The following is a 48548-nucleotide window of genomic DNA, read 5'->3' on the forward strand; positions in this document are numbered from 1 at the left end:
ACACCCGTTCCCATACCGAACACGGAAGTTAAGCTCTCTAGCGCCGATGGTAGTTGGGACCTTGTCCCTGTGAGAGTAGGACGTCGCCAAGCAAGATAAAAACACAAGTCTTTTGACTTGTGTTTTTTTGTTTTTAAACAGTACATGAAAGAAGTAAAGGGAATACATAAGTAATACAAACACGTTGCCCAAGAATAAATCATATTATATAAGAAATTGATGTATATTTTCCAGAAATTTGTTAAGGAATAGATGTATATAATATATTTATTTAAAAAGGGAGGAAAGATTATGAAATTACCAAGTGAAATTTGCATCGTTTGTGAGACAAAAAGAGGGGAAGGAATATATGTATATAATAATTTAATATGTTACGAGTGCGAAAGAAATCTGGTGAATACTGAGACAAATGACCCGAAGTATATACATTATTTAAAACAACTGCGAAAATTAGAAGTATCATATTTTTAAATAGGCATTATGCCTATTATTTTTTTTGCCCTAATATCTGTATAATAGATACACAATGAATAATAAGGAAGAGATATATATGAATCAAAATCGTATGCCTTTATATGAGGCGCTAATGGAATTTAAAGAAAGGCGACTACTATCTTTTCATGTTCCGGGTCATAAGAATGGTTTAAGCTTCCCTCAGAAAGCTTCAGGGGCGTTTAAGGACATATTATCAATTGATGTAACAGAGTTAACAGGATTAGATGATTTACATAGCCCGTTTGAATGTATAGATGAAGCACAGCAATTATTAGCTGAAGTATACGGCGTGCACAAAAGTTATTTTTTAATTAATGGCTCAACAGTTGGAAATTTAGCAATGATTTTATCTTGCTGCGGCGAACATGATATTGTCCTCGTACAAAGAAATTGTCATAAATCGATCATTAATGGTTTGAAATTAGCAGGGGCGAATCCGGTCTTTTTAAATCCATGGATTGATGAAGTACATAACGTACCAGTAGGTGTTCGTGATGAAGTTATTAAGGAGGCAATTACAAAGTATCCAAATGCAAAAGCACTTATTTTAACACATCCTAATTACTATGGTATGGGCATTGATTTAGAGGCAAGTATCGCTTACGCACATGCACATAAAATTCCTGTTCTAGTAGATGAAGCCCATGGGGCGCATTTTTGTATAGGGGACCCCTTCCCGAAGTCAGCATTAGTTTATGGTGCGGATATTGTGGTTCATTCCGCACATAAAACATTACCTGCGATGACAATGGGATCTTATTTACATATAAATAGCCATTTGGTGAGCGAAGAAAAAGTTTCCTCCTATTTAAGTATGCTACAATCTAGTAGCCCATCGTATCCAATTATGGCTTCTCTTGATATAGCACGCTTTGCAATAGCAGTTATAAAGGAAGAGGGTCATGATGAAATCGTTGAGTTTTTACGCCGATTTAAAGAAGGATTGCGATCTATCCCACAAATAGCCATTTTGCAATATCCATCGCAAGATGAATTAAAAGTTACGGTGCAAACTCGCTGTCAGTTATCGGGGTATGGATTACAGTCTGTATTTGAAAAAGTCGGTATATATACGGAAATGGCAGATCCATATAACGTCCTACTTATATTACCGTTACAAGTAAATGAGGGGTATATGAAAGCTATAGAGATCATTCGATTAGCTATGCAGCAATATAAGGTAAAAGACAAGACAGCATCAATTCGTTATACTTATAAAGGGGAGATTTCCCCTTTACCGTATACGTATAAACAATTAGAGAGATACGAAACGAAGTTAGTATCTATAGAAGAAGCCGTTGGTATGATAGCTGCAGAAATGGTGATTCCGTATCCACCTGGAATTCCATTGATCATGTATGGAGAGAGAATTACTCAAGAACATACAAAGCAAATTACTCATTTAGAGAAAACAGGGGCTCGTTTTCAAGGTAGTACGAAATATATGAACGTGTATGATATAGAAAGTAGGTTTTAGGATGAAGGGATTATTTGTAACAATTGAAGGGCCAGAAGGTTCGGGTAAAACAACATTAATTAAAAGTTTATTACCATATTTTGAGCAAAAGGAACAAAAGGTAATGGCGACCAGAGAACCGGGTGGTATTGCAATTTCTGAAGATATTAGAACAATTTTACATAAACAAGAGTATACGATGATGGAAGCACGTACAGAGGCGCTCTTATATGCTGCTGCACGTAGACAACATTTAGTGGAAAAAGTTATGCCAGCACTTGAGGAAAACTATCTTGTACTATGTGATCGTTTTATAGATAGCTCTTTAGCATATCAAGGATATGCAAGGGGCTTAGGTATGGATAAAGTATTTGAAATTAATCGTTTCGCAACGGAAGATTGTATGCCTAGTTTAACAATCTATTTAGATATTGAGCCAGAGGTAGGTTTAGCACGAATTGGAAAAGATGCAGGACGTGAAGTAAATCGACTAGATATGGAAGATATCTCTTTCCATAAACGTGTGCGTGAAGGGTATTTACAAGTTGTAGAGCGTTTCTCTAATCGCATTGTATTAGTAAATGCTGATCAACCAATGAAAAAACTTATAGAAGAAGTTGTTCAGATTATAGAAGATAAATTGTTATAATAGAAGGAAAGAATGAAATAAGTGAGGTATGCAGTATGATAAATACGTGGGAGCAGCTTTCTGTTATACAGCCCATCGGTGTCAAAATGTTGATGAATAGCATTGCAAAAGAGCGTATATCCCACGCTTACTTGTTAGAGGGAGGGAAAGGGACTGGGAAGTTCGCCACAGCAATTCAAATGGCAAAAAGTTTTCTCTGTTCACAAAGAAATGGTGTAGAGCCTTGTCATGTATGTACGAATTGTCGCCGAATTGATTCAGGTAACTACCCAAACTTACATATTGTAAAACCAGATGGATTATCTATTAAAAAACAGCAAATTCATGATTTACAAGAAGAGTTTTCAAAAACAGGATTAGAAGCAAATAAAAAAGTATATATTATTGAGCATGCAGATCGTATGACAGCAAATGCAGCGAATACGCTCTTAAAGTTTTTAGAAGAACCAAGTAGTGATACAACAGCTATTTTACTTACTGAACAAAGTCATCAGATTTTAAATACAATCTTATCTCGTTGTCAAGTTGTTACGTTTAGGCCGTTGCCTACAGAATCTTTAATTAAGAGGTTAGAGGAAGAAGGTATTACAGTTTCTTTATCTACACTTGCTGCGCAGCTTACAAATAGTTTTGAAGAAGCTTTATTAATGTGTAATGATGAATGGTTTGCACAAGCGAGAGCTTTAGTGATAAAATTATGTGAAGCGCTCGAAAAAGATAAGGCCTCTATTTTTTTTGTACAAGAAAAATGGGGGAAGCACTTTGGAGAGAAAGAACAATTACAGCAAGGCTTAGATATGTTACTCCTTATTTATAAGGATTTATTATATGTTCAACTTGGAGAAGAAGATCGTCTTGTTTTTCATGAGCAGAAAGAGATGTTTGAATCCTTTTCTTATGCTCAGAAGCGCATTGTATCAGCTCTCTTTAATATATTAGAGGCAAAAAATAGAATCAACGCTAATGTAAATGCGCAGCTTGTGTTCGAACAGTTAGTGTTGCGGTTGCAGGAGGGATGACCGTTTTGTATGATGTAGTAGGTGTTCGCTTTAAGAAGGCCGGAAAGGTATATTACTTTGATCCAAATCAGTTCGATATCTCAGAAAATGAGTTTGTAATTGTAGAAACGGTAAGAGGTATTGAGTACGGAAAAGTAGTTATTACCAAAAAGCAAGTTGATGAAAATGACGTTGTATTACCGCTAAAAAAAGTTATTCGTATTGCAAATGAAAATGATCGTACTATTGTTGAAGAGAATAGGCATGCTGCGAAAGAAGCATATCAAGTTTGTCAACAAAAGGTAGGAGAACATAATCTTGATATGAAGCTTGTAGATGTAGAGTATACGTTCGATCGTAATAAGATTATTTTTTACTTTACTGCGGATGGCCGGATTGATTTCCGGGAACTAGTGAAAGACTTAGCGGCAATTTTTAGGACAAGAATTGAGCTGAGACAGATCGGCGTTCGTGACGAAGCAAAAATGCTTGGTGGTATTGGTCCATGTGGTCGTATGCTTTGTTGTTCTACTTTTTTAGGAGATTTTGAACCTGTATCCATTAAAATGGCAAAGGATCAAAATTTATCATTAAATCCTGCAAAAATCTCTGGTTTATGTGGTCGCTTAATGTGTTGCTTAAAATATGAGAATGATGAATATGAGGCAGCAAAGGAACAACTTCCTGATTTAGATCAACGTATACAAACACCGCACGGTACTGGCCGTGTTATCGGATTAAATATTTTAGAAAGATTAATTCAAGTGGAACTAGTAGACAAGGAACGGATAGTAGAATATACGTTAGATGAATTAATGAATAAAGGGGTCGTTTCGAGTCAAACCACAGATTAATGAGGTGGGTGCTTGTGGAGAAAAAGGATATTTTTGCATCGGTTTCTAGTATGGAAGAGCAAATTGGACATTTATACAAACAGTTGGGAGAATTAAAACAACATCTTGCAGAATTATTGGAAGAAAACCAACATATAAAAATGGAAAATGAAAATTTGCGACATCGTTTTGAAGAAGTGCAGAACAAGGAAAAACAAAAAACTCAAAAACGCAAAGAAATGAAGGCGAAGACAGATATTGGTGAAGGCTACGATAATCTAGCGAGACTATATCAAGAAGGTTTTCATATTTGCAATCTACATTATGGAAGTGTACGTAAAGAGGGAGATTGTTTATTCTGTCTGTCATTTTTAAATAAAAAGTGAGATTACCTTTCCAATATAATTGGAAAGGTAATTTTTTATACATGAGAGTAGAATGAAATTTATTTTTACATTAATAGAAGATGAAATAGGATAGGTTAAGTGTAAGAAAGGGAGCAATATATGAATTTATATGAAGATGAGCGTTTAGATTACTTATTAGCGCAAGATATGAAGATTGTACAAAGTCCATCAGTATTTAATTTTTCTTTGGATGCTGTTTTACTTGCAGATTTTGCTTGGGTGCCAATTCAAAAAGGTAATTTACTTGATTTGTGTACAGGTAACGCAGTTATCCCTCTTTTATTAAGTACAAGGACAAAAGGGAAAATTACAGGTGTAGAAATTCAAGAGCGCTTATATGATATGGGAATAAGAAGCGTTCAATACAATAATTTAGAAGAAAGAATTCATTTAATCCATGGAGATTTGAAAGATATGCCGGAGAAACTTGGACGTCATCAATATGATGTTGTAACATGTAATCCTCCTTATTTTCAAACACCACAAACTTCTGAGAAGAATATGAATGAACATTTAGCGATAGCTCGTCATGAAATTATGTGCACACTAGAAGATGTTGTATACGCAAGTAGCCAGCTAGTGAAACAGGGTGGGAAAGTAGCATTTGTACATCGTCCAGGTCGTTTGCTCGACATCGTCACATTAATGCGTAAATATAAAATTGAACCGAAACGTGTGCGATTTGTTTATCCTAAGGCTGGTAAAGAAGCGAATACATTGTTAATTGAAGGAATTAAGGATGGGAATGCTGATTTAAAAATCTTACCACCTCTTTTTGTATATGAAGAAAACAATGAATATACAAAGGAGCTTCGTTCAATTTTATATGGAGAAGAATAAGCATTGTTTTTATGTGGTGGAGTGTTCTGATGGAAGTTATTATGCTGGATACACGAATCATATAGAAAAACGGATTCAGACCCATAATAGTGGAAAAGGTGCTAGATATACACGCGCTAGACTTCCAGTTGTTTTAAAATATGTAGAGGATCACGAGGATAAACGAACGGCTATGCAAGCTGAGTATCACTTTAAGCAGTTAACGAGGAAAAAAAAAGAAGAATATATGCAAAAAGGAGAACGCTATGTGGCAGCAAAAAAGCTTTCAGCAAAATGAAAAGGGAGTTTTATATTTAGTACCGACTCCAATCGGAAATTTAGAGGATATGACATTTCGTGCAATCCGAATTTTAAAAGAGGCAGACATTATTGCAGCGGAAGATACAAGGCAAACAAAGAAACTTTGTAATTACTTTGAAATTGAAACACCAGTTATGAGTTATCATGAGCATAATAAAGGAGTAAGTGGACGGAAAATTTTAGATAAGTTAGAAGAAGGTAAGACTGTAGCCATTGTGAGCGATGCTGGTATGCCATGTATTTCAGATCCTGGTTATGATATCGTTGTAGAGGCTGTAGCAGAACAATATCATGTTATCCCGCTTCCTGGGGCAAATGCAGCCCTTACAGCATTGATTGCATCAGGACTTGAGACAAAACATTTTTATTTCTATGGTTTCCTGCAAAGAAATAAAAAGGGACGTAAGCTTGAATTAGAAAAACTACGCTATATTCCAACTACAATGATGTTTTATGAGGCGCCACATCGTTTAGATGACACTTTAATCTCTATGCAAGAAGTATTAGGAAATAGGGAAATCGTATTATGTCGTGAGCTAACGAAAAAATTTGAAGAATTTATTCGTGGAACAATTGAAGAAGCGATTGAGTGGACGAAGCAAAATGAAGTTCGTGGTGAGTTTTGTATTTTAGTAGCAGGTTCAACAGAAGAACCTACTCCAGAAGAACAATGGTGGGAAGCTATTTCAGTATATAATCATATTGAACATTATATAAATGAAAAAGGTATGAATTCAAAAGAAGCGATAAAAACAGTCGCTAAAGATCGAGATTTGTCGAAACGAGACGTATATCAAATCTATCATGTGGATAAAAAATAAGCTTCTCATAATTGAGAAGCTTATTTTGCTGTTTCGATATAATCTTGAAGTTCGTTTAAGACTTGTTCAGCGCCTTCTTTACTTAAGATAATTTTACCTTCAGCTAAAGATAGGTTACCATCAGATACTTCACCAGTTACTTGGCAAGTCATGTTTGGTTTATATTTCTTTAAGATGATTTTTTCATCATCAACGTAGATTTCAAGAGCATCCTTTTCTGCAATACCTAAAGTACGGCGTAATTCGATTGGAATTACTACACGACCCAATTCATCAACTTTACGAACGATACCAGTAGATTTCATAATTCTTTTCCTCCTAAATAAATAGTTTATAAGTTTCGAGTCTATTTTTTTGATTCGTCATTTTTCGACAAAATACCCTATGGACATATGATACCAATCATTTACATTTCCGTCAATTATTAAATTCTATATTTTAAAAAAAGATTTATAGATTTTTATACTTCTTATATATGATAGAATGTAAGTCATTTCTACAATTGTTTTGTATTATTTTTTGTAATATTTATACTTTTCGGGAAATATATTGTATATTTTTTTTGAATATGAGTAATAGATGATAAAGATATCGAGCATTAACTCGTTTTATCCCGCTATTTGCGAGCAGTAAGACTCCCACTTCAAAATTTAGCCGGAGCAAAGAAGTTAAGTGGGAGTCGGGCTGCTCGTAAAAGCCCGATTGGTGTGGGCTAATAATCCATGGGGGATGAACCCTCTCCACGGATTAAAGTTTCACTTTATATATGAGTTTTTGATATACTGTTTATAAATACATATGAGGTTATTCGGGAGGTCCAAAACGATGAAAGAGGAAAATAAGTCCTTTTATATTACTACCCCAATTTATTATCCAAGTGGAAAGTTACACATTGGACATGCTTATACGACAGTAGCAGGAGATGCGATGGCACGATATAAGCGTATGCAAGGATACAATGTTCATTATTTAACAGGAACTGATGAGCATGGACAGAAGATCCAAAAGAAAGCAGAAGAACTAAATGTTACACCACAGGCATATGTGGATAACATTGTATCAGGGATTAAAGAACTTTGGGAGAAGATGGATATCTCTTATGATGATTTTATTCGTACAACTGAAGATCGTCATAAAGATGTTGTTGAGAAAATCTTCAAGCAGCTAGTAGATCAAGGCGATATTTATCTTGATGAATATGAAGGTTGGTATTCTGTACAAGATGAAACATTCTATACAGCGCATCAATTAGTAGATCCAATTATGGAAGGTGACAAAGTAGTTGGTGGAAAAAGCCCAGATAGTGGTCACGCTGTAGAACTTGTTCGCGAAGAGTCTTATTTCTTTAGAATGGGTAAATATGTAGACCGACTATTAAAGTTCTATGAGGATAACCCTCATTTCATTCAGCCGGAGTCCCGTAAAAATGAAATGATTAATAACTTCATTAAACCAGGATTAGAAGATTTAGCGGTTTCTCGTACTTCATTTGACTGGGGAGTTCGTGTTCCAGGTAACCCAAAACACGTTATTTACGTATGGGTAGATGCGTTGTCTAATTACATTACTGCATTAGGATATGGAACAGAAAATGAAGAGAAGTATAAAAAATTCTGGCCAGCAGATGTCCATTTAGTTGGGAAAGAAATCGTTCGTTTCCACACAATTTATTGGCCAATTATTTTAATGGCTTTAGATTTACCACTTCCGAAGAAAGTCTTTGCTCATGGCTGGATTTTAATGAAGGATGGAAAAATGAGTAAGTCAAAAGGAAACGTAGTAGATCCAGTTACATTAATTGATCGTTACGGATTAGATGCATTGCGTTACTACTTACTTCGCGAAGTTCCATTTGGATCTGATGGAGTATTCACACCAGAAGGATTTGTTGAACGAATCAACTTTGATTTAGCGAATGATTTAGGTAACTTATTAAATCGTACAGTAGCTATGATTGATAAATACTTTAACGGGGAAATCCCTGCATTTAAAGCAAATGTAACTGAGTTCGATGAAACGCTAGTGACATTTGCCGAAGATACATTGAAAAAAGTAGAAGAGGCAATGGAGAATATGGAATTCTCTGTAGCGCTAAGTTCCATTTGGCAATTAGTTAGCCGTACGAACAAATATATTGATGAAACGCAGCCGTGGGTATTAGCGAAGGATGAGAATGATCGTGAAAAACTTGCGTCTGTAATGTCCCACTTAGCTGAGGTACTTCGTCAAACAGGTATTATGCTTATGCCATTCCTAACAGTAGCACCAAGTAAGATGTTTGCTCAACTTGGACTTACTGAAGAGGCGCATAAATCTTGGGAAAGCCTATCTACAATTGGATGTATTCCAGCTGGAACAAAAGTAGAAAAAGGAAACCCAATTTTCCCTCGTTTGGAAATGGAAGTAGAAGTGGGATATATTAAAGAACAAATGCAAGGTTCTGCTCCTAAAGTAGAAGAGAAAAAAGCAGAAGAACCAAAGGCAGAAGAAATTACAATTGATGATTTCTTTAAAGTAGAATTACGAGTAGCTGAAGTAATATCCGCTGAACCTGTGAAAAAAGCAGATAAGTTGTTAAAAATTCAGCTTGATTTAGGTACAGAGAAGCGCCAAGTGGTTTCTGGGATTGCTAAATTCTATTCCCCAGAAGAACTAAAAGGTAAAAAGGTTATTTGTGTAACGAATTTAAAACCTGTAAAATTACGTGGTGAATTATCACAAGGTATGATTTTAGCAGGTGAAGAGAATGGCGTATTGTCATTAGCATCAATTGACCAGAATTTACCAAATGGTACAAAAATCAAGTAATTGAGACAAGAAAAGAGATGTTTCACGTGTAACATTAGTGAAGCGTCTTTTTTCTTTTTACATTCCGTTTTTTGCATTAAAATTGAAGTATTGTTATCGTTAAGTTAGAAAGAGTGTAGTTTTTCTATGAGAGAATTGATTTCAATATAAAAGGAGTTATTTATTATGTTGTTTGATACACATTCACATTTAAATGCAGAGCAATTTGAAGAAGATTTACAAGAAGTTATCGCGAGAATGAAAGAAGCGGGAGTTACATATACAGTTGTTGTTGGATTTGATGAAGTAACGATAAAGAAAGCAATTGAATTAGCAGAGGCTTATGATTTTATTTACGCTGCAGTTGGATGGCATCCTGTTGATGCAATCGATATGAAAGAAGAACATTTAGCTTGGTTAGAAGAATTAGCGGCTCATCCTAAAGTAGTTGCAATTGGGGAAATGGGATTAGATTATCACTGGGATAAGTCTCCAAAGGAAATACAGAAGGAAGTATTCCGTAAACAAATTGCATTAGCGAAAAAGGTGAAATTACCGATTATTATACATAACCGCGATGCAACTCAAGATATTGTTGATATCCTAGAGGAAGAGAATGCAGCTGAAGTAGGGGGCATTATGCATTGCTTTAGCGGTAGTGTAGAAGTAGCGCAGCGATGTGTCGATATGAACTTTTTAATTTCATTAGGTGGGCCAGTAACATTTAAAAATGCCAAGAAACCGAAAGAAGTTGCTATGGAGATTCCGTTAGAAAAATTATTGATAGAGACAGATTGCCCGTATTTAACACCACATCCATTTCGAGGGAAACGAAATGAACCTAGTTATGTAAAACTGGTAGCAGAAGAAATTGCGAATTTAAAAGGAATTTCTTATGACGAAGTAGCACAAGTAACAACAAAGAATGCCAAAGCCTTATTTGGTGTTGAATAAAAAAGAATGGGGAGGCCCATTCTTTTTTTGTTTTTTGAGAAGAGAGATAATAGAAGTGATAAGAACCCACTATTTACGCATAACATAAGTGTAGAAATACTGCGGATAAATTAAGATGGAGATAGAAGTGTTACAATAAGGATAGTGAACAAAGATTTTTCTCTTCTACTTTTTAAAATGTAAGATTGGGAAAATAATAATGGAAAAGTCGTCATTTTTTTGTTTTACTAAGTAGAGATGAAAAGAGTGTGGAGGCAAGCATGAAAATTAAAGAGATTATCGTTGTAGAAGGTAAAGATGATACAGTTGCGATTAAACGTGCTGTTGATGCGGATACAATCGAAACGAACGGTTCAGCAATCGGTGATCACGTTATTGAGCAAGTTAAATTAGCGCAGCAAAAACGAGGCGTTATTATTTTCACAGATCCAGATTATCCTGGAGAGCGTATTCGAAAAATTATTTCTGACAAGGTTCCTGGATGTAAGCATGCTTTTTTAACGAAGGAAGAAGCACTTGCTAAAAGGAAAAAAGGTGTTGGAATCGAACATGCTTCTAATGAGTCGATTCGCCGTGCTTTAGAGAATATACATGAAGAAATGGAAGCTTACACAAGTGAAATTAGTTGGAGTGATCTAGTCGATGCGGGCTTAGTGGGCGGAGAAATGGCAAAGAGTCGCAGAGAAAGAGTGGGTAAGCTATTAAAGATTGGTTATACAAACGCAAAACAGTTACATAAACGTTTACAAATGTTTCAGGTTTCAAAGGAATCATTTGCAGAAGCTTATAAGCAAGTAATACAGGAGGAAAAAAAATGAAGGATATCGCAACACCAAATCGTACGAAAGACATTGTTGAAAAGTATGGATTTTCATTCAAAAAAAGTTTAGGACAAAATTTTTTAATTGATACGAATGTATTAAATCGTATCGTTGATCACGCAGAAATCGGTTCAGAAAGTGGCGCAATTGAAATTGGACCAGGTATTGGTGCGTTAACAGAGCAATTGGCAAAGCGTGCTAAAAAAGTAGTGGCTTTTGAAATTGATCAGAGATTATTACCAATTTTAGACGAGACGTTAGCTCCATATAGCAACGTTACAGTTATAAATAAAGATGTACTAAAAGCAGATGTACATGAAGTGTTTAGTGAGCAATTTGAAGAAGGACAAGATGTAATGGTAGTAGCTAACTTACCATACTATATTACAACGCCAATTTTATTTAAATTGCTTGAAGAAAAATTACCGGTTCGTGGATTTGTTGTTATGATGCAAAAAGAAGTTGGGGATCGTTTAGCTGCTAAACCAGGAACGAAAGAGTATGGTTCTTTATCAATTGCCATTCAGTATTATACAGAGGTAGAAACAGTTATGACTGTACCGCGTACAGTGTTTGTGCCACAACCAAATGTTGATTCTGCGATTATCCGTCTTCTAAAGCGTCCTAAACCAGTTGTAGAAGTGACAGATGAAACTTTCTTCTTTGAAGTAGTACGAGCAAGTTTCGCACAGCGTCGTAAAACTTTAATGAATAATTTATCAAATAATTTAAATGGTTTCCCGAAAGATAAAGAGCTGTTGGATCGAATTTTGACAGAAGTAGGAATTGATCCGAAGCGAAGAGGCGAAACGCTATCTATCGAAGAGTTTGCAACATTAAGTAATGCATTAATTCTTCATAAATTGTCATAAGAATATGAAAGGGACAGTTCAACTTGAGCTGTCCCTTTTGTCACCTTTCCTTTCCTAAATTCATACTTTAAAAACAGGTAAGATGGCCTAACGAGTTTGGAGTTTGGAGGTAGGATAATGGCTTTACATGTTGGAGAATTAGTTGAACGATATTCTCATAATAGGGATATTCTTTTTCGTATTATAGAAATAAAAGGCGATATGGCAATATTATTTGGAGAGGAAATTAGACTTGTGGCGGATGCACCACTTGCAGATTTAGTTAGTATAGATCAACGAGAACATAAAAATAGAGTGAAGCGTGAAAAAGAAACGATGGAGCGTACTTACCGGTTGTTTCAGCAAGATTACGTGTTGATGAAACAAAGACATGAACATACTTCAACTGGTGGATATACAAGTGAAGTGAATTATTTTCAAATGCCAGGACGTGTATTGCATATAGATGGAGATCCTTTATATTTGCGCAAGTGCTTAGATTTATATAATAAAATAGGCGTTCCTGTTCAAGGTATTCATTGTAAGGAAACGGAGATGCATGAAAAGGTAGTAGACTTAATAGATCATTTTCGCCCAGACATTTTAGTTATTACAGGACATGATGCATATACAAAGTCAAAAGGAGTTATGGGAGATTTAGCGGCATATAGACATTCTAGACATTTTGTACAGGCTGTTCGAGAAGTGCGAAAAAAATATCCATCATTGGATCAACTCGTTATTTTTGCTGGAGCGTGTCAATCACACTTTGAGGCGTTGATTCGAGCAGGTGCTAATTTTGCTAGTTCACCGTCTAGAATTAATATTCATGCTCTAGATCCTGTATATGTAGTTGGCAAAATTAGTTTCACTTCATTTATGGAAAGAGTAAATGTATGGGACGTTGTGCGTAATACAATTACTGGCGAAAAGGGACTAGGCGGAATTGAAACAAGAGGGATTTTACGAACAGGATTGCCCTTTCAACATTATGACGAATGAGCAAGGTACATACGTATCTTGCTTTTTTATGTGGAAATGATTTAAATGAGTCTGGATAAAAAGCGGCAAGAACGTGCAGACTATACAATGATACTTTTAGAATATAGTATTTCTTCTATCTATTTGAACGCATGATGCTTTTATAATGATATTGTCTGTGAATTGCGGTTAATAATTGGGATAGATATATCGTGTTTTAAGTGTTCAATCTAAATTACAGCGAGGTGTAGCAAAGTATATGTCAAAACGTTTAGATGAAATTAAAAGCGAATTAGATCACCATCTTGGACAGCGACTTATGTTAAAGGCAAATAGTGGGAGAAGAAAAACTGTGGAGCAATCAGGTGTACTTGCAGAAACGTATCGTTCTGTGTTTGTTGTACAATTAGACCAGCAAGAAGATGCATTGCAACGTGTATCTTATAGTTATGCAGATGTTTTAACAGAGACAGTAGAGCTAACATTTTACGATGAATCTCAAAATGAAGTATTTTATAATTAATGTATTTTTTCTTACATATATTCCTATAAATGAAAAGCTATATTATTTTGCATACTAATTATACCGTAGCAAAATAAGGAGGGACTCTGCATTGAGTAGACGAAGAGGAGTCATGTCAAATCAATTTAAAGAAGAGCTTGCAAAAGAGCTTGGCTTTTATGATGTTGTTCAGAAAGAAGGATGGGGCGGAATTCGTGCGAAAGATGCTGGTAATATGGTGAAACGTGCTATAGAAATTGCAGAACAGCAATTAATGAAACGAAACCAGTAGTTGTAAGATACTTTCTATGCTACGGTAGCCGAGGAGAGATTCCTCGGCTTTTTGCACGCTAAAAGGTGCCATCATTTGACATAAGTAGTTTCATTCTGAATGCTTTTCGATATAATTAGGGAAGTGTCATCGTCTTACTATAAATTTATGGTAAAATAAACGATAAAAGATTGAGTACATAGAGTGGGTGAATAGATTGAAGCTACTAGTGAAAGCACCAGCAAAGATTAATCTGTCGTTAGATGTACTGGGAAAAAGACAAGATGGATATCATGAAGTGAAAATGATTATGACAACAATCGACTTGGCAGATCGTTTAGAGCTAACGGAATTAGCAGAAGACCGTATTGAAATTTTGTCCCATAATCGGTATGTCCCAGACGACCAACGCAATTTAGCTTATCAAGCAGCGAAATTATTAAAAGTGAAGTTTAATGTAAAAAAAGGTGTGTCTATTACTATTGAAAAAACGATTCCAGTAGCCGCTGGATTAGCAGGTGGAAGTAGTGATGCAGCAGCGACATTACGTGGCCTTAATAAGTTATGGAATTTAGGGCTAACAATCGATGAATTAGCAAAGCTTGGCGCAGAAATTGGGTCAGATGTATCGTTCTGTGTATATGGTGGAACTGCTATTGCCACTGGAAGAGGAGAAGAAATTGAACATATAAAGACTCCGCCTTCTTGTTGGGTTGTTTTAGCAAAGCCCCACATTGGTGTATCTACTGCTGACGTGTACGGAAATTTAAAATTAAATCGTGTTACTCATCCAAATGTAGATAAAATGGTTGAAGTCATTAACCATGGCGATTATAAAGGAATTTGTGATACTGTTGGTAACGTTTTAGAAGATGTGACGTTTGCGATGCATCCCGAGGTTGCACGTATTAAATCACAGATGAAACGCTTTGGGGCAGATGCCGTATTAATGAGTGGAAGTGGCCCAACTGTATTTGGTCTTGTACACCATGATTCGCGAATGCACCGCATATATAACGGGTTAAAAGGATTTTGCGAGCAAGTATATGCAGTGCGTTTATTAGGAGAGCGAGAAACGCTTGAATAAAGACGTATAATACGTTATGATTTGTTTAGAATATTCGTGATTTGAGGTGAGAGTATGAAAATTAGACGAAGTACAAGATTGGTCGATCTGACGTATTACTTGTTACAAAATCCTCGTCAGCTAGTTTCTCTCACTTTTTTTGCTGAAAGGTATCAATCGGCTAAATCTTCCATTAGTGAAGATTTAGTTATAATTAAGCAAACGTTTGAACAACAAGGTGTCGGCACATTGCAAACGGTACCAGGAGCAGCAGGAGGAGTGAAATATATTCCCTATATAAGTGAAGAAGAGGCAAATCTGATTATTAACGAGCTTTGTAGCTTATTTGAAAACCCAGACCGTATTTTGCCTGGCGGTTATTTATATATGACGGATCTTTTAAGTAATCCTCGCCAGATTAATGGCGCAGGTCGTTTATTTGCTTCTGTTTTTGCTAGGCAACCAATTGATGCGGTTATGACGGTAGCGACAAAAGGAATTCCGCTTGCTTATGCAGTAGCGAACTACTTAGATGTACCGGTAGTAATTGCGAGAAAAGATAATAAGGTAACAGAAGGACCCACTGTTAGTATTAACTATGTATCAGGTTCCTCTAAGCGAATCCAAACGATGACTTTAGCAAAGCGTAGCCTTCCAGAAGGGTCCAATGTTTTAATTATTGATGACTTTATGAAAGCTGGCGGAACCATTCAAGGTATGATGAGCATGCTAGAAGAGTTTAAAGCTAATGTTGTTGGGATTGGCGTATTAGTAGAGTCTACGGATATTGAAGAAAGACTTATTAATAACTTTGTATCATTAATTCGTTTGTCAGAAGTTGATGTGAAAGAAAAAGCGATTCAAGTGGAAAAGGGGAATTATGCACTTGCACCATTTGATAAAGGGCTTGTAGAGGCTGAGTAAAAAGGTAAAGCAGATAGCTTTACCTTTTTTTATTCCTATTTATAAATTACAAAATGGATGGACAAACTGCCTTTGGTACACTATTTTTAAAGAGTAAAAATAAATAATAAAAGGGTGAAAAGTATGAAAGTTGTTCAAACAAGCAAAGCACCACAGGCAATCGGACCATATTCACAAGGGATTATTGTAAATAATATGTTCTATAGTTCAGGACAAATTCCGTTAACGGCAAGTGGAGAACTTGTAACAGGAGATGTAACAGTACAAACAGAGCAAGTATTTGAAAATTTACAAGCGGTATTAGCAGAAGCAGGTGCTTCATTTGATACGGTGGTAAAAACAACAGTATTCTTGAAGGATATGGATGATTTTAATGCTGTTAATGAAGTATACGGTTCTTATTTCTCTACTCATAAACCAGCGCGTTCTTGTGTACAAGTAGCAAAATTACCGAAAGATGTTTCTGTTGAAATCGAAGTAATTGCCCTAGTTAAGTAACTCTTTGTAAGCGATAACCTCTGCTAATCCTTATATTCAACTACAATAAAAATTTTTATCTTAAAAATTTTTAAAAAATTAAAGGAAAAATAGAAATTTTGTGGAATTTATACAAATATATCGCTTATTTAGAAAAGGGTGGTGAACACAAGATGGAAGTGACTGACGTAAGATTACGCCGCGTAAACACAGAAGGCCGCATGAGAGCAATTGCCTCTATTACTCTAGACCATGAATTTGTTGTTCATGATATTCGTGTAATTGATGGTAATAATGGATTATTTGTAGCAATGCCAAGTAAACGTACTCCAGATGGAGAATTCCGTGACATTGCACATCCAATTAATTCTAATACACGCTCTAAAATTCAAGATGCGGTTTTAACAGAGTATCATCGTTTAGGCGAGTTAGAAGAGGTTGAGTTTGAAGAAGCAGGCGCTTCGTAAAATTCGAATGAAAAGGGCTTTTGAAAGAAAGTCTTATAATTTTGTAGCAAACTCCTGTAAGCATTTACAGGAGTTTGTTTTTTTTTTGAATAATACACGTTTCTAATTATAAAAATTCATATTTTGAAAAAATAAAGATGAAAAACTTCTAATTTTTTCATCTTTATTTAAAATAGTATAGCTTATTCCTTAAAAAAGATACTAAAGAGTAAAACATCTTATAAGAATTATGGTAAAATTTAATAGTTATAATGTGTTTCTTGAAATATATGATGATTTAGGATAATATCGTTAATGGATAAATAGGTTGCGATGGAGGGTCTATATGTCAAACAGATTTGCAGTGATTCTAGCTGCAGGTAAAGGCACACGTATGAAGTCCAAGCTATACAAAGTGCTGCATCCTGTATGTGGAAAACCAATGGTACAACATGTAGTCAATGAAGTATCTCAATTAGGATTGCAGAAACTTGTAACAGTCGTTGGACATGGTGCTGAAAAGGTACAAGAACAGCTAGGAAACGTAAGTGAGTTTGCATTACAAGCAGAACAACTTGGTACAGCTCATGCTGTCGATCAAGCTGCAAGTGTACTTGCAAATGAAGAGGGAACAACTTTAGTTATTTGTGGTGATACACCTCTAATAACTGCTGAAACGATGGAAGCATTACTTCAGCAACACGAAGAAGCGGGAGCAATGGCGACGGTACTAACAGCGTACATAGAAGAGCCTGCTGGATATGGCCGTATCGTTCGTAATGAGAATGGTCATGTTGAAAAGATTGTTGAGCATAAGGATGCGAATGAAAAAGAATTAGCTATTAAAGAAATCAATACAGGTACGTATTGTTTTGATAATAAAGCTTTATTTGCTTCACTTTCTAAAGTTTCAAATGATAATGTACAGGGCGAATATTACCTTCCGGACGTTATTGAAATTTTAAAAAATGAAGGTCATATTGTATCAGCTTATCAAACAGAGCACTTCGATGAAACGTTAGGTGTTAACGACAGGGTCGCTCTATCGCAAGCGGAAATTATTATGAAAAATCGTATCAACAGAAAGAACATGGTAAATGGTGTTACAATTATTGATCCAAGTAACACATACATTTCTGCGGATGCAATTATTGGTAGTGATACAGTTCTTCACCCAGGAACGGTTATTGAGGGGAACACTGTAATTGGTTCTGATTGTGAAATTGGACCGCATACAGTAATTCGCGATAGTGAAATTGGAGATCGTACGGTAATTCGTCAATCTACTGTACATGACAGCAAACTTGGTACAGAAGTATCAGTTGGTCCATTTGCACATATTCGCCCAGATTCAGTTATTGGAGATGAAGTGCGCGTTGGAAACTTCGTAGAAATCAAAAAAACTGTTTTTGGTAATAGAAGTAAAGCTTCACACTTAAGTTATATCGGGGATGCACAAGTTGGAGAAGACGTGAATCTTGGTTGTGGTTCAATTACGGTGAACTACGACGGCAAGAATAAATTTAAAACTGTAATTGGTAACGGGGTATTTATTGGATGTAATTCAAACCTTGTTGCTCCTGTAACAGTTGAAGATGGTGCTTATGTGGCAGCAGGCTCTACAATAACAGAGAATGTTCCATCAAAAGCATTATCAGTAGCACGTGCACGTCAAGTTAACAAAGAAGACTATGTTGATCAATTGCTGAATAAGAAAAAATCATAATGTGGAGGGTTAATCTAGATGTCGACTCAATATCTAAATTCTAATTTGAAAGTATTCTCTTTAAACTCTAATAAGGAACTTGCTGAGCAAATCGCAAAGCACATTGGAGTAGGACTAGGAAAATGTTCTGTTGATCGTTTTAGTGATGGAGAAGTTCAAATTAACATTGAAGAAAGTATCCGTGGTTGCGATGTATTCATTATTCAATCTACAAGCTTCCCAGTAAACGAACATATCATGGAATTACTTATTATGATTGATGCATTAAAACGTGCATCTGCAAAAACAATTAATATCGTTATTCCTTACTATGGTTATGCGCGTCAAGACCGTAAAGCGCGTTCTCGTGAACCAATTACATCGAAACTTGTAGCAAACTTGCTTGAAACAGCAGGTGCAACTCGTGTAATCACTCTAGATTTACATGCTCCGCAAATTCAAGGATTCTTTGATATCCCGATCGACCACTTAATGGGTGTACCGATTCTTTCAGACTACTTTGAAGCAAAAGGCCTTAAAGATATCGTAATCGTATCTCCTGATCACGGTGGTGTAACGCGTGCTAGAAAAATGGCGGATCGCCTAAAAGCGCCAATCGCTATTATTGATAAGCGTCGTCCTCGTCCGAATGTATCTGAGGTAATGAACATTATCGGTAACATCGAAGGCAAAACAGCAATTTTAATTGATGACATCATTGATACAGCTGGTACAATTACATTAGCGGCAAACGCTCTTGTTGAGAACGGTGCTTCTGAAGTATATGCTTGCTGTACACACCCAGTATTATCTGGTCCAGCAATTGAGCGTATTCAAAATTCGAATATTAAAGAGTTAGTTGTAACGAACTCTATCGTATTACCAGAAGAGAAGAAAATTGATAAAGTACATGAACTTTCAGTTGCTCCATTAATCGGAGAAGCAATCATTCGTGTATACGAAGAAGAATCTGTAAGTGTATTATTCAATTAATTGGATAGAATGAGACGTAACCAAGCTTGGTTACGTCTTTTCGTATCGAAAAAAGAAAGTAGTGGTACAAGAATGAAATTAATAGTAGGACTTGGGAACCCAGGTAGAGAATATGAATTAACAAGGCATAATATTGGATTTATGGCAATCGATGAACTTGCAAAACGTTGGAGTATTTCTTTGAATGAACAAAAGTTTAAAGGGGTATTTGGCGCAGGTTTTGTTAATGGGGAAAAAGTAATCTTACTAAAGCCACTTACATATATGAATTTATCTGGGGAAAGTATCCGTCCACTCATGGATTATTATAAAATTGATGTCGAGGACTTCATTGTTATGTACGATGATTTAGATATTCCTGTAGGTAAATTACGCCTTCGCATGAAAGGTAGTGCGGGTGGACATAATGGTGTGAAGTCAACAATTTCACATTTAGGAACACAAGAATTTCAACGTATCCGCATGGGAATCGATCGTCCGAAAAATGGGATAAAAGTAGTGGATTACGTATTAGGACGTTTTACATCTGAAGAAATATCTGGCGTTAATCAATCCATTGAAAATGCAGCAGATGCATGTGAGGAATGGTTAAATAAACCTTTTCTCCAAATCATGAATACTTTTAATAGTTAAGCGCACAATCTGGAATATTTTATTTTGTTTTATCCCATACTAGTAGCAATTGGATATTTAGGAGGCTAGTATGGAAGGTTATTATTACTGTAGACATTGTGGAAGTAATGTGGGCTCCATTATCGCAGAAAAAGTATATAGCGACGTTTTGTTTCAACTAACAGAGCAAGAAGTAGTGGATATGATTCATTTTCATGAGAATGGAAATATATATATAAAAACGATTTGTGAATCGTGTCAAGAAACGCTCGCATCTTATCCTGAGTATTATGAATATGAAAAATTTCTGCAATAAAATGTTGTCGCTTTGGCGTGTCCAAAGCATTTTTCTGTTTTCTTTTTCCAAAATATTTGCATAAAATATAGTAACTTGCTCTTTATGTTGAGAGGAGTTTTGAAAATGATAGGTTTATTAGAGCAATTTTATAAAAATGAAGAAATACAATCGGTTATTAATGGGCTAGAAGATGGGTTGAAAGAACAACTTGTATCGGGTATGGCAACATCCTCTCGTTCATTATTAATGGCAGCTTTATATAAAAAGACAAAGCAATCACAACTTATCGTGACGCACAATTTATACCAAGCACAAAAAGTACATGAAGATTTAGTGGCGTTACTTGGTGAAAAAGATGTTTGGCTATATCCGGTAAATGAATTGATAGCATCGGAGGTTGGTGTTGCAAGTCCAGAATTGAAGGCACAGCGTATTGAAGTGTTAAATCGCTTAGCTGCAGGAGAGAATGGGATTATTGTAGCGCCAGTTGCAGGGCTGCGTAGGTTTTTACCAATAAAAGAATTATGGAAGCAAAGGCAAATTGAAATCAATCTAGGGCAAGAGATTGATTTAGATGCACTCTTGCATACCTTACATCATATTGGTTATGAGCGTAAGTCGATGGTAGAAGCTCCAGGAGATTTTAGTCTACGCGGGGGAATATTAGATATTTACCCATTAACTGAAGAATTACCATTTCGTATTGAATTCTTTGATACACAGGTTGATTCTATTCGATTATTTGATGTGGAAGAACAGCGCTCTCAAGATAAAAGGGAAAGTGTTCGGTTTGGTCCGGCAACAGAGTTTTTATTTTCACAGGAAGAATTGAAATCGGGAATTAAGCATCTTGAAGAAGGTTTGACTAAGACGATGCAAAAGCTTTCCGATGATAAATTAAAGACTACTGTGCTTGAGACGGTTAGTTATGAACTTGAAATGTTGAAAAACGGGCAAAGTATAGAACAAATGTTTAAATATTTATCTATTTTCTATAAAGAACCTGCTAGTCTGATAGATTATTTACCAGAAAATGGTGTTGTGATTTTAGATGAGATTTCCCGTATTCAAGAAACAGCATCACATCTTGAAACAGAAGAAGCGGAATGGTATATCTCACTTCTTGGCGAAGGAACAATTATTCAGGATTTATCTTTCTCCCACTCGTTTGAGGAGTTTCTTCATAATAAAAAAAGAAGGTTTGTATATTTAACGTTATTCTTACGCCATATAGCACACACACATCCTCAAAATATTGTGAATGTGACATGTAAAACGATGCAAGATTTCCACGGACAGATGCATTTGTTAAAAACTGAAATTGATAGATGGAATGAAGGTAATTTTACGACCGTTGTGCTTGGAACAGATGATGAACGTGTAAAAAAACTACAACATATTTTAAGTGATTATGATATTGATGCAGACATTGTAGAGGCGACAGATATCTTATTGCCTGGAAGGTTACAAATTGCTGTAGGTGATTTACATGCAGGCTTTGAAATGCCGATGCAAAAGTTTGTTGTCATTACTGAAAAGGAGCTTTTTCATAAGAAGGTTAAAAAATCACAACGTAAGCAAAAGTTATCTAACGCTGAACGTATTAAAAGTTATTCGGAATTAAAAGTTGGAGACCATGTAGTTCATGTAAATCATGGTATAGGTAAATTTTTAGGTATTGAGACATTAGAGATTAATGGTGTTCATAAAGATTATTTAAATATTAAATATCAAGGTAATGATAAGTTATACGTTCCAATTGAACAAATTGATCAAGTGCAAAAATACGTAGGGTCTGAAGGTAAGGAACCAAAAGTTTATAAATTAGGCGGAAATGATTGGAAGAAGGTCAAAACGAAAGTTGAAAAATCTGTACAAGACATTGCAGATGACCTAATTAAATTATATGCCGAGCGTGAAGCCTCAAAAGGTTATGCATATACACCAGATACGGCAGAGCAACAAGAGTTTGAATCTTTATTCCCATATCAAGAGACAGAGGATCAATTACGTTCTATTGAAGAGATTAAGAAAGATATGGAACGCGGACGTCCGATGGATAGGCTTCTTTGTGGTGACGTAGGATATGGAAAGACTGAAGTAGCTATTCGTGCGGCATTTAAAGCAATTATGGATGAAAAACAAGTTGCGATTTTAGTACCAACAACAATCCTTGCACAACAACACTATGAAACAATTCGAGAGCGTTTTCAAGATTACCCGATTAATATAGGGTTACTAAGTAGATTCCGCACACGAAAACAACAAAATGAAACGATTAAAGGTTTAAAAGATGGAACGGTGGATATTGTAATCGGAACGCATCGTATTTTATCTAAAGATGTTACTTATAAAGATTTAGGACTTCTTATTATTGATGAAGAACAGAGATTCGGCGTTACACATAAAGAAAAAATTAAACAATTGAAAGCAAATGTTGACGTGTTAACATTAACGGCAACTCCGATTCCACGTACACTTCATATGTCTATGCTTGGTGTGCGCGATTTATCTGTTATTGAGACACCACCAGAGAATCGTTTCCCAGTACAAACATATGTAGTAGAGTATAATCCGGCGTTAATGCGAGAAGCGATAGAGCGAGAGTTGGCAAGAGGCGGTCAAATTTACTTCCTATATAACCGTGTGGAGGATATTGAAAGAAAAGCAGATGAAATTTCGATGTTGGTTCCAGATGCTCGTGTAACATACGCACATGGGAAAATGAATGAAGGTGAATTAGAGTCTGTTATGCTATCGTTTTTAGAAGGGCAGCATGATGTTCTTGTAAGTACAACAATTATTGAGACGGGTGTAGATATTCCGAATGTAAATACATTAATTGTATTTGATGCAGATCGTATGGGATTATCACAGTTGTATCAGCTTCGTGGTCGTGTTGGACGTTCTAATCGCGTCGCGTATGCATACTTTGCATACAAACGTGATAAAGTGTTATCGGAAGTTGCAGAGAGGCGTCTGCAAGCAATTAAAGAGTTTACAGAGCTTGGATCTGGTTTCAAAATTGCGATGAGAGACTTATCAATTCGTGGTGCGGGTAATTTGTTAGGGGCAGAACAACATGGATTTATTGATTCTGTCGGATTTGATCTATATTCTCAAATGTTAAAAGATGCAATTGAGCAACGTAGAGGAACAGACGGAGTTGAAAATACCGTTAATGTTGAAATTGATTTAGAAGTAGATGCATATTTACCGGATGCGTACATTTCAGATAGTAAACAAAAAATTATGATGTATAAACAATTTAGAGGTATTTCTGCAATTGAAGATATTGAAGAGTTGCAGGAAGAGATGATCGACAGATTTGGTGATTATCCACAAGAAGTTGGTTATTTATTACAAATTGCAAACATTAAAGTGTTGGCAATGAAAGAACAAATTGAGTTAATTAAGCAAAATAAATTTGAAGTAACATTCCTGTTTTCTGAACAAGCGAGCCAAAATATAGATGGTGGAAAATTATTCATGCTAGGAAGTAGTTTTGGCCGTATGATCGGTCTTGGTATGGAGGGGTCACAATTGAAAATTGTGATGAAAACGAATGGATTAGAGACGTCGAAATGGTTAACAATTGCTGAAAATTTATTAAAAGGCTTGCCAGATGTAAAAAAAGAAGTAATAAATGCCTAATATAAGATAAAAAATACAATTCGACGTGCATAGAAGAACTAATGTGTAAAATACTATGTTTAATAGTTGGTGATTTTTACATGAACAGGTAAATTCACCACTTTGATCATCAGTAGAAAGTGAGGCAGCATTAGAATGAAAGCAACTGGAATCGTACGTCGAATTGATGATTTAGGCAGGGTAGTAATTCCGAAGGAAATTCGTAGAACTTTACGTATTCGTGAGGGAGATCCACTAGAAATATTTGTTGATCGCGATGGAGAAGTGATTTTGAAAAAATATTCTCCAATTAGTGAACTAGGTAATTTTGCAAAGGAATATACGGAAGCTTTATACGATAGCTTAGGACATAATGTGCTTGTATGCGATCGTGATTCTATTATCGCAGTAGCAGGCGCATCTAAAAAAGAATACTTAAATAAAAGTGTTGGCGATTTAATTGAGAAGACAATGGAAGAGCGTAAGTCTGTAATTATGACAGATGAAAGCGAAATTTCAATTATTGATGGAGTAACAGAAAAAGTGAGCTCTTATACAATTGGCTCGATTATTGCAAATGGAGATCCAATCGGAGCTGTCGTTATCTTCTCTAAAGAGGCTATTATAAGTGAAGTAGAGCATAAATCAGTAAATACAGCTGCAAGCTTTTTAGCGAAACAAATGGAGCAGTAGCGAAGTGTAATTTCTATAAGTAGCAATCTTTCCTAATTATGATATTTCTATTTGAGAAATTAACTATTTGGAGATATAAGTATATTGAACGAAGGTAGCGCTTTGCTACCTTTTTTCATTGAATATTTTTGCTGTTGAAAGAAGTCAGTGAATGTAAGGAATATGAAGGAGAGCCAGTTTTTCTTTGTGATATAATACGAGGGGTGAGAATAGAAAAAGGAGTTTTCTTGTATGGAAGCGAAGAAGTACCAAGCCTTTTGGCGTGGGGCTATTATATTAACAATCGCAAGTTTTGTTACGAAGGTATTAAGCGCTTTTTACCGTATTCCATATCAAAATATAGCGGGTGATGTTGGTTTTTATATTTACCAACAAATTTATCCGTTTTATGGATTTTGTTTGATTTTAGCTACTTATGGGTTTCCCATTATTATTTCAAAAATGGTCGCAGAAAGATTAGAACGAGGAAAACAAAAAGAAGCAGAAGAAATTATTTGTGTATCTTTTTGGTTTTTATTAGGAATTGGCCTTATAGGATTTTTCACATTATTCTTTGGGGCCAAAACAATTGCATCGGCTATGGGCGATATACATTTAGATAAACTATTACGCGTTATTTCGTTTTCATTCCTACTAATGCCATTTTTATCTGTAGCGAGAGGATATTTTCAAGGATTCAATAATATGATGCCGACGGCTGTTTCGCAAGTAATTGAACAAACGATTCGTGTTTCTATTATTGTATTTTTATCACTATTCCTTATTGCTCATGGATTTGATTTATATACAGTTGGTGCGGGTGCCATGCTAGGTTCAATTGCAGGCGGGCTTATTGGGATTATCGTACTTTTACTTTATATGCGTCATGATTTCCATGCTATTTTCTTCAAAAGTTGGAAAGGAATTGGAAATAAAAAAAGGATTGTTCGAATCCTTTTTTGGCAGGGATTAGCGATTTGTGTTAGTAATTTAGTCCTTATTTTTATACAAATGGCGGATTCTATTTCCTTGTATACTTTGCTTATTCGTGCGGGAGAGCAAGTTGAAAATGCAAAGGTACTAAAAGGTGTTTATGATAGAAGTATCCCGCTTATGCAATTAGGTACTGTTGTGACAACTTCTTTCTCATTGTCACTTATTCCTATTATTACAGCGGCGAAAGAAAGAGGAGATCTTTCATTTATTCAAGAAAAGGTAAATTTAGCAATGAAAATAACATTTGTTATTGGATTTGCAGCTGCTATTGGATTAACTTGTATTATTCAACCTACAAATATTATGTTGTTTGAAAATAGTGATGGATCAGATGTGTTATCGATTTTATCTTTATCTATTTTATTTAGTTCATTGTCAATTACAACTGCTTCCATTTTGCAAGGAGTGGGACAAACATTAAAACCAGCAATATTCGTTGTATTTGGAGGTTGTTTGAAGTTAGTTTTAAACTATATATTAATGCCGTATTTTGGTGTAAAGGGAGCTGCAATTGCAACTTTAGTTGCGCTTATTGTAATTGCCTTGCTAAATAGTGTGTTACTTATGCGAGCTGTATCGGAGCCGCTTATTGATAGGCGGAATATGTTAGGTGTAGCTATTAGTGGTATCGGTATGGGGTTTGTATTAATAATCTTTATGCGTATGTTGCGAATGTCCGGATTAGTAATTGATACAGGACATAGAGGAATTGCGACGCTTGAAGCGCTGTTAGGTGTAGCTATCGGTGGATTAGCATATATGTTTTTAATTTTAAAATTACGTGTATTTACAAAAGAAGAATTAGGAACCGTTATGAAACAAGAGAAAAAAGAAGGTTCATTGAAGAAGAGTGGATAGAGGTGACTGGTTGTGAGTGGAATCATTACTATTTTAGGATTAGGTGCTGGTGAGTTAGATCAGTTAACGATGGGTGTATATCGAAAGATAAAAGAAGCAGACCATATGTTTGTTAGAACGAAGGAACACCCAGTTATAGAAGAATTGGAGAAAGAAGCTATAAAGTATACGGCCTTTGATAATGTATATGAGGCACATGATACATTTGAAATCGTATATGAAACAATTGCGAATACATTGCTAGAACAAGCTAAAGGCGCAGAAATTATTTATGCTGTTCCAGGTCATCCGCTTGTAGCAGAAAGAACAGTTCAGCTACTTTTGGAAAAAGGAGAAGCAGCAAATATTGAAGTGCGAATTGAAGGTGGACAAAGTTTCCTTGATCCGATGTTTGCAAGTCTAAAAATTGATCCGATTGAAGGGTTCCAATTAATTGATGCTACATCATTTGAAAGAGGGCAATTAGAATTACGTCAACATTTAATCTTTTGCCAAGTGTATGATGCATTCGTTGCTTCAGATGTGAAGCTAACGTTAATGGAGATTTTGCCAGATGATTACGAAGTGTATATCGTAACAGCTGCAGGGACTTCATTCGAGCAAGTGAAAAAGGTATCGTTATACATGTTAGATCACGAAACAGAATTAAATAATTTAACGAGTGTGTATGTACCGCCGGTTAAGGAACGTGCGTCCTTATATCAGCAGTTTGATGTGCTTAGAGCAATTATTGCTGATCTTCGTGGACCGAATGGTTGCCCATGGGATAAAAAGCAAACTCATCAATCTTTAAAGAAATACTTAATTGAAGAAGCGTATGAAGTGCTAGAAGCAATTGATGAAGAGGATGATGATCATTTAGTAGAAGAACTAGGTGATATATTATTACAAGTTATGCTTCATGCCCAAATTGGAGAGGATGAAGGTTGGTTCTCTATAGATGACATTATTCGGACTTTAGCTGAGAAAATGGTTCGTCGTCATCCGCATGTGTTTGGGGATACGGATGTAAATAATGCTGATGAAGTGATTGCAAATTGGGAAGAAATTAAAAAACAAGAAAAGGGATTCGTGAAAGAATCTGTTTTAGCGGGTATTCCAAAAAGCTTGCCACAACTAATGCGTGCTTATGAAATTCAGAAGAAAGCTGGAAAGGTTGGGTTTGATTGGGTTGATGTGCAGCCGATGATAGAGAAGGCCTTAGAAGAATGGCAAGAATTCCAACAAGAAGTTGTAAACATGGATGAGAAAAAGATGCTAGGTGAATTTGGTGATTTACTATTTGCATTTGTTAATATAGCTCGTCATTATAAATTAGATCCAGAAGAAGCGTTACGTTCAACTAATGAGAAATTTATGGCTCGCTTTTTATACATGGAAGCAAAAGTAGCTGAAATGAATAAGGAAATGCAAGATTTATCATTAGAACAGTTAGATATTTTATGGGAAGAGGCAAAACAAACAGAGCGTTAATAGGGGGATTTGATATGCGTCTAGATAAATTTTTGAAAGTATCACGTTTAATTAAAAGAAGAACATTAGCAAAAGAAGTGTCTGACCAAGGAAGAATTTCGATTAATGGCCAAGTGGCAAAAGCGAGTTCAGATGTGAAGGTAGAGGATGAATTAACAATTCGTTTCGGGCAAAAAATAGTAACTGTGAAAGTAAATGAATTGAAAGAAACAACTAAAAAAGAAGATGCAGCAAACATGTATAGTCTTGTTCGTGAGGAAAAAGTGAAAGCGGAAGAAGGCTTGTTCTAAAATAGGTTCGCCCTTCATACATTACTATTAGCTAGTATAAAGCTATGGGGGGATTTTCGTGAATAATGGTTACTCACCTATGTCTTCTAATCAACAAAATGTTTCTGTAGAGCATGATATTATCATGCGTGGCAGGCGTGTAATCGATATTACTGGTGTAAAGCAAGTAGAGAGTTTTGATAGCGAAGAGTTTTTACTCGAGACTGTAATGGGTTTTTTAACAATTCGTGGTCAAAATTTGCAAATGAAGAATTTAGATGTAGAAAAGGGTGTTGTATCAATTAAAGGGAAAGTTCATGAAATGCTGTATATTGATGAGAACCAAGGGGAGAAAACTAAAGGCTTCTTTAGTAAGCTGTTTAAATGAGCCTAACAATTCAGTTGTATACAATGCTTTCGATGATTGGAATGGGTGCTTGGATTGGTGCTTCTTTAGATACATACCAACGGTTTTTAAAACGCCAAGAGCGTAAACGTTGGCTTGTATTTATACATGATATACTATTTTGGATTGTCCAAGCATTATTCGTTTTTTATGTATTACTGCGTGTAAATGAAGCCGAACTACGTATATATGTATTTTTGGCGTTACTATGTGGTTTTGCAGCATATCAAAGCTTATTGAAAGTACTATACATGAAGATGTTAAATTTTCTCATCTATATTTTTGTACAAACAACACAATTTTTTGTTCGAATTATACAGCTACTCATGATAAAACCTGTTATTATTATAGCACAGCTATTTATTGCATTTATATTATTCTTATTTCGTATACTGCTTTCAATTGGACATGTGTTATGGAAAATGGTGATTTGGATATTACTTTTCATATGGAAAGTTTTTTTCTCGCCTGTTCGGTTTATTGCTTCGCTCATATGGAAACTTCTCCCTAATCGTGTTAAACTTTTTATAATGAAGCATGTAGGGTTCCTGCAATATGTAGCAAAATTGAAGGGACATATCTTCCAATTATGGGTGCGTATAAAAAAGAAGTTAGGGGGACCTCGGAAATGAGGGAACTGAGACAAAGAACAATCGAAAAACAGAGTCCAAATCCTGTTAAAGAACATATAATACAAACGGATGAGAACAGGAAGCGACTTTATCGCCGTTTAGCGGTTTTTCTTGTCTTTGCTTTTACAATTATTGCTAGTATTAGTGTGACGTTTTATCAACAAAACAGTTCCATTAAAGCAAAAGAAGCAAAAGTTAAGGACATGAAAAAAGAACTGGATTCATTAACGAAAAAAGAAAAGAATCTAAAAGATGAAGTTCAAAAGTTGAATGATGAAGAGTACGTTTTAAAGATTGCTAGAAGGGATTATTTCTTCTCCGGAAAAGGGGAGATAATTTTTCCTGTTTCTAAGTAGAGTATGTCTTATTGACACTACATTTTAGGATTATATATAATAAAGTAAAATTTGACTTTTTAACCACTAAGGAGGAGCATTTTTTTTATGTCAATCGAGGTAGGCAGCAAGTTACAGGGTAAAGTAACAGGTATTACAAATTTTGGGGCTTTTGTGGAGCTGCCAGAAGGCTTAACAGGTCTTGTTCATATTAGTGAAGTTGCTGATAATTATGTGAAAGATATTAACGATCACTTAAAAGTAGGCGACCAAGTAGAAGTAAAAGTTATCAATGTTGAAAAAGATGGCAAAATTGGCCTATCTATTAAGAAAGCGAAAGAACGTGAAAAAACAGAAGGAGATCGTCCGCGTGGTGAATACCAACGTGGTGGTGATCAACAACGTTCTGGACGTCCACAACGTAATAATAATCGTTCTTCCAACAGAGATAACCGCGGTGGCGGTAACGAAAGAGCTCCAAAAGAAACATTTGAGCAAAAGATGGCACGCTTTTTAAAAGATAGTGAAGATCGTTTAACTTCTTTAAAGCGTAACACAGAATCTAAACGTGGTGGCCGTGGCGCACGTCGCGGATAATAAGTCCGTTTAATTCTTAACATATAGAGAGGTACCCAGAGTAATTACTCGGGTACTTTTTTATGTGAGAGAATATATTTTTAAAAAAGTTTTTGAGATGTATTGACTTTAAAATATATCTGATGTAATATACTAATTGTCCGTTAAATACGATGACATGGCGGTGTAGCTCAGCTGGCTAGAGCGTACGGTTCATACCCGTGAGGTCGGGGGTTCGATCCCCTCCGCCGCTATATTTAATTTAACGGCCCGTTGGTCAAGTGGTTAAGACACCGCCCTTTCACGGCGGTAACACGGGTTCGAATCCCGTACGGGTCATCTAAAAAGATCATGCAAATTTGCATGGTCTTTTTTTGTTAAATATAAATTAAGACGTACAATACTTCTACAAAATCACCCTATATTTTCTGAACATTCTTTCAACTCGCTTTAAATAAATTAAATACTATGTATATATGTAGATTTATTTCGAATAAAAAGTCGAACGATTATAAAAGTCAAAACTGTTGTTTTGACAAAAAAACCAATAATCATCTTTTATAATAACAGTAATTAAACTATGCAGGTGGTGTTAAAAATATGCCTAAAGCAGGAAGGAATACTATGAATACAAGTGCATTGGCGATGAATGAAAGTCAGCTTGGAACAATAAAGTGGACGAGTAAGTTGCGAATGAAGTTTGAAAAAGTTTTCTTTAGATGGGGATTCATTATTGCTGTTATTGGTTTTCTTTTGGGACGAGCATATATATTAACAAACATTTTACCGTTTGCATTGCCGTTTTTTGCTGCTGTTTATGTTATGAAGCGAGATAAAATGCCGCTCGCGTTCTTAGCCCTAATGGGGGGAGCACTTTCAGTTTCAATAGATAATTTATTTTTTACTTTTGCATCTATCTTTACCTTCTTTATTTATAATATCTTCTTTAGTCGGTTTACACGTAAAACTGTTGGACTTGTACCATTCCAAGTATTTATCTCCGCATTAACCGCACATTTAGTTGTTGTATATTTTGCACAGCAAACCGTCACCATGTATGATCTGCTCGTCAGTACGATCGAAGCGGGGCTTAGCTTCGTATTAACGATGATATTTTTACAAAGTGTTCCGCTTTTAGTGGAAAGGAAAGGGAAGCAACAAGCGTTAGAAACAGAAGAAATTGTTTGTTTAATTATATTACTAGCATCTGTTTTAACGGGCACAACGGATTGGTTTGTTTATGATGCTTCTATTCAACATATTTTCACTAGATATTTAGTATTAGTATTTGCCTTTATTGCAGGGGCAGCTACAGGGTCCACGGTAGGAGTTGTCACTGGGTTAATATTAAGTTTAGCAAATGTGGCGAGCTTGTCTCAACTTAGTCTCCTTGCCTTTTCAGGATTGCTTGGGGGATTGTTAAAAGAAGGGAAGCGTATAGGAGTTAGTTTAGGTTTATTAATTGGTACAAGCTTAATTACATTATATGTAGACAAGCAAACAAGTATTGTAACAACTTTAATTGAATCTGGTGTAGCGATTGTTTTCTTCTTATTAACACCGAAGCTTGTTATGGATCGTATTGCTAAATTTATGCCGGGTACACAGGAACATTCACAGGATCAACAACAATATTTAAGAAGAGTGCGCGATGTTACAGCAAACAAAATCAATCAATTTGCTAATGTATTTGCTGCTTTGTCTAATAGCTTTTCTGTATACGGGTATGTGGAGGAGGAAGATAAAGAAACAGAAGCTGATTTATTTTTAAGTACAATTACTGCAAAAACATGTCAAACATGCTTTAAGAAGGATCAATGTTGGGTAGTTAATTTTGATAAAACATACGATTATATGAAACAAATAATGAGTGAAACAGAAGAAGGAACGCTGCAGCATAATCGGAAGTTAGTTCGTGAATGGGACAAGCATTGTGTGAGAGGGAAGAAAGTAACGGATTTAGTAGCGGGTGAATTAGATCACTTCTATGAGGGGCAGAAATTAAGAAAACAAATGAAGGAAAATCGTAGAATTGTAGCGGAGCAATTACTAGGTGTATCAAAAGTGATGGAGGATTTCGCTAAGGAGATACAACGAGAAAGAGAGAACCATCAAGCGCAGGAGGAGCAAATTTTACAAGCGTTTCGTGATTTTGGTGTCGAAGTGGAGCATGTTGATATTTATTGTTTAGATAGAGGAAGTATTGATATTGAAATGTTGATTCCGGCTGCATCTAATGAACATGGGGAATGTGAGAAGTTGGTTGCTCCAATGCTTTCAGATATTTTAAAAGAGAATATCGTCGTTAAGCATGAAGAGAAATCCTCATATCCAAATGGGCACAGTTTAATATCATTTGGTTCAGCGAAGACGTATTCTCTTGATACAGGATTGGCCACAGCTGCAAAAGGTGGTGGGTTTATTTCAGGTGATTCCTACGCGATGATGGATTTGAGCGTTGGTAAATATGCACTTGCGATTAGTGATGGTATGGGAAATGGACAAAGGGCTCATATGGAGAGTAGGGAAACGGTAAAATTATTACAAAAGATACTTCAATCAGGTATTGATGAAGAAATAGCGATTAAGTCCATCAATTCGATTCTTTCTTTAAGGACGACAGAGGAGATGTATACAACGCTTGACTTGGCTATGGTAGATTTAAGGGATGCGAGTGCGAAGTTTTTAAAGATTGGATCGACGCCGAGTTTTGTTAAACGCGGAAATAATATTTTGAAAATTGAGGCAAGTAATTTGCCGATGGGAATCATTGAAGATGTTGAAGTTGATGTGGTTGGTGAGCAATTAAAAACGGGTGATCTTCTTATCATGATGAGTGACGGCATCTTTGAGGGAGCGCAACATGTGGAGAATCATGAATTATGGATAAAACGTAAAATTAAAGAACTACAAACAGAGGACCCACAGGAAATCGCTGATATTATTATGGAAGAAGTAATTCGCTCTGGTGATGGTTATATAAATGATGATATGACTATTGTGGTGGCGAAAGTAAAGAAAAATATGCCGAAGTGGGCTACGATTCCAATAGTAGGAATGCAGGCGCAATAAAATAATCAAAAAACCTAGGTAGATGCCTAGGTTTTTTTGATTAAAAAGGTAATGTGATTACTTTGTTAAATATACAGGAGGGATGTAAGATAAAAATATGGATTTTGTACATCTTTTTTTTGCACAATGTTTGTAAAAGTTGTACCATTATATACAAGGTAACTAATGTTGTTGTTCTTGTTTAATGAAAGGTGATTGCGAAGTTGAAAGATGCATTTGTTGAAAAAGTAGATGACTTTGTAAAGCAGCATGATGTATTAAAGAAACATTCAACAATTGTTGTAGGGGTTTCTGGTGGTCCTGACTCTTTGGCTCTTTTATATTATTTGTTAGAAAAAAGGGCAGAAAAACAGCTAGAAATTGTAGTAGCACATGTGGACCATATGTTTAGAGGTAATGAATCTTATGAGGATTTACAGTTTGTACAGGGTCTTTGCAAAGAGCTAGGAGTTATTTGTGAAACGCTAAGGATTAATGTGTCGCAATATCAACAGCAATATGGAATGAATGCACAAGTTGCAGCTAGAGAATGCAGATATGCATTTTTGGAAAGAATAATGAAGAAATATGATGCGAGTTATGTAGCTCTTGGTCACCATGGAGATGATCAAGTAGAGACGATTTTAATGCGCCTTGTACGAGGGAGTACTCCGAAAGGATACGCAGGAATTGCAGTGAAGCGATCTTTTCATAATGGATATTTAATTAGGCCGTTACTTGGGGTAACTAAGGAAGAAATTGTTGATTACTGTAATAAATTAAAAGTTATTCCGCGTATAGATCCGAGTAATAAAAAAGAAGTATATACAAGGAATCGATTACGTAAATATGTCCTTCCTTATTTGAAAGAAGAAAATCCACAAATGCATGAGAAATTTCAAAAATTTAGCGTGCAGATGCAAGAGGATGAGGCTTATTTGCAGGAATTAGCTTTTGAGAAAATGAATAAAGTAATTACAAAAAAAAGCGATAAACAAATTAGCTTATCAATTCCTGCCTTTGAATCCATGTCTATGCCTTTACAAAGAAGAGGGATTCAACTAATATTAAACTATCTTTATGAATATAAGATTCCATCTTCGCTTTCTTCTATACATATTGACAAGGTGATTGAATTTTTTAAGCGGGCACAACCTTCAGGTTCACTAGATTTTCCAGGTGGTTTGAAAATTGTTCGCACATACGAAGAATGTGGTTTTGGATTTAAACAAGAAATTGTTTCTCCTTTTTCGCAAGATTTATCAGTACCTGGGACAATTATATTGCCGAATGGGGATAAACTTGTAACAGAGGTGAGCGAAGATATACCGAGTAACATGAATGAAACAGTATTTGTTGCTAAGTATAATGATATATCGTATCCACTTCGTATTCGGTCTAGGGAAAATGGAGATCGCATGTCAATGCAAGGTATGGATGGTACAAAAAAGATAAAAGCTGTTTTTATCGAAGCAAAAGTACCAAAAGAAAAAAGAGAAGAATGGCCGATCGTTTGTGACGCAAGTGGAAATATTATTTGGGTACCCTTGTTGAAACGATCTGCGTTTGCTACTTCGAAAGAGCTAGCAAAGAAGGGTAAATACATGATTATTCACTACAAAAGCAAGGAGTCTTCCGGGAGGATAATGAAATGATGAATCAAGATATCGAAAAAGTATTAATTTCTGAAGAACAAATACAAGAAAAGGTGCACGAACTAGGTGCAGTTATTGCAGAGGATTACAAAAATACAGTACCTCTTGCGATTGGTGTACTAAAGGGTGCAATGCCATTTATGGCAGATTTATTAAAGAGAACAGATACATATCTTGAAATGGATTTTATGGCTGTATCTAGCTACGGTCACTCTACAGTTTCGACAGGCGAAGTAAAAATCTTAAAAGATCTTGATACTTCGGTAGAAGGTCGCGATATTTTAATCGTTGAAGATATTATTGATAGCGGTCTTACACTAAGCTATTTAGTGGATCTGTTTAAATATCGTAAAGCGAAATCTGTAAAAATTGTTACTTTATTAGATAAGCCAACAGGCCGTAAGGTTGATCTGAAAGCAGATTATGTTGGATTTACTGTTCCTCATGAATTTGTTGTAGGATATGGATTAGATTATAAAGAGCAGTACCGTAATCTTCCTTATGTAGGAGTATTAAAACCAAGTGTTTACTCAAATTAATTAAATATAGGCGTTACAATTGTATAGGAAATTTTTTTTATGTTACGATTTACTATAGTGTTTATGCCGTGAGAGGAGGTTAGGAATGAATCGTATCTTCCGTAATACCATCTTTTATTTACTGATATTCTTAGTAGTAATTGGAATCGTGAGCTATTTTAATGGTTCGACGCAAAAAACGACATCAGTTAGCTACGATAAATTCATTACTCAACTTGAAAAAGGTGAAGTGCGTAATGTGCAGCTTCAACCGAAAAATGGTGTGTTTGAGGTAAAGGGACAATTCAAGACTTCTAGCCAAGGAGAACAATTTGTTACTTATGCACCAAATACTGAGGAATTACAAAAGAAAATTAATGATAAAGCGCAAGGGGCTGAAGTTAAGTATCAACCAGCAGAAGAAACAAGTGCTTGGGTAACGTTCTTTACTTCTATCATTCCATTTGTCATTATCTTCATTTTATTCTTCTTCTTATTAAACCAAGCTCAGGGCGGCGGTAGCCGTGTTATGAACTTCGGGAAAAGTAAGGCAAAGCTATACAATGATGAAAAGAAAAAAATTCGTTTCAGAGATGTTGCTGGAGCGGATGAAGAGAAACAAGAACTTGTTGAGGTAGTTGAATTCTTGAAAGACCCTCGTAAGTTCGCTGAAGTTGGTGCCCGTATTCCGAAGGGTGTTCTATTAGTGGGACCTCCAGGTACAGGTAAAACTTTACTAGCACGTGCTGTTGCAGGTGAGGCAGGCGTTCCGTTCTTCTCTATTAGTGGTTCTGACTTCGTAGAGATGTTCGTCGGTGTCGGTGCATCCCGTGTACGTGATTTATTTGAAAATGCAAAGAAAAATGCTCCTTGTATCATTTTCATTGATGAAATTGATGCAGTAGGACGTCAACGTGGCGCGGGTCTTGGCGGTGGTCATGATGAGCGTGAACAAACGTTGAACCAATTGCTTGTTGAAATGGATGGATTCGGTGCAAATGAAGGTATTATTATCATCGCTGCGACAAACCGTCCTGATATTCTTGATCCAGCGTTATTACGTCCAGGTCGTTTTGACCGTCAAATTACAGTAGATCGTCCAGATGTAAATGGTCGTGAAGCTGTACTTAAGGTACACGCTCGTAATAAACCGCTTGATGAGAATGTCAACTTAAGAGCAATTGCAACTCGTACACCAGGATTCTCTGGTGCCGATCTTGAAAACTTATTAAACGAAGCTGCTTTAGTAGCTGCGCGTCAAGATAAGAAGAAAATTGATATGAGTGACATCGATGAAGCGACGGATCGTGTTATTGCAGGTCCAGCTAAGAAAAGTCGCGTTATCTCTGAAAAAGAACGTAATATCGTTGCATTCCATGAGGCTGGCCATACTGTAATTGGTGTTGTCCTTGATGAAGCAGATATCGTTCATAAAGTAACAATTGTCCCTCGTGGTCAAGCTGGTGGATATGCGGTAATGCTTCCGAAGGAAGATCGTTACTTCATGACAAAACCAGAGTTACTTGATAAAATCACTGGTTTACTTGGTGGTCGAGTAGCTGAGGAGATTGTATTTGGTGAAGCAAGTACAGGTGCTCACAACGACTTCCAACGTGCGACTGGTATTGCAAGACGTATGGTTACAGAATTCGGAATGAGTGATAAGCTTGGACCGATGCAATTTGGTAGCTCACAAGGTGGTCAGGTATTCTTAGGAAGAGACTTCCATTCAGAACAAAACTACAGTGATGCAATCGCGCATGAAATTGATGTGGAAATGCAAATAATTATTAAAGACTGTTATGCTCGTGCGAAACAAATTCTTACTGAAAAACGAGATAAGCTTGATATTATCGCGAAAACGTTACTTGAAGTAGAAACATTAGATGCAGAGCAAATTAATCATTTATATGATTATGGCAGATTACCTGAGCGTCCAACATCTTCAGATGATGTGAAAGTAAACATCAATATGAAGAAAGACGATGAAGATACAGAAGATAAGTAAGAAACGAAGGAGTGACAATAGTCACTCCTTTTTTTTGTGGAATGAATTTAAGTGGAAAAAAATTGAATGAAACTATTATTTAAAATTGAAATAGAGAGTAATCTTTTTGTACAATGATGAGTATAGAAAAACTGATTATATAAGTATGTGTGATATGATGTTTTTATAAGTTTTATACATACTGCGCAAATATAGATTAAATAAGATAAGTGGTGAGAATATGATTTTTGTATTGGATGTAGGGAACACAAATGCGGTACTAGGTGTGTTTGAAGAGGGGGAACTTCGTCAGCATTGGCGCATGGAAACAGATCGTCATAAAACAGAAGATGAGTATGGGATGCTTGTAAAGCAGTTACTTGAGCATGAAGGTCTTTCTTTTGAAGATGTGAAAGGTATTATTGTGTCTTCAGTCGTACCGCCAATTATGTTCGCTTTAGAGCGTATGTGTGAAAAGTATTTTAAAATTAAACCGCTTGTAGTGGGGCCTGGGATAAAAACTGGCTTGAATATTAAATATGAAAATCCACGTGAAGTAGGCGCGGACCGAATTGTAAATGCAGTAGCAGGAATCCACTTATATGGAAGTCCGCTTATTATTGTTGATTTTGGTACGGCTACTACATATTGTTATATTAACGAAGAGAAGCATTATATGGGTGGCGTTATTACGCCAGGAATTATGATTTCGGCAGAAGCTTTATATAGCAGGGCAGCAAAGCTTCCTCGTATTGAAATTACAAAACCGGGTAGTGTTATCGGGAAGAATACAGTAAGTGCAATGCAATCAGGTATTCTTTATGGATACGTTGGACAAGTGGAAGGTATTGTTAAGCGTATGAAGGAAGAAGCTAAGCAAGAACCGAAAGTTATTGCAACAGGTGGATTGGCAAAATTAATTTCAGAAGAATCAAATGTAATTGATATTGTAGATCCGTTTTTAACGTTAAAAGGTTTGTATATGTTATATGAGCGTAATGCAAATTTACAACATGAGAAGGGTGAATAAATAAGTATGAAAGATTATTTAGTAAAAGCGTTAGCGTTTAATGGAGAGGTTCGTGCTTATAGTGTACGTACAACAAATACAGTAAGTGAGGCGCAAAAACGTCATGATACATGGAGAACAGCTTCAGCGGCACTTGGTCGTTCTTTAACTGCGGGTACAATGATGGGTGCTATGTTAAAAGGCGAGCAGAAGTTAACGATTAAAGTAGAGGGTAACGGCCCGATTGGTCCTATCTTAGTCGATGCTCATGCAAATGGGGATGTACGTGGTTATGTAACGAATCCGCATGTTGATTTTGAAGGAACGGAACAAGGAAAATTACGTGTATATCAAGCGGTAGGTACAGAAGGATTTGTAACGGTAATTAAAGATATCGGTATGCGTGAACCGTTTATTGGTCAATCTCCCATTGTTTCAGGAGAACTAGGGGAAGATTTCACATATTATTTCGCGGTTTCTGAGCAGACGCCTTCTTCTGTAGGTGTTGGTGTTCTTGTAAATGGAGATGATAGCGTATTAGCGGCGGGTGGATTCATTCTTCAAATTATGCCAGGTGCGCAGGAAGAAACAATTTCATTTATTGAAGAGCGTCTTCAACAAATCCCGCCAGTATCACAATTAATCGAACAAGGTCTTTCTCCAGAAGAATTACTGTATGAAGTGCTTGGAGAAGATAAAGTGAAAGTGCTAGAAACAATGGATGTTCAATTTAATTGTACATGTTCACGTGAGCGTATTGAAAGCGTGCTAATTAGTTTAGGTAAAGCGGAGCTAGAACAAATTCGTGCAGAAGAAGAAGAGACGGAAGTTCACTGTCACTTCTGTAATGAACGACATAAATTCGCTAAAGAAGATATTACAAGTCTAATTGAGAACCTGTAATAAAGAAGTTTAGGCGGAGAATCAGCCGCCCGAATAGATTGACAAACAGGGAATTTTCTGACAAAATCTAAATATAGATAAAACCAATAAAAATACTCGGTGTTAGGAGTGACAGGAATGCGAGTGGCACAATCAGTTTCAGAATTAATCGGGAAAACGCCGATCGTTAAGTTGAACCGCATCGTAGAATCAGACAGCGCAGATGTATACTTAAAATTAGAATTTATGAATCCGGGGAGCAGTGTTAAAGATCGTATCGCGTTAGCTATGATTGAAGATGCTGAAAATAAAGGATTATTAAAAGAGGGCGATACAATCATTGAGCCGACAAGTGGTAACACAGGTATTGGCTTAGCGATGGTAGCAGCTGCTAAAGGATATAAGGCAATTTTAGTAATGCCAGAAACAATGAGTATTGAGCGTCGTAATTTATTACGCGCTTACGGTGCTGAATTAGTATTGACTCCAGGACCTGAAGGAATGGGCGGAGCAATTCGAAAGGCAACTGAATTAGCAGAAGAACATGGGTACTTTATACCACAACAGTTCCAAAATCAAGCGAATCCAGAAATCCATCGTATAACAACAGGTCCAGAAATTGTTGAACAGATGGGGGATCAATTAGATGCGTTTATCGCAGGTATTGGTACAGGTGGAACAATTACAGGTGCCGGTGAAGTGCTGAAAGAAGCTTATAAAGATATCAAAATTTACGCGGTAGAACCTGCGGATTCACCAGTATTATCTGGTGGAAAGCCAGGACCACATAAGATCCAAGGAATTGGAGCGGGGTTTGTTCCGGAGACATTGGATGTAGAGGTATATGATGAAATTATTCAAGTGAAAACGGAGCAAGCGTTCGAATATGCGAGAAGAGTGGCTAAAGAAGAAGGTATTTTAGTTGGTATCTCTTCGGGAGCAGTCGTTTATGCAGCGACAGAAGTTGCGAAGAAATTAGGTAAAGGGAAAAAGGTACTTGTTATTATCCCAAGTAACGGTGAACGTTATTTAAGTACACCACTTTATCAATTTGAGTCATAATTGAATGTGATTTGAAAAGCATCCTTAAAAAAGGATGCTTTTTCTTTTTTGATTGGAAAAAGGAAAAGAGTGAATGACTAGAAAACTTCATGTAAAATAAGAAGTAGTATAATTAATTTATTTTCACTAGCCCTCAAGTATAATCATTCTCTATATAAATAATTTTATGTAGTTTGAGTTGATTGGCTTAAGAGGGTGGGATAACAGAAGACGGGGTGTTGATATGCAACGAAGAAAATCTTTAGCGCTTTCTATTCCATATCAGTTAGATTTCTTTAAGCAATATAAATTTCTTTCTCAGGATAAGCCGCAACATATTTTGTTAGAAAGTGGACGTGGTGGTCGTTATAACATTGTTGGGCTGGATCCAATAGCGGTAATTCAGGGTAAGAATGAGACGTTACATATAAGCGAAAGTGGTAAGGAAACAATAGAGCGAGGGAATCCATTAGATTTAATGCAAGCGTATATGGAGAAATGGAAAACGGATTATAATCCGGAGTACCCACCTTTTCAGGGTGGGGCAATTGGATACTTTAGTTATGATTGTATCCGTTATATTGAAAAACTTTCTTCTCTTGCGGAGGATGATATTAATATACCTGACATATTCTTTTTGTTATTTGATGACGTGTTTGTGTATGATCAACAGGAGAAAGTATTATGGATTATTACGCATTATGTAGATGAGTGTGAAGAGGCAGAAGAACGATTAAATGAATGGAAGGGTCTTTGGATGAAAGAAGCTCCCGAAGTGATTATGCCGTTTGAATGTCCTGAAAAGAAAAATGAAGCAGTCGCTTTTACGGAAGAGGGCTTTATGAAGGCCGTTGAACGTATTCAAGAATATATTGGAGCGGGTGATGTGTTTCAAGTAAACTTGTCGACAAGACAAGAAAGAACATTACAAACACATCCATTAGAAATATATACAAGTCTTCGTGAAATTAATCCATCTCCATATATGGGTTACTTGGAGTTTGGAGATTTTCAAATTGTTAGTGCTTCGCCTGAATTGCTAATTAAAAAGCAAGGAAAAGAAGTGAGTACAAGACCGATTGCTGGTACGCGCTCTCGAGGAGCAAGTGAGCAAGAGGATGAAGAATTAGCGAAAGAATTAATTGAAAATGAAAAGGAAAGAGCAGAGCATGTAATGCTTGTGGATTTAGAACGAAATGACTTGGGCCGGGTTTGTAAATATGGCACTGTTGAAGTAGATGAATTTATGGTAATTGAAAAATACTCACACGTTATGCATATTGTTTCTAATGTGCGTGGTGAGGTGGAAGCAGATAAAGATGCTTTCGATTTGGTGAAGGCTGTATTTCCTGGTGGGACAATTACCGGTGCCCCGAAAATACGTACGATGGAAATTATTGAAGAATTAGAACCTGTTCGCCGAGGAATTTATACGGGTTCAATTGGTTGGATTGGTTATTCTGGAGATACGGAATTGAATATTGTAATCCGAACACTACTTGCTAAAGATGGACAAGCGCATGTGCAAGCTGGAGCGGGTATTGTAATTGATTCAAATCCAAAAGATGAATATAAAGAGTCGTTAAAAAAAGCAATCGCTTTATGGCGTGCAAAAGAAAGTAGCGAAGAAACGGTTAGGTGAGAGAAATGATATTAATGATTGATAATTATGATTCCTTTACATTTAATTTAGTGCAATTTCTTGGAGAACTTGGACAAGAGCTTATTGTTAAGCGTAATGATGAAGTGACTATTTCGGATATTGAGAATATGAAACCAGATTTTTTAATGATTTCGCCAGGTCCATGTAGTCCTAATGAGGCGGGAATCAGTATGGATGTTATTAAATATTTTGCAGGTAAGCTTCCGATTTTTGGGGTCTGTCTTGGACATCAATCAATTGCGCAAGTATTTGGAGGGGATGTTGTCAGGGCAGAGCGTTTGATGCATGGAAAAACATCTTTAATGCATCATGATGGGCAGACGATTTTTTCTGATATCCCAAATCCATTTACCGCGACACGTTATCACTCTCTTATCGTTAAAAAAGAGACGTTACCGAATTGTTTAGAGATAACATCTTGGACTGAAGAAGGTGAAATTATGGCGCTTCGTCATAAAACGTTGCCGATTGAAGGGGTACAATTCCATCCGGAATCTATTATGACTTCTCACGGGAAAGAGTTGCTACAGAATTTCATTCGCAAATATAGCCCAAGTGTGACATCGTGTTAATTTACGTAAATGGCGCGTATGTAGAAGCGAGTGAAGCGAAAATTTCTCCTTATGACCACGGTTACCTATATGGGCTTGGGGTTTTTGAGACATTTCGTATTTATAATGGTCATCCCTTTTTATTGGATGATCATTATGAACGCTTAATGGATGCGCTCGATATATTGCAAATCAAATGGACAATGACAAAAGATGAAGTGATGCTTATTTTAAAGAATCTACTTGTTAAGAATGAGTTAAAGCATGCGTATGTGCGCTTAAATGTATCGGCGGGTATAGATGAAATAGGATTACAAACGGAAGTATATGAAGAACCGTCTGTTATTGTTTTTATAAAACCTTTAGCAGCTCCAGGGAATGTAGTGGAAAAAGAAGGAGTTATTTTAAAGCAAGTGAGAAATACACCTGAGGGTGCATTTCGCTTGAAGTCCCATCATTATTTAAATAATATTTTAGGGAAACGCGAAATTGGAAATGTTGTGAATAAGGAAGGTATTTTTCTTACCGAAACAGGTTATGTTGCAGAGGGTATTGTTTCGAATCTCTTTTTTGTTAAAGGAGGTATTTTATATACTCCTTCATTAGAAACAGGGATTTTAAACGGAATCACTCGTGCGTTTATTATAAAGGCTGCTGAAGAGCTAGATATAGAAGTAAAGGAAGGTTTCTTTACAAAAGATGAATTGCTTTCAGCGGATGAAGTGTTCGTAACGAACTCTATTCAAGAGATTGTCCCCCTTTATCGTATAGAGGAGAAAGATTTCCCGGGTAAAGTGGGATTGGTTACAAAAAGACTTATGGATTTTTATGGAGTGCAGAGAGAGAAATTGTGGAGCAGAAATGAATTGCGAAGAGGAGATGTGTAGTTTGAAGTGGGATTATGATTTGCGCTGCGGCGAATATGCATTGAACTTAAATGAAAAGACATTAATTATGGGGATTTTAAATGTAACGCCAGATTCATTTTCTGATGGTGGGAGTTACAACGAAGTAGATGCTGCGGTGCGACATGCGAAAGAAATGAAAAATGAAGGTGCTCATATTATTGATATCGGTGGTGAATCTACCCGCCCGGGTTTTGCTAAAGTTTCGGTAGAAGAAGAAATAAAGCGAGTCGTTCCGATGATTCAGGCGGTTTCGAAAGAAGCGAAATTACCTATTTCTATCGATACGTATAAAGCTGAAGTTGCAAAACAAGCGATTGAAGCTGGAGCTCATATTATTAATGATATTTGGGGAGCGAAGGCGGAACCGAAGATTGCTGAAGTTGCAGCCTATTATGATGTACCTATTATCTTAATGCATAACCGAGATAATATGAACTATCGCAACTTAATGGCTGATATGATTGCTGATTTGTATGAAAGTATTAAAATTGCTAAAGATGCTGGTGTACGAGATGAGAATATTATTTTAGACCCAGGTATCGGTTTTGCGAAAACACCTGAACAAAATTTAGAAGCGATGCGTAATTTAGAACAGTTAAATGTACTGGGTTATCCAGTCCTCTTAGGTACTTCAAGAAAGTCCTTTATTGGTCATGTATTAGATTTACCAGTGGAGGAGCGTCTTGAAGGAACGGGTGCTACCGTTTGTCTTGGTATTGAAAAGGGCTGTGAATTTATCCGTGTTCATGATGTGAAAGAAATGGCGCGTATGGCTAAGATGATGGATGCGATGATTGGTAAGGGGGTAAAGTAATTGGATAAAATTTATATCCATGATATGGAGTTTTACGGTTATCATGGTGTATTCCCAGAAGAGAATAAATTAGGTCAGAGATTTAAAGTAGATTTAACGGTGGAGTTGGATTTAAAACGCGCAGGAGAAAGTGACGACTTAGAGCATTCTGTCAATTACGGGGAACTTTTTGAGCTGTGTAGAAAAGTTGTTGAAGATAGAACTTATAAGCTTGTAGAGAGTATCGCTGAAAATATCGCTACAGATATATTGAAACAATATGAGAGTATTTCACGGTGTACAATTAAGGTAATTAAACCGGATCCGCCGATACCAGGACATTATCGTGCTGTAGCGGTAGAAATTACGAGAGAGCGTCCATGAATAATATAGCGTACATTGCATTAGGTTCCAATATTGGGGAGCGTTATACTTATTTAACTGAAGCGATTCAGTTTTTAAATAAAAACCAGCATATCCAAGTTGATGATGTTTCGTCTGTATATGAAACCGATCCGGTTGGCTATACTGACCAAAATTGCTTTTTAAATTTAGTTATAAAAATTTCTACCAATTTATCACCGCAAGAATTATTGAAAGTAACACAAAGGGTAGAGAATGACCTAGGAAGAAAAAGGGAAATTAGATGGGGCCCGAGGACCATCGACCTTGACATTTTACTATATAATCAAGAAAATATTGAAGCAGAGAATCTTATTGTTCCGCATCCGCGGATGTTCGAAAGAGCTTTTGTTATCGTTCCGTTGTTAGAAATCAATCAAGATATAAAACAAGACATTTCACGTTCACAAGTAGAAGAAATGAAAAGGCGAGAGGGAGTAACGGTATGGAAGCAGAAAAATGGGGAAGACGCATTCGTGCTTTTCGAAAGCTAAAAGGCTATACACAAGAAGGTTTTGCGAAAGAATTAGGGGTATCTGTATCTGTTTTAGGTGAAGTTGAGAGAGGGAATCGATCGCCTTCCCAAGATTTTGTAGTAGAAGTTGCTAAAGCATTAAAGGTCTCGATAGATGAACTAATGCCGAAGTGACTATGAAGGAAGGAGTAAATCGAGTGTTAAAGATTGCAAATATTGAGATGAAAAATCCGGTTGTATTAGCACCGATGGCGGGAGTGTGTAACTCTGCATTCCGTTTGACAGTAAAAGAATTTGGTGCAGGTTTAGTTTGTGCCGAAATGGTAAGTGATAAGGCAATATTACTTAATAACAAAAGAACATTAGATATGCTATATATCGATGAGAGAGAAAAGCCATTAAGCCTACAAATTTTTGGTGGAGAGAAAGAAACTCTTGTGGATGCTGCGAAATACGTAGATAAATATACGACAGCAGACATTATTGATATTAATATGGGGTGCCCAGTACCGAAAATTACTAAGTGTGATGCAGGAGCAAAGTGGCTTTTAGACCCAAATAAAATATATGAGATGGTAGCGGCGGTTGTAGATGCTGTTGAAAAACCAGTTACAGTTAAAATGCGTATTGGTTGGGATGAAGAACATATTTTCGCAATAGAAAATGCTAGAGCTGTTGAGCGTGCTGGTGGACAAGCGATAGCGGTTCATGGGCGTACACGAGTACAAATGTATGAAGGTAAAGCGGATTGGAATATTATTAAACAAGTAAAGCAGGCTGTAAATATTCCGGTTATCGGAAATGGTGATGTCGAAACACCACAAGATGCAAAGCGTATGCTTGATGAAATTGGTGTAGATGGTGTTATGATTGGTCGCGCTGCTCTTGGAGATCCGTGGATGATTTATCGTACGGTAAAGTATTTAGAGACAGGTGAGTTAATGCCGGAACCAACAGTGCGTGAGAAAATTGATGTATGTATGTTGCATCTAGATCGTCTTATCGATTTAAAGAACGAAAATGTTGCCGTAAGAGAGATGAGAAAGCATGCAGCTTGGTATTTAAAAGGTGTTCGTGGTAATGCGAGTGTGCGCAATGGTATCAATACTTGCGACACACGTGAAGACCTTGCGAATGTATTAGGTGCATTTGTAGAAGAAGTAGAAGCGAAACAACAAACAATTTATGTTGGTTAATAAGGGGGCATAGGAGATTGACATTCTTCTATACACTTCCTATAATTACGTGAAAGAAAGAAGAACTGCCAGTTAGTTGCTGGCAGTTTTTCTAGTTGAGTAGAAAATGCTATACTGTATATATTGTAAAAATTAATAGAGCTGGAGTGATATTAATATCATGGATAACATGAACCACGAAGAATTAAACGACCAATTGCTTGTTCGTCGTGAAAAGCTACATAATTTGCGTGAGCAAGGAATCGATCCGTTCGGTAAACGATTTGAACGCACAAATTCAACAACTGACTTAGTAAGTCTATATGGAGAATTCTCTAAAGAAGAATTAGAAGAGAAAGAAATCACTGTTTCTATCGCTGGTCGTATTATGACAAAACGCGGTAAAGGAAAAGCGGGATTTGCGCATATTCAAGATTTACAGGGACAAGTTCAAATTTATGTTCGTAAAGATACTGTTGGAGATGAAGAGTACGAGTTATTTACGACAGCAGATTTAGGTGACTTAGTAGGTATTGAAGGTAAAGTGTTCAAAACAAACGTTGGAGAACTTTCAGTAAAAGCAATAGGATTTACACTTTTAACGAAATCCCTTCGTCCATTACCGGATAAATACCATGGATTAAAAGATGTTGAACAACGCTATCGTCAACGTTACTTGGACTTAATTACAAGTATGGAAAGCCGTGAAACGTTCGTTACCCGTAGTAAAATCATTCGTGAAATGAGAAGATATTTAGATGACAACGGTTATCTTGAAGTAGAAACGCCTATGATGCACGCGATTGCAGGTGGAGCGTCTGCTCGTCCTTTCACTACACACCATAATGCGTTAGATATGGAATTATATATGCGTATCGCAATTGAACTTCATTTAAAACGTCTTATTGTGGGTGGATTAGAAAAGGTTTATGAGATCGGCCGTGTATTCCGTAATGAGGGTGTATCAACTCGTCATAACCCTGAGTTTACGATGATTGAATTATATGAAGCGTACGCTGATTATAATGATATTATGAAACTGACAGAAAATATGGTTGCTCATATCGCGAAAAAAGTATTGGGTACAACAACAATCCAATATGGTGATTATGAAATTAATTTAGAGCCAGAATGGACACGTCTTCATATGGTAGATGCAATTAAGCAACACTCTGGAGCAGATTTCTGGAATCCAATGAGTGTAGAAGAAGCGCGTGAACTTGCAAAAGAACATAATGTGGAAATTAAGAATACAATGGAAGTTGGTCATATTATTAATGAGTTCTTCGAACAAAAAGTAGAAGATAAATTAATCCAACCAACATTTATTTACGGTCATCCGGTAGAAATTTCGCCACTTGCGAAAAAGAATGACGAAGATCCACGATTCACAGATCGTTTCGAGTTATTTATCGTTGCACGTGAACATGCAAATGCATTCACTGAGTTAAATGATCCAATCGATCAAAAAGAACGTTTTGAAGCTCAACTAAAAGAGCGCGAGCAAGGTAATGACGAAGCTCATATGATGGATGATGATTATATCGAAGCTCTTGAGTACGGTATGCCTCCTACGGGCGGGTTAGGAATCGGTATTGATCGTCTTGTTATGTTATTAACAAACGCACCATCTATTCGTGACGTATTATTATTCCCAGCTATGCGCCATAAACAAGACTAAGCTTTGGAGATTTCTCCAAAGCTTTTTTTATTTCTTTATTTGAGGGGAGAGAAACCTTCTATTAAAAGGAACGCGAGATTATTACTCGTTAAATGGATGCTGGATTAAAAAAACTATACTTATATAGAAGAAAGGTGCTGTTTTTATGCTTTTTTACTAAGTTAAAAATTTTATTAGAAAAACTATTGCATTTCATTTTTCTACATGATATATTAATAACCGTCGCTGATGCGGAAACGCAGAAAACGACAAAAAAGAAATTGAAAAACTTAGTTGACATCGAAAAATGAAGATGTTAACATAAGGAAGTCGCAAATGAGCGACTAAGTAGTTCTTTGAAAACTGAACGAAACAAACAACGTGAACGTCAATTTTTATTTTTAGATGCTAGACAAACTAACTTTATTGGAGAGTTTGATC

The 48548-nt window shown here is 36.2% G+C and carries 51 protein-coding genes, 2 tRNA genes and 1 rRNA gene; 53 read left to right on the forward strand and 1 reads right to left on the reverse strand.

The genetic code is table 11. The features are described from left to right. The 10 genes from rrf to rsmI form a co-directional block, all read left to right on the forward strand. Nucleotides 1-92, forward strand: a 5S ribosomal RNA gene (rrf, locus tag ABH960_RS27620); the annotation flags it as partial. Between the two features lie 199 nt (nucleotides 93-291). Continuing rightward, a complete protein-coding gene (locus ABH960_RS27625; protein WP_002091596.1) occupies nucleotides 292-471 on the forward strand; it encodes a sigma factor G inhibitor Gin in 180 nt (59 codons plus the stop codon). Between the two features lie 79 nt (nucleotides 472-550). Further along, nucleotides 551-1972 (forward strand): aminotransferase class I/II-fold pyridoxal phosphate-dependent enzyme, encoded by a 1422-nt coding sequence (locus ABH960_RS27630; protein ID WP_404449598.1) that lies wholly within the window; start codon nucleotides 551-553, stop codon nucleotides 1970-1972. Nucleotide 1973: 1 nt separating this feature from the next. Continuing rightward, nucleotides 1974-2600 carry a dTMP kinase gene (gene tmk / locus ABH960_RS27635; protein ID WP_002009634.1) on the forward strand — a complete coding sequence of 209 codons (627 nt, stop codon included), beginning with the start codon at nucleotides 1974-1976 and terminating at the stop codon, nucleotides 2598-2600. A 35-nt stretch (nucleotides 2601-2635) separates the two neighbouring features. Further along, nucleotides 2636-3619, forward strand: a complete 984-nt coding sequence (holB, locus tag ABH960_RS27640) for a DNA polymerase III subunit delta' (protein ID WP_113938530.1) — start codon at nucleotides 2636-2638, stop codon at nucleotides 3617-3619. 5 nt (nucleotides 3620-3624) lie between these two features. Continuing rightward, nucleotides 3625-4452: a PSP1 domain-containing protein gene (locus ABH960_RS27645; protein WP_002009637.1), complete on the forward strand. Its 828-nt coding sequence runs from the start codon at nucleotides 3625-3627 to the stop codon at nucleotides 4450-4452. 14 nt (nucleotides 4453-4466) lie between these two features. Next, the gene (gene yabA, locus ABH960_RS27650) at nucleotides 4467-4817 is read left to right on the forward strand and encodes a DNA replication initiation control protein YabA (protein ID WP_002009639.1); all 351 of its coding nucleotides are present in this window, start codon (nucleotides 4467-4469) and stop codon (nucleotides 4815-4817) included. Nucleotides 4818-4937: 120 nt separating this feature from the next. Then, nucleotides 4938-5678, forward strand: coding sequence for a tRNA1(Val) (adenine(37)-N6)-methyltransferase (locus tag ABH960_RS27655; RefSeq protein ID WP_002138893.1), 741 nt, complete (start codon nucleotides 4938-4940; stop codon nucleotides 5676-5678). Then, on the forward strand, nucleotides 5665-5955 hold the full coding sequence (locus tag ABH960_RS27660) for a GIY-YIG nuclease family protein (RefSeq protein WP_002130207.1): 291 nt from the start codon (nucleotides 5665-5667) through the stop codon (nucleotides 5953-5955). The genes ABH960_RS27655 and ABH960_RS27660 overlap by 14 nt, the downstream gene beginning before the upstream one ends. Next, nucleotides 5924-6799 carry a 16S rRNA (cytidine(1402)-2'-O)-methyltransferase gene (gene rsmI / locus ABH960_RS27665; RefSeq protein ID WP_002143972.1) on the forward strand — a complete coding sequence of 292 codons (876 nt, stop codon included), beginning with the start codon at nucleotides 5924-5926 and terminating at the stop codon, nucleotides 6797-6799. Before ABH960_RS27660 ends, rsmI begins: the two co-directional genes overlap by 32 nt. Before the next feature lie 20 nt (nucleotides 6800-6819). Here rsmI and ABH960_RS27670 read toward each other — a convergent pair whose 3' ends face one another. Next, nucleotides 6820-7104 (reverse strand): transition state genes transcriptional regulator AbrB, encoded by a 285-nt coding sequence (locus tag ABH960_RS27670; RefSeq protein WP_000843037.1) that lies wholly within the window; start codon nucleotides 7102-7104, stop codon nucleotides 6820-6822. Nucleotides 7105-7624: 520 nt separating this feature from the next. Here ABH960_RS27670 and metG point away from each other — a divergent pair. From metG to ABH960_RS27885, 43 genes are all read left to right on the forward strand, one after another. Next, nucleotides 7625-9607 (forward strand): methionine--tRNA ligase, encoded by a 1983-nt coding sequence (metG, locus tag ABH960_RS27675; protein ID WP_235661827.1) that lies wholly within the window; start codon nucleotides 7625-7627, stop codon nucleotides 9605-9607. 165 nt (nucleotides 9608-9772) lie between these two features. Beyond that, nucleotides 9773-10540, forward strand: a complete 768-nt coding sequence (locus ABH960_RS27680; protein WP_002091591.1) for a TatD family hydrolase — start codon at nucleotides 9773-9775, stop codon at nucleotides 10538-10540. A gap of 260 nt (nucleotides 10541-10800) precedes the next feature. After that, the gene (gene rnmV, locus ABH960_RS27685; RefSeq protein WP_002029323.1) at nucleotides 10801-11358 is read left to right on the forward strand and encodes a ribonuclease M5; all 558 of its coding nucleotides are present in this window, start codon (nucleotides 10801-10803) and stop codon (nucleotides 11356-11358) included. Further along, nucleotides 11355-12233 carry a 16S rRNA (adenine(1518)-N(6)/adenine(1519)-N(6))-dimethyltransferase RsmA gene (rsmA, locus tag ABH960_RS27690; RefSeq protein ID WP_002091590.1) on the forward strand — a complete coding sequence of 293 codons (879 nt, stop codon included), beginning with the start codon at nucleotides 11355-11357 and terminating at the stop codon, nucleotides 12231-12233. Before rnmV ends, rsmA begins: the two co-directional genes overlap by 4 nt. A 117-nt stretch (nucleotides 12234-12350) precedes the next feature. Then, nucleotides 12351-13214: a sporulation peptidase YabG gene (gene yabG, locus ABH960_RS27695; RefSeq protein WP_404449604.1), complete on the forward strand. Its 864-nt coding sequence runs from the start codon at nucleotides 12351-12353 to the stop codon at nucleotides 13212-13214. A gap of 238 nt (nucleotides 13215-13452) precedes the next feature. Next, a complete protein-coding gene (gene veg, locus ABH960_RS27700; RefSeq protein ID WP_002009653.1) occupies nucleotides 13453-13716 on the forward strand; it encodes a biofilm formation stimulator Veg in 264 nt (87 codons plus the stop codon). 91 nt (nucleotides 13717-13807) lie between these two features. After that, on the forward strand, nucleotides 13808-13987 hold the full coding sequence (sspF, locus tag ABH960_RS27705; protein ID WP_002094215.1) for an acid-soluble spore protein SspF: 180 nt from the start codon (nucleotides 13808-13810) through the stop codon (nucleotides 13985-13987). 196 nt (nucleotides 13988-14183) lie between these two features. Continuing rightward, the gene (ispE, locus tag ABH960_RS27710; RefSeq protein ID WP_012260164.1) at nucleotides 14184-15053 is read left to right on the forward strand and encodes a 4-(cytidine 5'-diphospho)-2-C-methyl-D-erythritol kinase; all 870 of its coding nucleotides are present in this window, start codon (nucleotides 14184-14186) and stop codon (nucleotides 15051-15053) included. A 54-nt stretch (nucleotides 15054-15107) separates the two neighbouring features. Continuing rightward, nucleotides 15108-15956 carry a pur operon repressor gene (gene purR, locus ABH960_RS27715; RefSeq protein ID WP_002091587.1) on the forward strand — a complete coding sequence of 283 codons (849 nt, stop codon included), beginning with the start codon at nucleotides 15108-15110 and terminating at the stop codon, nucleotides 15954-15956. Nucleotides 15957-16079: 123 nt separating this feature from the next. Next, complete coding sequence (locus tag ABH960_RS27720; protein ID WP_000869819.1) at nucleotides 16080-16454, forward strand: RidA family protein; 375 nt, start codon at nucleotides 16080-16082, stop codon at nucleotides 16452-16454. A gap of 152 nt (nucleotides 16455-16606) precedes the next feature. Next, nucleotides 16607-16900 carry a septation regulator SpoVG gene (gene spoVG / locus ABH960_RS27725; RefSeq protein WP_000454042.1) on the forward strand — a complete coding sequence of 98 codons (294 nt, stop codon included), beginning with the start codon at nucleotides 16607-16609 and terminating at the stop codon, nucleotides 16898-16900. Nucleotides 16901-17225: 325 nt separating this feature from the next. Beyond that, the gene (gene glmU, locus ABH960_RS27730; RefSeq protein WP_002091584.1) at nucleotides 17226-18605 is read left to right on the forward strand and encodes a bifunctional UDP-N-acetylglucosamine diphosphorylase/glucosamine-1-phosphate N-acetyltransferase GlmU; all 1380 of its coding nucleotides are present in this window, start codon (nucleotides 17226-17228) and stop codon (nucleotides 18603-18605) included. Nucleotides 18606-18623: 18 nt separating this feature from the next. Next, nucleotides 18624-19577 (forward strand): ribose-phosphate diphosphokinase, encoded by a 954-nt coding sequence (locus ABH960_RS27735; RefSeq protein ID WP_002091580.1) that lies wholly within the window; start codon nucleotides 18624-18626, stop codon nucleotides 19575-19577. Between the two features lie 72 nt (nucleotides 19578-19649). Next, nucleotides 19650-20210: an aminoacyl-tRNA hydrolase gene (gene pth / locus ABH960_RS27740; RefSeq protein ID WP_087943057.1), complete on the forward strand. Its 561-nt coding sequence runs from the start codon at nucleotides 19650-19652 to the stop codon at nucleotides 20208-20210. Between the two features lie 70 nt (nucleotides 20211-20280). Continuing rightward, entirely contained in the window at nucleotides 20281-20505 is a 225-nt protein-coding gene (locus tag ABH960_RS27745; RefSeq protein WP_002091576.1) for an anti-sigma-F factor Fin family protein, read from the forward strand. 105 nt (nucleotides 20506-20610) lie between these two features. Continuing rightward, nucleotides 20611-24141 (forward strand): transcription-repair coupling factor, encoded by a 3531-nt coding sequence (gene mfd / locus ABH960_RS27750; protein ID WP_404449609.1) that lies wholly within the window; start codon nucleotides 20611-20613, stop codon nucleotides 24139-24141. A 135-nt stretch (nucleotides 24142-24276) separates the two neighbouring features. Beyond that, a complete protein-coding gene (spoVT, locus tag ABH960_RS27755) occupies nucleotides 24277-24813 on the forward strand; it encodes a stage V sporulation protein T (protein ID WP_002009670.1) in 537 nt (178 codons plus the stop codon). A gap of 231 nt (nucleotides 24814-25044) precedes the next feature. Next, a complete protein-coding gene (locus tag ABH960_RS27760) occupies nucleotides 25045-26646 on the forward strand; it encodes a putative polysaccharide biosynthesis protein (protein WP_404449612.1) in 1602 nt (533 codons plus the stop codon). Nucleotides 26647-26658: 12 nt separating this feature from the next. Next, the gene (yabN, locus tag ABH960_RS27765) at nucleotides 26659-28119 is read left to right on the forward strand and encodes a bifunctional methyltransferase/pyrophosphohydrolase YabN (RefSeq protein ID WP_002063393.1); all 1461 of its coding nucleotides are present in this window, start codon (nucleotides 26659-26661) and stop codon (nucleotides 28117-28119) included. A 14-nt stretch (nucleotides 28120-28133) separates the two neighbouring features. Then, entirely contained in the window at nucleotides 28134-28409 is a 276-nt protein-coding gene (locus ABH960_RS27770; protein WP_002009677.1) for an RNA-binding S4 domain-containing protein, read from the forward strand. Between the two features lie 58 nt (nucleotides 28410-28467). Further along, complete coding sequence (gene yabP / locus ABH960_RS27775) at nucleotides 28468-28776, forward strand: sporulation protein YabP (RefSeq protein WP_001059101.1); 309 nt, start codon at nucleotides 28468-28470, stop codon at nucleotides 28774-28776. After that, nucleotides 28773-29426: a spore cortex biosynthesis protein YabQ gene (gene yabQ / locus ABH960_RS27780; protein ID WP_113938522.1), complete on the forward strand. Its 654-nt coding sequence runs from the start codon at nucleotides 28773-28775 to the stop codon at nucleotides 29424-29426. Before yabP ends, yabQ begins: the two co-directional genes overlap by 4 nt. Continuing rightward, a complete protein-coding gene (gene divIC / locus ABH960_RS27785) occupies nucleotides 29423-29782 on the forward strand; it encodes a cell division protein DivIC (RefSeq protein ID WP_002124547.1) in 360 nt (119 codons plus the stop codon). The genes yabQ and divIC overlap by 4 nt, the downstream gene beginning before the upstream one ends. An 87-nt stretch (nucleotides 29783-29869) precedes the next feature. Beyond that, nucleotides 29870-30358: a S1 domain-containing RNA-binding protein gene (locus ABH960_RS27790; RefSeq protein WP_002063394.1), complete on the forward strand. Its 489-nt coding sequence runs from the start codon at nucleotides 29870-29872 to the stop codon at nucleotides 30356-30358. 159 nt (nucleotides 30359-30517) lie between these two features. Beyond that, nucleotides 30518-30591: transfer RNA gene (locus ABH960_RS27795), tRNA-Met, on the forward strand. A gap of 13 nt (nucleotides 30592-30604) precedes the next feature. Then, nucleotides 30605-30676: transfer RNA gene (locus ABH960_RS27800), tRNA-Glu, on the forward strand. A 261-nt stretch (nucleotides 30677-30937) separates the two neighbouring features. Further along, nucleotides 30938-33409: a stage II sporulation protein E gene (gene spoIIE, locus ABH960_RS27805; RefSeq protein ID WP_002091571.1), complete on the forward strand. Its 2472-nt coding sequence runs from the start codon at nucleotides 30938-30940 to the stop codon at nucleotides 33407-33409. Between the two features lie 203 nt (nucleotides 33410-33612). Further along, a complete protein-coding gene (gene tilS / locus ABH960_RS27810) occupies nucleotides 33613-35043 on the forward strand; it encodes a tRNA lysidine(34) synthetase TilS (RefSeq protein WP_404449617.1) in 1431 nt (476 codons plus the stop codon). After that, nucleotides 35040-35582: a hypoxanthine phosphoribosyltransferase gene (gene hpt, locus ABH960_RS27815; protein ID WP_002124550.1), complete on the forward strand. Its 543-nt coding sequence runs from the start codon at nucleotides 35040-35042 to the stop codon at nucleotides 35580-35582. The genes tilS and hpt overlap by 4 nt, the downstream gene beginning before the upstream one ends. 85 nt (nucleotides 35583-35667) lie before the next feature. After that, the gene (gene ftsH, locus ABH960_RS27820) at nucleotides 35668-37569 is read left to right on the forward strand and encodes an ATP-dependent zinc metalloprotease FtsH (protein WP_002091565.1); all 1902 of its coding nucleotides are present in this window, start codon (nucleotides 35668-35670) and stop codon (nucleotides 37567-37569) included. A 220-nt stretch (nucleotides 37570-37789) separates the two neighbouring features. Then, a complete protein-coding gene (locus ABH960_RS27825; RefSeq protein ID WP_002009692.1) occupies nucleotides 37790-38578 on the forward strand; it encodes a type III pantothenate kinase in 789 nt (262 codons plus the stop codon). A gap of 6 nt (nucleotides 38579-38584) precedes the next feature. Next, nucleotides 38585-39460: a redox-regulated molecular chaperone HslO gene (hslO, locus tag ABH960_RS27830; protein WP_002091564.1), complete on the forward strand. Its 876-nt coding sequence runs from the start codon at nucleotides 38585-38587 to the stop codon at nucleotides 39458-39460. Between the two features lie 117 nt (nucleotides 39461-39577). Further along, nucleotides 39578-40501, forward strand: coding sequence for a cysteine synthase A (cysK, locus tag ABH960_RS27835; protein WP_002130221.1), 924 nt, complete (start codon nucleotides 39578-39580; stop codon nucleotides 40499-40501). Nucleotides 40502-40724: 223 nt separating this feature from the next. Then, nucleotides 40725-42122, forward strand: a complete 1398-nt coding sequence (gene trpE, locus ABH960_RS27840; protein ID WP_404449621.1) for an anthranilate synthase component I — start codon at nucleotides 40725-40727, stop codon at nucleotides 42120-42122. 5 nt (nucleotides 42123-42127) lie between these two features. Continuing rightward, nucleotides 42128-42715 carry an aminodeoxychorismate/anthranilate synthase component II gene (gene pabA / locus ABH960_RS27845; RefSeq protein WP_404449623.1) on the forward strand — a complete coding sequence of 196 codons (588 nt, stop codon included), beginning with the start codon at nucleotides 42128-42130 and terminating at the stop codon, nucleotides 42713-42715. After that, complete coding sequence (gene pabC, locus ABH960_RS27850; protein ID WP_404449625.1) at nucleotides 42709-43581, forward strand: aminodeoxychorismate lyase; 873 nt, start codon at nucleotides 42709-42711, stop codon at nucleotides 43579-43581. The genes pabA and pabC overlap by 7 nt, the downstream gene beginning before the upstream one ends. Then, a complete protein-coding gene (gene folP / locus ABH960_RS27855; protein WP_404449633.1) occupies nucleotides 43556-44416 on the forward strand; it encodes a dihydropteroate synthase in 861 nt (286 codons plus the stop codon). The genes pabC and folP overlap by 26 nt, the downstream gene beginning before the upstream one ends. Continuing rightward, on the forward strand, nucleotides 44417-44779 hold the full coding sequence (folB, locus tag ABH960_RS27860; RefSeq protein WP_000358063.1) for a dihydroneopterin aldolase: 363 nt from the start codon (nucleotides 44417-44419) through the stop codon (nucleotides 44777-44779). Beyond that, entirely contained in the window at nucleotides 44776-45291 is a 516-nt protein-coding gene (gene folK / locus ABH960_RS27865; protein ID WP_002138868.1) for a 2-amino-4-hydroxy-6-hydroxymethyldihydropteridine diphosphokinase, read from the forward strand. The genes folB and folK overlap by 4 nt, the downstream gene beginning before the upstream one ends. Beyond that, nucleotides 45243-45446: a helix-turn-helix domain-containing protein gene (locus ABH960_RS27870; RefSeq protein WP_000387027.1), complete on the forward strand. Its 204-nt coding sequence runs from the start codon at nucleotides 45243-45245 to the stop codon at nucleotides 45444-45446. Before folK ends, ABH960_RS27870 begins: the two co-directional genes overlap by 49 nt. Before the next feature lie 23 nt (nucleotides 45447-45469). Beyond that, nucleotides 45470-46468, forward strand: a complete 999-nt coding sequence (gene dusB / locus ABH960_RS27875) for a tRNA dihydrouridine synthase DusB (protein WP_002009708.1) — start codon at nucleotides 45470-45472, stop codon at nucleotides 46466-46468. A gap of 160 nt (nucleotides 46469-46628) precedes the next feature. Continuing rightward, nucleotides 46629-48128 (forward strand): lysine--tRNA ligase, encoded by a 1500-nt coding sequence (gene lysS / locus ABH960_RS27880; RefSeq protein ID WP_002009709.1) that lies wholly within the window; start codon nucleotides 46629-46631, stop codon nucleotides 48126-48128. A gap of 92 nt (nucleotides 48129-48220) precedes the next feature. After that, a complete protein-coding gene (locus ABH960_RS27885; protein ID WP_404449630.1) occupies nucleotides 48221-48418 on the forward strand; it encodes a hypothetical protein in 198 nt (65 codons plus the stop codon). Nucleotides 48419-48548 lie beyond the last annotated feature (130 nt).

This window comes from Bacillus sp. RC252 (assembly GCF_044909215.1).
Taxonomy (GTDB): domain Bacteria; phylum Bacillota; class Bacilli; order Bacillales; family Bacillaceae_G; genus Bacillus_A; species Bacillus_A mycoides.

Bases quoted from the DNA above. Each gene is read 5' to 3' on its own strand.
- ABH960_RS27625 (WP_002091596.1), top strand. From the start codon at position 292: ATGAAATTACCAAGTGAAATTTGCATCGTTTGTGAGACAAAAAGAGGG.
- ABH960_RS27630 (WP_404449598.1), top strand. From the start codon at position 551: ATGAATCAAAATCGTATGCCTTTATATGAGGCGCTAATGGAATTTAAA.
- tmk (WP_002009634.1), top strand. From the start codon at position 1,974: ATGAAGGGATTATTTGTAACAATTGAAGGGCCAGAAGGTTCGGGTAAA.
- holB (WP_113938530.1), top strand. From the start codon at position 2,636: ATGATAAATACGTGGGAGCAGCTTTCTGTTATACAGCCCATCGGTGTC.
- ABH960_RS27655 (WP_002138893.1), top strand. From the start codon at position 4,938: ATGAATTTATATGAAGATGAGCGTTTAGATTACTTATTAGCGCAAGAT.
- ABH960_RS27660 (WP_002130207.1), top strand. From the start codon at position 5,665: ATGGAGAAGAATAAGCATTGTTTTTATGTGGTGGAGTGTTCTGATGGA.
- rsmI (WP_002143972.1), top strand. From the start codon at position 5,924: ATGTGGCAGCAAAAAAGCTTTCAGCAAAATGAAAAGGGAGTTTTATAT.
- ABH960_RS27670 (WP_000843037.1), bottom strand. From the start codon at position 7,104: ATGAAATCTACTGGTATCGTTCGTAAAGTTGATGAATTGGGTCGTGTA.
- metG (WP_235661827.1), top strand. From the start codon at position 7,625: ATGAAAGAGGAAAATAAGTCCTTTTATATTACTACCCCAATTTATTAT.
- ABH960_RS27680 (WP_002091591.1), top strand. From the start codon at position 9,773: ATGTTGTTTGATACACATTCACATTTAAATGCAGAGCAATTTGAAGAA.
- rnmV (WP_002029323.1), top strand. From the start codon at position 10,801: ATGAAAATTAAAGAGATTATCGTTGTAGAAGGTAAAGATGATACAGTT.
- rsmA (WP_002091590.1), top strand. From the start codon at position 11,355: ATGAAGGATATCGCAACACCAAATCGTACGAAAGACATTGTTGAAAAG.
- yabG (WP_404449604.1), top strand. From the start codon at position 12,351: ATGGCTTTACATGTTGGAGAATTAGTTGAACGATATTCTCATAATAGG.
- veg (WP_002009653.1), top strand. From the start codon at position 13,453: ATGTCAAAACGTTTAGATGAAATTAAAAGCGAATTAGATCACCATCTT.
- purR (WP_002091587.1), top strand. From the start codon at position 15,108: ATGAAAATTAGACGAAGTACAAGATTGGTCGATCTGACGTATTACTTG.
- ABH960_RS27720 (WP_000869819.1), top strand. From the start codon at position 16,080: ATGAAAGTTGTTCAAACAAGCAAAGCACCACAGGCAATCGGACCATAT.
- spoVG (WP_000454042.1), top strand. From the start codon at position 16,607: ATGGAAGTGACTGACGTAAGATTACGCCGCGTAAACACAGAAGGCCGC.
- glmU (WP_002091584.1), top strand. From the start codon at position 17,226: ATGTCAAACAGATTTGCAGTGATTCTAGCTGCAGGTAAAGGCACACGT.
- ABH960_RS27735 (WP_002091580.1), top strand. From the start codon at position 18,624: ATGTCGACTCAATATCTAAATTCTAATTTGAAAGTATTCTCTTTAAAC.
- pth (WP_087943057.1), top strand. From the start codon at position 19,650: ATGAAATTAATAGTAGGACTTGGGAACCCAGGTAGAGAATATGAATTA.
- ABH960_RS27745 (WP_002091576.1), top strand. From the start codon at position 20,281: ATGGAAGGTTATTATTACTGTAGACATTGTGGAAGTAATGTGGGCTCC.
- mfd (WP_404449609.1), top strand. From the start codon at position 20,611: ATGATAGGTTTATTAGAGCAATTTTATAAAAATGAAGAAATACAATCG.
- spoVT (WP_002009670.1), top strand. From the start codon at position 24,277: ATGAAAGCAACTGGAATCGTACGTCGAATTGATGATTTAGGCAGGGTA.
- ABH960_RS27760 (WP_404449612.1), top strand. From the start codon at position 25,045: ATGGAAGCGAAGAAGTACCAAGCCTTTTGGCGTGGGGCTATTATATTA.
- ABH960_RS27770 (WP_002009677.1), top strand. From the start codon at position 28,134: ATGCGTCTAGATAAATTTTTGAAAGTATCACGTTTAATTAAAAGAAGA.
- yabQ (WP_113938522.1), top strand. From the start codon at position 28,773: ATGAGCCTAACAATTCAGTTGTATACAATGCTTTCGATGATTGGAATG.
- divIC (WP_002124547.1), top strand. From the start codon at position 29,423: ATGAGGGAACTGAGACAAAGAACAATCGAAAAACAGAGTCCAAATCCT.
- ABH960_RS27790 (WP_002063394.1), top strand. From the start codon at position 29,870: ATGTCAATCGAGGTAGGCAGCAAGTTACAGGGTAAAGTAACAGGTATT.
- spoIIE (WP_002091571.1), top strand. From the start codon at position 30,938: ATGCCTAAAGCAGGAAGGAATACTATGAATACAAGTGCATTGGCGATG.
- hpt (WP_002124550.1), top strand. From the start codon at position 35,040: ATGATGAATCAAGATATCGAAAAAGTATTAATTTCTGAAGAACAAATA.
- ftsH (WP_002091565.1), top strand. From the start codon at position 35,668: ATGAATCGTATCTTCCGTAATACCATCTTTTATTTACTGATATTCTTA.
- ABH960_RS27825 (WP_002009692.1), top strand. From the start codon at position 37,790: ATGATTTTTGTATTGGATGTAGGGAACACAAATGCGGTACTAGGTGTG.
- hslO (WP_002091564.1), top strand. From the start codon at position 38,585: ATGAAAGATTATTTAGTAAAAGCGTTAGCGTTTAATGGAGAGGTTCGT.
- cysK (WP_002130221.1), top strand. From the start codon at position 39,578: ATGCGAGTGGCACAATCAGTTTCAGAATTAATCGGGAAAACGCCGATC.
- trpE (WP_404449621.1), top strand. From the start codon at position 40,725: ATGCAACGAAGAAAATCTTTAGCGCTTTCTATTCCATATCAGTTAGAT.
- pabA (WP_404449623.1), top strand. From the start codon at position 42,128: ATGATATTAATGATTGATAATTATGATTCCTTTACATTTAATTTAGTG.
- folP (WP_404449633.1), top strand. From the start codon at position 43,556: ATGAATTGCGAAGAGGAGATGTGTAGTTTGAAGTGGGATTATGATTTG.
- folK (WP_002138868.1), top strand. From the start codon at position 44,776: ATGAATAATATAGCGTACATTGCATTAGGTTCCAATATTGGGGAGCGT.
- ABH960_RS27870 (WP_000387027.1), top strand. From the start codon at position 45,243: ATGGAAGCAGAAAAATGGGGAAGACGCATTCGTGCTTTTCGAAAGCTA.
- lysS (WP_002009709.1), top strand. From the start codon at position 46,629: ATGGATAACATGAACCACGAAGAATTAAACGACCAATTGCTTGTTCGT.
- ABH960_RS27885 (WP_404449630.1), top strand. From the start codon at position 48,221: ATGGATGCTGGATTAAAAAAACTATACTTATATAGAAGAAAGGTGCTG.